Source organism: Acidobacteriota bacterium, assembly GCA_016716905.1.
Lineage (GTDB): Bacteria > Acidobacteriota > Vicinamibacteria > Vicinamibacterales > SCN-69-37 > SYFT01.
This window is the reverse complement of sequence record JADJUS010000014.1, coordinates 57,672-115,342: the sequence shown is the minus strand read 5'-3', so window position 1 is coordinate 115,342 and position 57,671 is coordinate 57,672. Positions and strand designations below refer to the sequence as shown.

The window sequence follows — 57,671 nt, the reverse complement described above, 5'->3', positions numbered from 1 at the left end:
ATCCTTCATGGATTGGAAGAGCGTGAAGCTCTCTTTTTTGTACTCGACGAGCGGGTCGCGCTGGCCGTAGCCGCGCAGGCCGATGCCTTCCTTCAGGTGGTCGAGGCTGTAGAGATGGTCTTTCCACTGGGCGTCGACGATCTGGAGCATGATGTCGCGCTCCACGCGCCGCAGAATTGAGGGGTCGGCCTCGAGGACCTTTTCCTTCTCGGCATACTGCGACACGGCGAGTTCGAGGATCGCATCGATGATGCCGTCAGACGTCATCGTGTCGAGTTCGAGCGCGCCAAGCCTGGCCGCGTCCAACCCAAACATATCGGCGGCCGCCAGGCGCAGCGCCACGAGGTCCCACGTCTCCGGGTCCACGTCCTTGGGCGCGTGGGTATCGACCAGATTCCCCAGCACGTCTTCGGCCAGGCTCATCAGGTAGCCGCGCGTGTCCACTTCCTCTTCTTCGGAGATGCGCACCTGCCCGTCAAGCAGCTGCCGGCGAAGCGAATACACACTCTCGCGCTGCTTGTTCATGACGTCGTCATACTCAAGCAGGTGTTTGCGGGTGGAGAAGTTCTGGGCTTCCACCTGTTTTTGCGCGCGCTCGATGGCTTTGGTGACCATGCGCGCCTCAATGGGCACGCCTTCTTCCATTCCCAGACGCTCCATCAGACCCGAGATGCGGCCCGAGCCCATAAAGATGCGCATGAGGTCGTCTTCGAGCGAGAGATAGAAACGCGACGAGCCCGGGTCGCCCTGGCGGCCGGCGCGGCCACGCAACTGATTGTCGATACGGCGCGCCTCGTGGCGTTCGGTACCGATGATGTGAAGGCCACCGGCCTTGACCACCGCTTCATGATCCGCGTCGGCGTCGGCCTTGAGCACGGCGTAGATGCGCTCGTAGTCGGGCCGTGGCACCCGGTAGAAGCTGTCGATGTGGAAGAAGTAGACGAACTCTTCGTCGTCGACGTACTTCTCCTGGCCCTTGGGCAGGCGCTCGGCCACCTGTTCGATCAGCGTCTGCTGTCGGGCTTTGAATTCGGGGTTACCGCCCAGCAGAATGTCGGTGCCGCGGCCGGCCATGTTGGTGGCGATGGTCACGGTGCCCTGACGTCCCGCCTGCGCCACGATCTCGGCTTCCTGCGCGTGGTATTTGGCGTTGAGCACGACGTGCTTGACGCCGCGCCGCTTGAGCATGTTCGAGAACTTCTCGGACTTCTCAATCGACACCGTGCCGACCAGGGTGGGCCGTCCCGTCTTCTGCTTCTCGGCAATGTCGTTGACGATGGCCTCGGCCTTTTCGGCGTCGGTGCGATAGACGGTGTCGGGCTCCTCGATGCGCTGCAGCCCGCGGTTGGTGGGCGCCACGATCACATCGAGCTTGTAGATCTTGTTGAATTCCTCGGCCTCGGTTTCGGCCGTGCCGGTCATTCCCGAAAGTTTCTCGTATTTGCGGAAGTAGTTCTGGAAGGTGATGGTGGCGAGCGTCTGGTTCTCGCGCTCGATCTTGACCTTTTCCTTCGCCTCAACGGCCTGGTGCAAGCCGTCGCTCCACCGGCGGCCCGGCATGAGGCGGCCCGTGAACTCGTCGACGATCAGGATCTGGCCGTCCTTGATCATGTAGTCCACGTCCACCTTGAACAGCGCGTGCGCCCGCAGCGCCTGGTGGATGTGGTGGAGCAGTGGCATGTTGGCCGGGTCGTACATCCCGCTTGAGCCCGCGACGATGCGGTGGGCCAGCATCTGTTCGGCCTTCGCCATGCCGCTCTCTGTCAACTGCACAGTCTTGTGCTTCTCGTCGACGAGGAAGTCGCCCGTCGTTTCCAGGGCTTCGCGATCTTCCGCTTTGACGTTGCCCTGCGTGACCGCGCCGGCCTTGAGTTTCGGGATGATCTTGTCCACCTCGTAGTAGAGGTCGGTGGACTGTTCAGCGGGACCCGAGATGATCAGCGGCGTCCGCGCTTCGTCGATCAGGATGCTGTCGACTTCGTCAACGATGGCGAAGAAGTGGCCCCGCTGCACGTAGTGCCCGAGGTCGTATTTCATGTTGTCGCGCAGGTAGTCGAAGCCGTATTCGTTGTTGGTGCCGTACGTGATGTCGCACCGGTACGCCGCCTGGCGATCGGCGTCGTTCAGGTCGTGCTGAATGACGCCCACGGAAAGGCCCAGGAAGCGATAGAGCCGGCCCATCCACTCCGAGTCGCGGCGGGCCAGGTAGTCGTTCACGGTGACGACATGGACGCCCTTGCCGGCGAGGGCGTTGAGGTAGGCGGGGAGTGTGGCGACCAGTGTCTTGCCTTCGCCGGTTTTCATTTCAGCGATTCGGCCGCCGTGCAGCACCATACCGCCGATGAGCTGCACGTCGAAGTGCCGCATGTTGAGCACGCGCCGCCCGCCCTCGCGTACCACTGCAAAGGCCTCGGGCAGCAGGTCGTCGAGCGACTCGCCCTGGGCCAGCCTGGCCTTGAAGGTTTCGGTTTTGGCCCGGAGCTCCGAGTCTGACAGGGAGGTGAGGGGCGCCTCGAGGGTGTTGATCGTGGCGACAAGCGGCCGCAAGCGCTTCAGTTCGCGCTCGTTCTGGGTCCCGATGATTTTACCGAGGAGAGTGTTGATCATGCTGGCATCCCGCACGGAGGGGATTCCAACGATTCTACACGGAAAATCTGGTGGGAGCGGACCGGCTACGGCCGGGCGAGCAGGCGCAGCGGATTGATCGTCTGCCCGTTGAGCAGAATCTCGTAGTGCAGGTGCGCGCTGGTGGCGCGTCCGGTGGAGCCCACGTAGCCAATGATGTCGCCGCGCTTGACCTGCTGGCTGGTGCGCGCGGTAATCCGCGACATGTGACCGTAGCGGGTCGAAATGCCGAAGCCATGGCGCACCACCACGGCATTGCCGTAGTTACCGGAGTAGCCGGACGATTCCACGGTGCCGTCTGCGGTGGAGCGAATCGGCGTGCCGCTCTGTGCCGCGATATCAAGGCCGGGATGGAAGTCGGGGCCACCCGTGAACGGGTCTTTGCGGCTGCCGAACATCGAAGACAGGTAACCGACGACCGGCCAGATGGACGGTGTGGCTGCAGCAAGCGCCTGCTGCTTTTCGACGCCCGTGCGCACGGTCTCAAGGCGCGCTTCGAGCGAGCCGAGCAGGCTTTGCAGAATACCGAACGTGTCGTTTGGAGAGCCGAGCGACGCAGTCACCGGCGGCGTTGTGGCGGCCGCGCCGCCACCACCCACGCCCATTGCGCGATTCTTCACCAGCGCAGGCAAGTTGTCGATCGCACGCTTGGCAGCGGGATCCAACCGCGCGTCTTCACCAAGTTCGGTGATGGCGGTTTGCAGTGTCGAGATTTGCGCGGCCAGTTCTCCGGTCGCGGCGCGGTAGCTGTCGTTCTCGATCCGCAACGCGTCAGTCTGCTGCGCCAGGCGGGTGATCTCCGCTTGTCCCGACCAACGAGCACCGAGGCCCATCAGCACCGGCACACACAACACACCGATCACCGCCAATGCCACAGGGCGACGGGCAACCGTCATCCGCCGGACGGCTCCGGTCTGTCTATTGGCGATGAGGACGGTGTATTTCGGTGAACGCATGCCCAGTGTCGAAATGTAGCACAGGCTCACCCGAAAGACCAAATCAGGCAAGGGGTTAGCGTCACCGAGTCACATCAGTTAAACATACAAATTTGGGAAAAATGGTGCAGAATTAGTCAGTCATGGGAACCCACGTTGACCGTCGCCACGTCCTTCTTACCCTTGTCGGGGCTGCCACTGCCGTTCTGGGCCTGCCGCGGAGGGCCACTGGCCAACCGGCGCCCACGATGATTGTCTACAAAGACCCCAGCTGCGGGTGCTGCCAGGAGTGGGTGAACCACGCCACCGCCAACGGCTATCGCGCCACGGTCATCAAGGCTGACATGGGCCCCATCAAGGTGAAGCACCAGATTCCCGCCAGCCTGCAAAGCTGCCACACCACGCTGATTGGCGGCTACGTCATCGAAGGGCACGTGCCGGCCTCAGACGTTGCGCGGCTGCTCAAGGAAAAGCCCAAGGGCATCATCGGTCTCACCATTCCCGGCATGCCCTCCAGTGCGCCAGGCATGGATTTGAAGCCCTTCCAGCCGTTCACCGTGCTGACCTTCAACGCCACGGGTCAGACGACGGTCTACACGAAACACACCAAACCGGCTTAGGTTTCAGCCACTTCGTTCCGGGACTCGGAACTGCAGGGCCTCGGCCACGTGATCGGCGCGCAGTTCAACGTCGCCACCCAGGTCGGCGATGGTGCGAGCCACGCGCAGTACACGTGTGACGCCCCGGACACTGAGCCCAAGCCGCGTGACCGCCGTCGCCATGAGTGCATGACTCGGGCGATCGAGCGGCGCGTGCGTGCGAAGGGCGCGGCCGTCGAGTTCCGAGTTGAGGCGGCCCTGCCGATCGAGTTGCCGGCGACGCGCCGCGTGAACCCGCGCGCGTACCACGGCACTGGTTTCCCGCACGGGGTCGCCAGTGATGTCGCCCCACGGCACCCCCTGCACCTCCACACCCAGGTCGAAGCGGTCGCGGAGTGGCCCCGACAGGCGCCGCTGATACCGGTCCACAAGCGGGGGCGGGCAGTGACAGCGACGTCGGGCGTCGCCGTGGAATCCGCAGGGGCAGGGGTTCATCGCACCGACCAGCATGACCCGCGCGGGAAAAGTCACACTGCGCGCGACGCGCGCCACATGCACCACGCCGGCCTCCAGGGGTTGCCGCAGCGTCTCGAGCACGCGCCGGCTGAACTCCGGCAACTCGTCGAGGAACAACACACCGGCGTGCGCGAGACTGACCTCGCCGGGCCTCGGTGACGCGCCACCGCCCACCAGGGCCATGTCCGAGCACGTGTGATGCGGCGCGCGGAAGGGCCGCGTCACCACGAGGCCCGAACCGGGCGGCAGAAGCCCCGCGATGGAGTGGATCGACGTCACCAGCAGCGCTTCGTCGAACTCCAGTGGCGGGAGCAACCCCGCCAATCTCCGCGCCAGCATCGTCTTGCCCGCCCCTGGTGAGCCGGAGAAGAGGAGGTGGTGCGAGCCGGCCGCCGCGATTTCCAACGCCCGTCGGCCTCGCAGTTGGCCGCAGACATCAGCCAGGTCTTCGGCGCCCTGTGCACCGATGGGCGCCATCGGCACTGGAGGCGTCGCCGATGGAGGGTCGGATAGTGAGAGCACACGGACGGCCTCGTTGAGGCAGGCCACGGGATAGAGCGGCAGATCGGCGACGATGCCCGCTTCGGCGAGATTCGCAGCGGGGAAGATCAACGCGGGCCTTCGCGCCTTGCGTGCGGCCACGGCGATGGGCAGCACCCCCTGCATGGGAGGAATGCCTCCGTCGAGCGACAAGCCGCCCACGATGGTCATCTCGCGGCCATCGCGCTGGGGCAGGATGCCGGAGGCGGCGAGGATGCCGAGCGCGATGGGCAGGTCAAACGCCGCGCCGATCTTGCGCACGTCGGCTGGCGCGAGACTCACCGTGACCCGCCCCACGGGAAACGGGAAGCCCGAATTGCGAATCGCCGAGCGCACGCGGTCCCGGCTTTCCCTGACCGTGGTGTCGGGCAGGCCCACCATGGTGATGCCAGGCAACCCTCCACCCGACACGTCTACTTCAACCGAGACCGGGAGTGCTTCCACCCCGAACACCGCCGCCGCATGGAGTCGAGCCAACATGCGGGCTCTGAGCGCAACATCGGGGCCAGCATTTACGCCGTTAGTTCTTCAGTGTTTCGGAAGGACGGGGCGCCCGAGATCGCAGATTCTGCGATCTCCTCCAGTCGGCGTGCTGGAAGTTCTTAAGGGACGCGGTCGGGGCGACCCCAAGACTCCGGGACCCCAGGACTCCGAACGCTGTCTCAGTTGCGATGAATCGTAAGCCGGTCGCCGACGGCCAGTTTGGTTGACGTCAGCGAGTTCCACTTGCGGATGTCGTCCACCGTGGTGTCGAACTGCCGCGCAATGCCGAACAACGTATCGCCGGGCTTCACGCGATAGGTCACGGCCGAGGCCACGTCCGCCGTTGCTGTTGCCACGGCTGGGCGCGAGGCAAGCGCCGACGTCACCACCAGAGGGATCAGCAATTTCTGGCCAGCCTTGAGCTTCGAGGTCGTGCGCAGGCGGTTGGCGGCGGCCAGATCCGTTCGAGTGATCTTGAATCGCCGCGCGATGGCCGCCAGATTCTCGCCTGCCTTCGCATGGTAGTAGGAGAACCGCGCGAACAGCGACGGGTCTGCCGTAGCCAGCTTCGCTTCGACGACGGGCGCCATACCCAGCGGCACTTTCAGATCGTGCGAGCCAATCGGTGTGGTCGTGCGCCGCAATTCCGGATTCAGCGCGCGGATATCTTCGATCGTGGCCCCTGTCCACTCGGCCACAGTCCGAAGGTCGAGCGCGTCCGGCACGGTCACTCGGTCGAACACAAGCGGAGACACGGGCACGGCGTCGAACCCGTACGCCTGCGGGTTCTTGGCAATGAGCACGGCCGCCATGATCATCGGCACGTAGTTGCGGGTTTCCTTCGGCAGGAACTTCGACGTCTCGGTGAGTTTCCAGTAGTCGTTGATCTTGCTCTTGTTCACGGCGCGCTGCAGACGGCCCGGGCCCGCGTTGTAGCTGGCCATCGCCAGATTCCAGTCACCGTCGAACATCCGGTTGAGCGACTTCAGGTACTGCGCCGCAGCGCGCGTGGCCTTCTCAGGGTCCGACCGCTCGTCGAGGAACCACGTCTGGTCAAGTCCGTACTCAGCGCCGGTGGCCGGCATGAACTGCCACACGCCTCGCGCCGAAGCCCGGGACAGGGCGTTGGTCTTGTAGCCGCTTTCGACAATAGCCAGATAGGCCAGGTCGAGCGGGATGCCTTCGGAGCGGAAGATCTCCTGCACCATCGGCAGATACTTCGAACTGCGCGCCAGGCTCTCCTGCATGAAGTCGCGGAGGTTGCCCTGAAACAACTCGACGAACGACTGCACCCGGTCGTTGTTGTCGATAGGAAGGTCGTGTTCGGTGGACGCCAGGTCTGCGGCCACTGCCGCCTGGGTTTCGCGCGTCGGTTCTGGCAGGGCGAGTGTTGCGGCCTCAAGCAGTTGGTCGATCACCGCCGGCTCCGTTCGAGCCTGCGTGAACCCGTCACCCTCGCGCAGGGCCAGGATCTCCAATGCACTGATGCGGCTGACCAGGCGTTCAAGCTGCACCCGAAGGCGCGGCTCAACCCGGGCGCCCTGTGGGGCGTCGAGCAACATGTCCACCGACCGGTCAAACAGGCCACGCGCGGCGGTCAGATGTCCGAGGGACAATTCCGCCTGCCCTCGCGCAAACAGCTTCTCGGACGTCTCGACCAGGGCACTGATGGGGTCAACCAGGGGAGCGGCCGGCGGCGTCACCGCCGGAACCGCCACCTGGGCGGGCGGCGCCACTGGCAATGGGACGACTGGCAGCGCCGGGGTCGCGCGGGCTCCGCAGGCCACCACAAGGCATGTGCCAGACAACGCAACAAGCCGGGTGAGGAGCCGGGCCAAAGTCATGTGCGTCGATGGTAACCTCGCACCGGCCGGGAGTCAACCCTAAGTACCTGCAGCTATTGGAGTTCCTATCGGCGAGCCGTCGCCGGCCACGCGCTGCTGACCAACACTTTGTGGGCTTCGCCCAAATCGCGGGCCAAGGGAGTGACAATCGTCCGCTCCCCGACAAGGATGGTCTTCCCCAGGTCAATGGCCTGCTGAACGTCGCTTTCGCAGACAAATTCCGCGATTGACTGGGAGGTGGCGGCCGGCGAACCGTGCCCAGCGCCAGATCGGCCATCGAGAAACGCCTCGACGTGCGACGTGACCGAGGCGGCTGACAGCCCCTTTTCGACGGTCGCAGCCGCCACCTGAGGCAGGGGGGCCTGAGCCGGACTCGCGCCGGCAGGTGCCGCGGGAGTGGCCCGGCCCGTCGAGGCGGGGCGGATCTCGTACGCCAGCCGCTTGATATTCAACAAGTGCATGGGCGTGATGTTGTCCGACGTGATGTTGCCACCGTAGCCGCCACAACCGAGCGTCATCGCCGGGTCAAGGCCGGTGGTGAGGCCGATCGACCCGTGGGTGGTGGGCGTATTCACAACGATTCTGAACGCCGGCTTCTTGAGGCCAAACTCGAGGATGACTGGCTCGTTCTTCGAGTGGATGGACATCGTGTGGCCCATCCCGCCATACCGCAGGATCTGTTTGCACCGTTCGCAGCCCTGCTGCCAGTCCGCCACGACGTAGTACGACAGCACCGGGCAAAGCTTCTCGATCGACAACGGGAACTCGCGCCCGACGCCGGCCAGTTCGGCAATCAGAGCCCGCGTCCCCGCGGGCACGGTGATGCCCATCGCCTTCGCGAGATACGTCGCCGACTTGCCGACAAACTTCGGGTTGGGGAGTCGCTGCGGCGTCACCAGGGCCTTGCTGACGATGTCCACCTCGGCGGGCGAGAGAAAATAGCCGCCCTGCGCCTGAAACTGCCGGCGCGTCTCAGCGGCCACGGCGCTCTCGACGACCACAGAGTTTGGCGACGAGCACAGCACGCCATTGTCGAAACTCTTGCCGGTCAGGATGTCGCTCGCGGCCTTGGCGAGGTCAGCCGAACGTTCAATGAAACACGGCGCATTGCCCGGGCCCACGCCATAGGCGGGTTTGCCCGCGCTGTACGCCGCTCGCACCAGCCCCATCCCACCGGTGGCCAGAATCACCGCCACGTCACGGTGGCGCATCAATTCCTGCGTCCCCTCGAGCGACACCTGCGTCAGCCAGTTCACCGATCCATCCGGAGCCCCGGCCGCGTATGCCGCCTCGGCCAGGGTCTCGGCCACCTGAGTGATGCAACGCGCCGCCGACGGGTGCGGGCTGATGACGATGGGGCAGCGGGCCTTGAGTGAGATCAGAATCTTGTAGATGGCCGTGGACGTCGGATTGGTGGACGGCACGATGGCGGCCACCACGCCGAACGGTTCCGCTATCTCCACCACCTTCCGCTCATCGTCTCGCCGGATAACGCCGACGGTACGCATCGGCTTGATGAACTCGTACACCCGCTCGGCCGCAAATCGGTTCTTCTGGATCTTGTCGGCCACGACGCCGAAGCCGGTTTCTTCCACGGCGAGTTGCGCAAATGACTCCACACGCGTGCGGGCGGCTGCCGCCACGGCCCCGACGATGGTGTCGATCTGGGTTTGGGAGCATTCGGCCAGGCGCGCGGCGGCGGCCTTCGCGCGAACGGCCATCCGTCGCGAGTCACTCACGGCGGGTGAGGGCGGGGCGGCGGTGTCAGCGGGTGGCTGTGCCATTTATCTGGCCCCAGCGAACGGTGTCAGCCCTTGGCAGGCGCTGGCGCGCCGGGCAACACGCGCTCCACGTCGGCGTGCGGGCGCGCGATCACGTGGACGGAAATCAGTTCCCCGACACGGCGTGCCGCAGCGGCCCCGGCATCAACGGCGGCCTTGATGGCCCCCACATCCCCCCGGGCGAAGACGGTGACGTACCCGGCGCCGATGTATTCCTTGCCGACCAGGGTCACGTTGGCCGTCTTGACCATGGCGTCTGCCGCCTCGATCGCACCGATCAAGCCGCGCGTTTCAATCATGCCGAGGGCGTCTGATTTCATGAGAGGGTCAAGGGGCAATTTCGCCGCAAGGCTAACATATTGAACAGCATAGGGGCAATACGGTACCATGCCAAGGTGGTCAATCACTCGCCGCGCTTGAGAGCGGCCGCGCCTGTGGTCGCGGCCTTGGTAATGATGAGTTTTGCCGGCTGCGGAGCCAAGGACGATGCGCCGCCGATGGCGTCCGTGTCGCTCACGTTGAATAAGACCGCCGCCGCGCTCGGCAGTCCCATCGACTTCACGTACCGATTCGAAGTGCTGCCTGGCGCCGCGTTCGACGGCGACTACCGGGTGTTCATGCACATGCTTGACGCGGATGGCGTCAATCGGTGGAGCGACGATCACGATCTGCCGACCAAGACCTCGACGTGGCGACCGGGGCAACCCGTCGAGTACACGCGGACGAGTTTCATGCCGGTGGTTCCGTATTTGGGCGAGGCGACGATCCGGGTCGGGCTGTACCGCCTGGATGCGACGGACATCCGCGCGCCTCTGCAGGGGCCCGAGCCCGACTCGCGGTCCTACAAGGTGGCGTCCCTCCGTGTGCTGCCGCAGTCCGAGAATGTGTTCATCGTGCTGCGGTCCGGCGCGCACCCGGCCGAGTGGGCACCTGAGAACCCCGCGCGCGAGTGGTTCTGGACCAATCGGGACTACGTGGCGTCCTTCCAGAACCCCAAGAAAGACTCGACGTTGTACCTCGAATTTGACGGACGGCCCGATCTGTTCGACCAACCGCAGATTGTCAACGTCTATCTAGGCAGCCAAAGTGTCGCCACATTTCCTGCTGACAACGTCAACCCCGTCCTGCGTCGTATTCAACTGCGTGCAGACCAGATGGGCACGGGCGACATGTCCGAGTTGCGGATCGGTGTGGACCGGTCCTTCATCCCGGCCCAGCTGCCGGGCGGCTTCAAGGACACGCGTGAATTGGGGATTCGCATCTACCGCCTGTTTGTTGAGCCCTCCTAACCCGGTCGCCGGAGACTATCTGTGAAGCACACCCGTCTTGGCGCGATAGTCGGGTTGGCCATGGTCCTGGTGCCGTCTGTGGCATCCGCGGACCTGGTCACCTTCCGCGGCGGACGGGTGCTGAATGTCGCCTCGGTCACCTTTAACGGCGACAGCGCCGTGGTGACGCTGCGCACGGGCGGCGAGATGTGGGTGCCGAAAGACTTCGTGGTGTCGGTGACGCCGGACGAAGTTCCCTATGTGCCGCCTGCAGAAGAACGAGCCGGTGACGGCATTGCCGTGCCGATCCTGTCCGTGGACGCCGAAACCGCGGCCGCCGCCGAAAGCGCAACGGCATCACGCACCGAGTTGATGGCGCTGGTAGACCGGCTGGCCGCGCATCACGGCGTGCGCGCGGACCTGGCCCGCGCGGTGGTGCAGGTGGAGTCCAACTACGAGTCGCGCGCCGTGTCACCCAAGGGCGCCATGGGGCTGATGCAATTGATGCCGGCGACGGCCCGGCAGTACGCGCTCGAGGATCCGTTTGACCCGGCCCAGAACCTGAATGCGGGACTGCGTCACCTCCGCGGCCTCCTTGACCGCTACGGCAAGGGCCGTGAGTCGCTGGCGCTGGCCGCGTACAACGCCGGCGAAGGCGCGGTGACCCGTTACCGCGGAATCCCGCCGTATCGCGAGACGCAAAACTACGTCCGTCGCATCCTGACGCTGACGGGACGCTAGGCCGCAAAGGACGCCGATGCAATTTCGCTGCAAAGTCGCGTCCGCCGCCGGTCAAGTCACGCAAGGCACATATGTCGCAGACAGCGAACTGGCGCTGCGGCACGAACTCGAAAGCAAAGGACTGTTTCTGCTGTCGCTGCAGCGCGTGGGTGGCGTGGGGGTGGGGCAGTTCTCGGTGCAGTTGCCGTCGCGCAAACACATCTCAAGCTCGGAGTTCCTGATCTTCAACCAGGAGATGGCCACGTTGCTCCGCGCCGGCCTGCCGCTGGTGCAGTCGCTCGACATTCTCCGGCGCCGCGTGCCGAACCCCACGCTGAAGGCCGTGCTGACCGACGTGTACGAGCGCGTCCGTTCCGGCAGCGCGTTGTCTGATGCCTTTGAGGCGCAGGGCGGCATGTTCGCGGGGATTTACCACGCCTCGCTGATGGCCGGCGAAAAAAGCGGCAGCCTCGAGACGGTGCTCCGGCGCTATGTGGCGCACATGAAGATCATTTCGTCGGTACGGTCGCGCATGGTGTCGGCGCTGATCTACCCGATGGTGCTCCTGGTGATTTCGGCTGTCGTGGTCGGATTGATCGTGTTCAAGGTCGTGCCGGAATTCGGCGCCTTCTACCGGGGGTTTTCCGCCGGCGCGGAGCTGCCGGCGTCGACGCGGCTGATCGTGGCGTTTTCTGAAGGCATCGTGAACAACGTGTTCGTCTGGGTCCCGGCGGTGCTGCTGGTGGTCGTCCTGGGCTGGATATGGGTTCGACAGCCCGGGCAACGCCGGCGGCTCGACAGCGCGATGCTGCGGCTGCCATGGTTCGGCCCGCTGAGCCGGAAGTTCTCCACCGCGCAGGTCGCGCGAACGGTGTCCACCTTGCTGGCGGGCGGTATCCCGCTGGTCAACGCCCTCGACATCGCCTCGAAGTCGGTCGGCAATCGCGCCGTGGCGCAGGATCTTGATATCGTCGCCAAGGAAGTGCGCGAGGGCATGAGCCTGCACGACTCGCTCTCGCGACGAGGCACGTTCCCCGATGTGGCGATCGAAATGGTGGAGGTGGGCGAGTCCACCGGCGCGCTCGCCGAGATGCTCAACAGCATCGCGGACTTCTACGACGAGGAGAACGACACGAGCCTGACCCGGTTCTCCAACCTCATGCAGCCCCTCCTGCTCGTCATCATGGGCATTGTGATCGCGGCGCTGCTGCTGTCGCTCTATATGCCGCTGTTCCAACTCTCGAGCCTCACCTGATCGCCTGTTATGTCCACAGAGACACCGCCCCCGCACGCCGCTGATGACCTGGAGCTGGACGGCGACCACTCGCCGGTGGACTACGCCGCCGAGGCCGCCAGGTCACGCCAGCTGGCCGATCGCTACGAGCTCGAGTTTGTGGACCTCACGCGGTTCAAGATCAACAACGATCTGTTCCGCAGCATTCCCGCGGACCTGATGCTGCGGTACGGCTTTGTGCCGTATCGACGCGACGGAAACACCCTGCTCATCGTGGTGTCTGACCCGAGTGACCTGCAGGCGATTGATGAAATCGGCCTGCAGCTGGGAACACCGGTCCGCGTGACGGTGGGCGCGCCGTCGGCCATTCAGGGCATCCTGAAGAAAAGCGAGAGTTCCACCCGAGTCCTCGAGGAGGCCACCGAGGGCTTCCAGATGCAGATCCTCCGTGACGAGGAAGCGGGCGGCGACGAGAACCTGACCGTCGACAAACTCACCTCTGACATCAGCCCGGTCATCCGGCTCGTGGACACCATGGTGTTCACCGCGCTGCAGCGGCGCGCGTCGGACATCCACATTGAAACGCAGGACGACGCGGTGCATGTGAAATACCGCATCGACGGTGTGCTGCAGCAGGCGATGAAGCCGATCGACAAGCGCCACCACAGCACGCTGATTTCGCGCATCAAGGTCATGTCGGAACTCGACATCGCCGAAAAGCGCGTGCCGCAGGACGGCCGCTTCAAACTCCGTGTGCGCGGCAAGACGATCGACTTCCGCGTCTCGATCATGCCGAGTGTGCACGGCGAGGACGCCGTCATCCGTATCCTCGACAAGGAATCGCTCAGTGAGCAGTTCACCGAACTGCGCCTCGACATCCTGGGCTGGCCTGAGGATGAGATGCGGCGGTTCCGGAAATACATCCGCGAGCCGTACGGCATGGTGCTGGTGACCGGCCCCACGGGCAGCGGCAAAACCACCACGCTGTATGCCGCGCTCTCGGAGATCAAGACGATTGAAGACAAGATCATCACCATCGAAGACCCGGTGGAATACCAGCTGCGAGGCATCACGCAGATTCCGATCAACGAGAAAAAGGGACTGACGTTTGCCCGCGGCTTGCGGTCGGTGCTTCGACACGACCCTGACAAGATCATGGTGGGTGAAATCCGCGACCCCGAGACCGCGCAGATTGCCATCCAGTCGGCGCTCACCGGCCACCTCGTGTTCACGACCGTGCACGCGAACAACGTCATCGACGTGCTGGGCCGGTTCCTGAACATGGGCGTGGAGCCGTACCAGTTCGTCTCCGCGCTCAACTGCGTGCTGGCGCAGCGGCTGGTGCGACGCATCTGCCTGCACTGCAAACGGCCGGCCGTGGTCTCGCGCGAGATGCTCATCGAGTCGGCGCTCGATCCGGGCCTGGCCACCACGCAGCAGTTCTTCGAGGGCGCCGGTTGTATCGAATGCGGCGGCACCGGGTTCAAAGGCCGGACGGCCATCTGCGAGCTCATGGATTTGACCGATCGCATCCGTGACATGATTCTTGAGCGGCGGCCCACCTCCGAGATCAAACGTGCGGCGCGCGACGAGGGCATGCGGTTCCTTCGAGAGTGCGCCGTCGGGTTGATCATGAGAGGGGAGAGCACGTTGCGGGAGATCAACAAGGTGACGTTCGTCGAATGACTTCCCGCGCACAGTCCTCGCCACGCTCGTCGTTCCTGTCGGCCCAGCCGGCGACGGCCGCAATTGAAATCGCCGCCGGCCGCGTGACCGTGGTGGAAATCGATCGCAGGCCGGGTGGGCTTGTTGTGTCCGCCTGCGCATCCGCAGCGCTGCCACCCGGCGTCGTCACGCCGTCGCTCACCGGCACCAACATTCACGACCCGGCGGTGGTCACGGCGGCGATCCGTCAGGCCTGCGAGGCAGCAGGGATCCGCCCGCCTCGTCGCGCCGCGCTCGTCGTGCCCGACTCGGCGGCACGCCTGTCGCTCCTGACCTTTGAGGAACTCCCCCCGAAGGCCGCCGACGTCGATCAACTCGTTCGATGGCAGATCAAGAAGGCCACGCCATTTCCGCTCGACGACGCACAAGTGACGCACGTGATCGCGCATCAGGAAACCGGTGCGACGACGCTGGCGGCGATTGCGGCGCGACGCGCGGCCGTGGTCGAGTACGAGCAGGTGGTGTTGGCGCTTGGAACGCATCCCGGTGTGGTGGACCTGGCGAGCGTGAGTGTCCTGAACGCGGCGCTGGCCGGCAATGCCACTCCGGCAGGAGACTGGTTGCTGGTGTGCGTCGCGAAAGAATCGACCGTGCTGGCGATCGTGCGCGAGGGCGAACTGGTGTTTTATCGGCACCGCCACGCGATCGACGAGGAACCCCTCGGCGCGCTGGTGCACCAGACGGCGATGTACCACGAGGATCGCCTTGAGGGCGGGAAGTTCGCGCGCGTCTGGCTCTGCGGGGCCTCGTGGGCGGGCGAGGGAGGCGAGGCGATTCGCCGCGAAATCAGCCAGCGCCTCGGCGTGGAGGCGCAGCCGGTTGATGTACGGGGCGCGGCGGCGTTTGCCGATCGCATCGGCGTCAGCGCGGCCGTGCTGGACGCGGTCGCCGCGCCGCTGGGCGTATTACTGCGCGAAGGGGTGGGAGCCTGATCATGTTGCGCGGCAATCTGGCCACCCGGCCCTTCTACAACGAACGTATCGTCGCGCTGCTGCTCGGCCTGCTCGCGGTGGCAGCGGTGGCTCTGACGGTGACGAACGGAACGCGCCTGATGCAGTTGTCGTCACGCCGATCGGAACTGCGTGCGCAGGCGACCGCTGATGCGGACGCCGCGGCCAGGCTGCGACAGAGCGCCGTGGCGGTGCAGAGCAGCGTCGACCCGGCTGTGCTGAATACGCTGGCAGGCTCGGCTCGTGAGGCGAACAGCCTGATTGACGCCCGCACGTTCAGCTGGACCACGTTCTTCAGTTATATCGAAGACACCATTCCGATGGGTGTGCGGCTGACGGCGGTGTCTCCCGAGATCGAAAACGGCAACATCACGGTGACCATGATGCTGATGGGCCGTCGGGTCGAGGACGTGGCGACCTTCATGACGGCGCTCGAAAATACCGGGGCCTTCTACGATGCGCGCCCGACGGTTGCCGACCGAAACGAGGAAGGACTCGAACTCGCGACGGTGGTGGTGGGATACCTCCCGCTGGCGAAAGACGTGCCGGCGGCGCCCCCGCAGCCCGCTGCTGTTGGAGGTGGGCGATGAGCCTCTGGCGTCGAGTGCTCGCGGAACGACGCGGACTGGTCATCCCGCTGCTGGCGGCGGTGGCCGTCAACATCGCGGTGCTGGTGCTGGTGGTCTTCCCGCTGCAGGCCAGTGTGGCCGGTGATGAAGAGCGCGCGACAGCGGCGCAGATGACGCTGGGAGAAGCGCGCCGCGCCGAGCGTTCGGCCAACGAAACCCGCACGAGCAAACTGCGAGCCGATGAGGATCTGAAGACGTTTTATGCGGACGTGCTTCCCTCGAATCTCGCCGCCGCCAGAGATTTGCTGTACCTGCAGGTCTTCACGCTCATTCGGGACAATGGGCTGGAGTTCTCGAGCAGCAGCTATGAACCTGAAGAGGTTGAAGACAGCACGCTGATGCGCTTTCGGGTGGATATCTCGCTGACCGGCGGGTACGCGAATGTCCGGGGATTCCTGTATGACCTCGAGACGGCCGAAGGGTTCTTCATCGTTGAGAGCGTGAAGCTCGGTCAAGGCAATAGTGAGAGTGGCGGGGGCTCGCTCGAGGTGGTGCTGTCGGTGGCGACCTACTACTCGAACCGGGCCGGAGCAGCGGCGCGATGAAACTGATGGCCGGGAACCGGACGCAACAGATCAGGCAGATCGCCATGCTCGTGGTGTTGTTGGTGGTGGCCGGCGTGCTGGTGTACACGCGCTTGTCGCCCCCTACAACTGAAGTCACGAGCCAGGCGTCCAATACCCCAGCAGCCACTCCGCAGGCTCCTGGGCCGGCGGGAGTACTGCCAGAAGCGCTGAAGCTCGGGTCGCTGGAACCGGTGCCGGAAGCCAGCGTGGGGTCGCGCGATCCGTTTGGTTTTGGGATACCGCCACGACCGCCTGCACCGCCTCCACCGCCTCCGCGGCCGGCGCCGGCCCCGCCGGCACCTGAGCCAGCGAGACCCGTGGGACCGCCGCCCCGTCCGCAGATCCCGGTGAAGTTCCTGGGGTTCGCCGAAGAGCCCGGCAAGCCGGGCAAAGTGGTCTCGCTGTCGGTGGCCGGACTCGTGGTGCTGGCGCGCGAGGGTGATGTGGTGGACGGGCGGTACCGTCTCTTGAAGGTCGGCCTCGAATCCATCGTGATGGCGTATCTCGATGGACAGGGCCAGCAGACGATTCGGCAGTCGGGCGGATAAGGAGCCTCGGTGAATAGAGCGAGCATGCAGCGAGCGGCGGCGATTGGCGTGACCCTGGTCCTTGTGGCCGGGTGCGCGACCGGGCGCGCGTTCCGGAGTGGCCAGCAGGCCGCCAAGAAAAGCGAGTGGGACGCGGCGGTGGCTCACTATCGCGAGGCCCTGAAGGGCAGCCCGACGCGGGTGGATCTCAAAATCGCCCTGCAGCGTGCGACGCTGGCGGCCTCGGCCGAACATATGGCCCGCGCCAAGGACATGGAGACGCAGGAGCAGTGGTCGGCCGCGGCGGCCGAGTATCGGCTCGCCGCGGATCTGGATCCGGCGAACGTATTTGCGGCCGCCAAAGCCTCGTCGATCGAACGGCGCCTTCGCGACGAACTTCTGGCGATGCAGCCGCCGTCACGCATGGACGTACTGCGGCGGCAGGCGCAACAGACGCCAGGGATTCCAGTGCTCATCGATCCCACGGTGCCGATCACGTTCAGGTTCATCAACATCAGCGTGCGCGAGATCCTGACGTCGATCGGCGCGATGGCCGGCATCAACGTGACCTTTGTGGAGCAGATCGGTCCGCAACTCCTTCGGCCGTACTCCATCGACCTGCAGGGTGAGACACTCGAAACCGCGCTGGGGCAGGTCCTCAATGCCAACCAGCTGACCTTCAAGGTCATCAACCCGCGCGGCATCATGGTCTACGGCAGCGACCAGGCAGGCCGCACGGCCCATGACGATGTGTTTGTGCAGGTGTTCTACCTGTCACACGTCGAGGCTGCGGAGATGTCGCAGCTGTTGACGACACTGGTGCAGGCGGTGCCCGGCGTCAGGCCGCAGATTCAGGCGAACAAGAACACGAACGCGCTGACCGTGCGGGGCACGCTGCCGGTGCTCAAGGTGTTCGACCAGATCATCAAGGCCAACGACAAGCCGAAGGCCGAGGTGATCATCGATGTCGAGATCCTCGAGGTCAATCGGCAGCGGGTCAAGGAGATGGGCCTCAACCTGAGCCAGTACGCCCTTGGGTTCGCGTTGTCCCCTGAAGCGCGGCCCACCGCCATTGGCGGCGACTCGGCACCGTTCAATCTGAACACCATCAGCCAGGGTGTGAGCACCGCCGACTTTTATGCCACCGTGCCGTCGGCACTCCTCAGGCTTCTCGAAAGCGACGAAAACAGCCGGCTCCTCGCGCGGCCACAGCTCCGCGGCCAGGAACGTTCCTCGCTGACCCTCAATCTGGGTGAAGAAATTCCTGTGCCTCAGACGACCTTTGCATCCCAGGTGCCTGGGGGACTCGCCACAACCCCGACCACCTCGTTTGCCTACCGGCCAATCGGTATCAATCTCGTCATCATTCCGCAGGTGAGCTTTGATGGCGAGATCATCCTTGAGGTCACGGTCGAGAGCAGTACTCGCCTCGCGGACGTGAATGTCAACGGTCAGTCGTTGCCGGCGTTCGGCACACGCAAGGCCCAGACCAAACTCCGCATGCGCGACGGCGAGTCGAACCTGCTGGCCGGGCTGATCAAAGAGGAAGACCGCCGCACGGCTCAGGGCTTCCCCGGACTGAATCAGATTCCGTTTCTCCGGGCGTTGTTTGGCGGCACCCGCTCCGAAGTCGGTTCTACCGACATCGTCATGGTCATCACACCGAGGATTCTGCGGTCGCAGGAGCTGACGGCCGCCGACCTGGCGCCGATGTATGTGGGCACCGGCGGCAACTTCGGCGCGACGATGACGCCGCCGCTCATCACGTCGCAGCCGGTCTCAGGAGGCGGAACCACTCCGCCTGTCGCGACCCCTCCGGCGCAGGCTCAGACGCCGCCGACTGTTGGGGGGGGCGCACCGCCGCCTCCGGCGACGACCGCGCCGCCTCCCGCGACACCACCTGCCGGCGGCGGACGTGCCGTGGGCATCGTGCCGGTGACGGCTGGAGACCCCGTGGCTGCCCCAGCGCCCCCACCCGCAACAGGGCCGGCTCGGTTGGCAGTGACGGTGCCGGCCACGCCGCTTCAGATGGGTGGGCAGCCGTACAACGTGCCGGTCACGCTCAGCAACGCGGCCGGGCTCTCGTCGGTGTCGCTGACGATCACGTACAACCCGGCAGTGCTGCGCGCCACTGTGGTGAATGAGGGCAGTGTGCTGCGTGGCGACGGTGCCAGGACGTCGTTTGTGCCGACCATTGACGCCAACATCGGCCGGATCGATCTCGCAGTGGCTCGGCCGGGAGACACGGCGGGCGCATCGGGCAGTGGTGTGCTGGCCTCCATCGTCTTTGAAGCCATCGGCGCGGGCACATCGCAGATCGCGCTTTCGGGTATTGGCGTGGGGCCAACCGGACTGCCAGTGCCGCTGCAGTTCGTGCCTTCGACCGTGACGGTGCGGTAATGACCCGGCGGGCGTTTTTCCGGAAGGCGGTGGGGGGATTCACCTTCATCGAGCTGCTGGTCACCACAGCCGTCCTGATGGTCCTGGCGTCCGCCGCGCTTCCCCTCGCCCGCGTGACGATGAAGCGTCAGCGGGAATCGGAGTTGCGACGCTCGCTGCGGGAGATGCGCAACGCCATCGACAAGTTCAAGGACATGGCCGACAGCCAGGTCATTGCGCCCATGGAGATCCCGTTTGGCAGCGAGGGCTATCCGAAGTCGCTCACGGCCCTGGTGGAGGGCGTGGCGCGCAACAACGATGCAACCGGCAGCAAGATCAAGCTGCTGCGGCGCATTCCCATTGACCCGATGACTGGCGAGGCCGAGTGGGGGATGCGCTCCTACCAGGACCGGGCAGACTCGGCCGTCTGGGGCGGGCAGAACGTGTACGACGTCTACTCCAAGTCCTCGGGCATTGCGCTCGACGGCACCAAATACAAGGATTGGTAATGCGCCACCTCCACACGCGTCGCAGCCGGTCCGATCGCGGCTGGACCCTGATTGAACTGCTGGTAGTGCTGTCGCTCATCATGATTCTGGCGTCGGTGGCGATGAACCAGTACCGGCTGTCCATTCGAACAGCGGAAGAAGCGACGCTCAAGTCCAACCTCTACCGGATGCGCGACGCCATCGACCAGTACTTCGCCGACAAAGGCAACTACCCATCGTCCATTCAGCAGCTGGTCAGTGATGGCTACCTGCGCGCCGTACCGATGGATACCATCACCAGGTCGACAGACACGTGGACGACGGTCCCCGCCGAAGCAGACCCGACGCGGCCGTCGACCGACCCGGGCATTTACGATGTCCATAGCGGGTCGGACGGCACGGCCCTGAATGGATCGCGCTACGCCGACTGGGACTGACGGGGTAGCCGGGTCTGAAGACCCGGCCTCCTTCCTGATGGAGGCCGGGTCTTCAGACCCGGCTACACTGTTGCGCCCCTGGCGTCGGCCAGGCGCTTGATGAGCGCCAGATACCGGCGGATGTGCGAATCAGGAGTCGTCATTTCGGCCACGCCCTGGTAGCCCGTTTCGCCGATCGCATTCCGCAGTTGCGGTTGCCACCGCAGCGTCTCGATCGCCGCGCGCAGGCCCGCCTCATCACGATACAGCAGCCCGCCGCGCAGGTCGCGGACGACCTCCTGGAGGGCGCCCAGATCGTGCACGATCACCGGAGTGCGTTGAGAGAGCGCTTCGAGGATGACGACGCCGAAGACTTCGTATCCGACTGAGGGAACGACCGCGGCGACGGCGTGCGCGTACAGGTCCTGCAACTCGGCATTTGTGCGTCGCCCGAGAAAGTGCACGTGCGGGAGCCGCTGCGCGAGCTGGCGCAATCTGGATTCGTGTGTGCCTTGTCCGCAGATGAGGAGGTCGCTGTGTGTCACCGTGCGAAACGCGTCGATCAGGACCTGCACGCCCTTCATCGTTTCGAGACGGCCCACATAGAGGAAATAGGGCCTTGGCCACGGTGACACGGGCGACGCCGGCGGAGGCAGCCGAAGAAAGTGCGGCAGATACTCCACACGCTTGACGGGCGGCAGGCCCATCTCAAGATGTTTGTCCCAGGTAAATCGACTGGGCGTGACGACCGCATCAAATTGCGGCATCGCGCGCTTCAGGAGGTCGGTATGGCGCCACAGTTGCGGGGGCCGGCCGGCCCGCAACGTACACGCCACACACTGCTTGTGGGTGCAGGGCTCGCGGTTGAACTTCCACAACACCGTCAGAGGGCAGACCAGCCAATGTTCGTGCGGTGTGTAGAGCCGGATGGCGTTCGTGTAGTGCACGGCCGTCGGGCCGATCAACGACATGTTGTGAAAATGAACGACATCAAATCGGCCCGCGGCGAGGATGCGCTTGATCGGTCTGCGCTTGAGCACGGGACGGCCGGTTTGATGGGTGAGGATCGGCGACAAAATACCGGCCCGGCTCTTCAGGCTGTGAACCACGAGGTTGGGACGCTTCGCCGGCGGCGCCAGGTCTGAGTGCACCGAGGGTGTGAGTGCCAGAAACGCGTCAACGCAGTGAATGACCTCGACGTGATGCCCCCGGTCGGCCAGTTCAATCGCGAGCCGCTCGACGACAATCCCATCTCCGCCGAAGTTGTAGGGAGGATAAAAGGTCGTGACCATGCAGATCCGCAGAGGCCGATCGGCAATCATCGCGCCGCCACCTCCTGGAAGAGCGCGATCGCGGACCTGGCCGAGGCCTGCCACGTGAACTGCGCGGCACGCTGCAGTCCCTTTGCCGACAGCCCCGCGCGAAGGGGCGCGTCGGTCAGAATCCGCTCAAGCGCCGCGCGAAGCTCGGCGACAGACCGCGGATCAAACAGAATCCCCGCATCACCGATGACCTCTGGGAGCGCGCCAGCCCGGCTCGCCGCGACGGCGGTGCCGCAAGCCATCGCCTCGAGGGCCGGCAACCCGAAACCCTCATCCACAGACGGAAGGACCAACACTTCTGCCGCGGTGTACCAATGCGGAAGGTCGGCGTCCGGGACGAACCCGGTGAAGACCACACGTGTTTCGGCCTGAAGGGCTTTCACCCGTTCGAGCAGCGACTGATAACTCGAGAAAAAGACGTCCCCCTGGTAGTCGCCGATGAGGACAAGTTTCACGTCTCTCAGGGCCTCATGGTTCATGAGGGAACAAAAGGCCTCAACAAGAGGCTGGATGTTCTTGTGCGGACTGATGCCGCCAACGTAGAGGATGAATCGGCCGCCGTGGGCCAGCCCGTGCGCTGCCAGCAGTCGCTCGAGCTGCGCGGGATCATGAACCGGGCGGAACTCGGCGCTGACCGCATCCGACACCACCCTGACCGCGTTCGGATCCAGGCCGAAGTACTCGCTCACCGACGCCCGCGCGGTATTTGAGACCGTGATGATCTGCGCGGCCTGCCGGATGGCCCAACCCACCTTGAGCTTCCAGAAGAGCCGGTTCTGCCAATGCGGAAAGACCAGGTGCGGGTGGCGCTCGGCAATCGTGTCGTGCACCGTGATCATGGGCCGCAGCCGGCCGGGCACGGGGAAAAACGTATACACGGTAGGGAAGTAGAACAAGTCGAGCTCTCGGCTACCGCGTGAGACCGCTCGCGCCATGGCCCAGAGGTCGCCGAGCGACCGGTGGCCGGCCGCTGACGCGGCGTCGGCGGCGGCAGACCGCGTTGGGATCACCACTCGTCTGGCCCGTGCCGGCAGATCAGGGCACTGGTGCTCCGTCGCGGAGTCCAGAAAGAGGGTGTACTCGTTGGAGGTGTCGGCGTCGAGAATGGCCGTCACGAGCTCGCGGGTATACCGGCCGTAGCCGCGCCGGTTCGCCCAACAGCTCGCATCAATACCAATCCTCACGCTGATGGCCCCTCTTCGCGGCCGCGCCTAGGCGGCCCCTGCTGCGGCCTGGTCTCTGTTCCGCGAGCCGCGCACGAACATCGCGACGCCAATCAGCAGGGACGCCAGGGCATAGCTGAAGTAGAAGAGGTGCATGGGGAGGGCCGCCAGCGCAAACATGTGGCCGCGCGTGCGGATGAAGAACAGGTACAGGCGGAAATTCAACAGCACAATCAGCAGGGCCGCTGCCAGCAACGGCGCCACGATGGGAAACGAAAACCGGCTCAATAAGACGACGATGATGGTGGCCAGGGCACCAACGACGAAGACGAGGAGCAGCCGTCTCCCGAACCAGCCAGTGGCGCGCAGCCAGCGCCCGGCAACCATCGACGTGAGCAGCACCGCGAGTGGGGGGAGCATTCGAAGCTCATCCAGGGCCACCGCCAGCGCGCCAATCACGGCAATGAGGCCGTAACAAATCCACTCTGACCGGCGGCTGTTCAGATGAAACAGCGGCGACTTGCTGGACCAGTCCATCGCGGCGACCACCATGATAAACAGGCCGGCAATAAGCGGCAACAACACGATGTTGTGAAAGAAGGCCGCGAGTGCCACATACACCAGCATCGAGTAAGCCAGCATCGCGCTCAGGCGCTGGGTGAACTGCAGATTGAGGTCGTTCGGCAGCCGGCGGCGCTCAAGAATCAACTGCGTCCATGGAACCCCTCGGTCGAACACATCCGTCTTCACCATCCCGCGCAGTGTCCAGCGCTTCAGGTGTTTCACCTGGATGTGTTTGTTGAGAAGAATGCGGTGCCCGGCGGCGCGCAACCGGTAGCCCAACTCGATGTCCTCGATGCAGGGCCGGGGGTACCGCACCGCATCGAATCCGCCGGCGGTGTGAAACACTGTGCGCCGGATTGCACCGCAGCCGCTCCAGAACGTCGCCGCCTCCTCACCTGCGTGTTGATGGACAAAATGATGGAAGAGGTTCTTGTACTGCGACACAAAATCCGTCGTAGCTGGAGCATCATCGTACGACCCGAAGACCGCAGCCACATCGGGATCGCGGTCGAAGGTAGCGGCGAAGGCCCGCAGGGTGCCGGGCGCAATCACCACGTCGGCATCGACAAACACCAGAATGTCTCCGGTCGCGCTCGCGGATCCGATGTTGCGCGCGTGGGCCGGCCCCTTGGGCCCATCATCCACGCGGATCACTCGAGCACCAAAGGAGGCCACCACCGGGGCAATGGCCACGGTCGAGCCATCATCCACCACGAGACACTCGAAATCCCGGAAGTCTGAGCCGGTGATGGCGGTGAGGCACCGCACAAGTCCGTCCGCGTCGTTGAACACGGGAACGACCACCGAAAGTCTTGCGCTCATGGGGCGTCTAGTATGTCATTCCCCTGCACCAGTTCAGGCATGCGGCAGCAACGAGAGCAGACCACGCAGCATTCGGTGCGCACGTGGTACCGCGTGCGTGCGTGGGGCATCTCCAGTGCGTGCGACGGTTTCGACGTACCAGTCATACGCGTTGACCAGTGCCTCAATGTTGCTGCGCTCGGGTCGCCACCCAAGCTCGAGTCGGGCCCGGGTCGTATCGGCAACCGAGTCGTGCCCCCAGGCACTGTGCCGATGCCACTCTGAGAGAGGGACCATGCCGGTGAGCTCGATGGCCCTGAGGGCTGGTCGCGCCAGTGCGGCCGGAATGTGTCGAAGTGTGGCGTTCGTACCGGCATGCGCGAGAAGCGCTGTGAGGTCGTCGTTGACCGTGCCAAAAATGTTGGCGCCGAACAAAAATGTTCCCTCGTGCTCGGTGGCTGCGAGCAGCCTGATCCCTTCAGCCAGATCGTCCACGCCAAGTAGTTGATACCGGTGAGCGCCAGTGCCGAGTACTGGCACGGGATCGCCGGTCCTGATCAACTCGAAGATGATCCCGAAGGCGCCGAGCCGGCCTGGACCCAGGAACGATTGCGGGCGCACGATCGCGGCGGCAAATGTCGCGGGTGAGGCCCTGGCCAGCATGACCTCGGCCTCCGTCCGCGTGGCACGGTACAGGTCGAGACGGCTCAGCGGAGAATGGCGCAGGAAGGGATGCGGCCTCGGCGCCCACCCGGCCACGGTCGAGCTGACCAGCACCACCCGCCGGACGCCGTGTGCCGCCGCGGCGGCCGAGACGTTTTCGGTGCCTCTGAGATTCACATCGGTGATGAGACTTGCGTCCTGCCTGGGAGAAGCGAAGGCGGCATGAACAATGGCCGAGACGCCTGCAGCGGCCCGGACCAGAGCCGCCCGGTCGCGCACGTCCCCCTGAATAGACTCGAGACCGGCCAGGCCCGCCCACGCGGGGGAGGGCGCGTGGTCAAACACGCGGACGCGGGAACCGGAAGCCAGAAGACTCCGGGCGACATGTTCTCCAAGGAAACCGGCGCCGCCCGTGACGAGGACGATCCGGTCTGTCATCCACCGGCCTTTTCGTGGGGCTCAAGCGGCTTGACCTGTTTCCACGCCTGGGCCCTGACCAATGACTGAGCCAGCGGCAACGGCTGAAAGACAATACTCGGCCAGAGAAACACCTCGGTCGTGCAGTGACACTGCTTGTCGGCGATGGACTTTCTCAACGCCGTGGCCGCGGGCGAGTCCCAGATTTCCCAGAACGTCTTGGTCCGGAGATTCCCCAGGGGCTCGTGCAATTCGCAGACACTGACGTCGCCGTTTGCCGCCACGACCGCCGTCAGCACGCCGGCTCGGCACGGAATCACCTGCGTGCGGCGCGCCACTGTCTCGAGCTTGGCCCACTGGAGCATCGGATCGACCACGCCACCATACCGGCCCTCTTCGCGCGGCTGCCAAAGACGCCGCATGTATTGGTACAGGTCGGCGTACGCCTTCATGTCCGGCAGCTTGAGCGCGGGATTTTTGCGATCGCCGCGGATCAGCGCCAGGTTGTGATGATCCATTTGTGGGCAGCGCTCATACAGGTACTCGGTGAGCTGGCGAATCTCGTCGACGTTCACGTCCGTGGCCGTCGAAATTGCGTGAATGCGCAGTCGCGGGTCCTTGCGTTGCAGTTCGGCCAGCGCATCGTATGTCGCCATCGCCTTGTTGAACGCGCCGTCGGCCACGCGAAACCTGTCGTGGAACTCCGCCATGCCATCCAGAGAGAGTTCGGCAGCGAACAACTCAAGCGCCGGTTCCTCGAGCGTCTCGGCAATTGCTTTGACCGTCTTGTCCGTGTACCAGCCATTGGTCGGTACGTAGATTTGCTTGACCCCGTTGTGCTGGATGAACTGGCGGCAGATCTCGCTGAACTCCTTGCGCAGGAATGGCTCTCCGCCAGACAAGTTGAGATTCTCGATGCGGCCCAGCGATCGGGACAAAGCGAAGAGTTCGTCTTTGGTGAGGTCGTCGCGTTTGTTGAGACTGGTCCAATAGAAGCAGTGCTCGCACTTCATGTTGCAGATCGAATTGATGAACAACACCAGGAAGGGCGGGCTCGGCTTCGAGGTGTAATTGGTCATCGTCAGCCGGGTGTGCCTGGCGATTCGTTGAAGTACGTTCATGGGTTTTTCACTCTTAGTGTGCCCGATCTGGCTAACGCCAGCGCGATTGACTGTCGCCGGGGCCCGCCAGACAGCCCAGGATTTCTCCGGCCGACCAGCTTCCGACGAAGATCATTGCCCAGGGAAACGCGACGAGCAAGCGCCCGGTCAGACGGCCCCGCGAGAGCGTCCCGGCCGCGATTCTGAAGAGCTTCAGGAGGGGCAGTCCCAGGGCGAGCGCGGCCACGGCCACCCGGACGGGCGCCTGACGTGCGCCGTAACGCTCCGCGGCATAGGCACGCCCGTGATGAAACGGCGCCGTGGTCACATGCCGCAACGACCATGTGTTGATATTTCGAACTATTAGTGACCCGCTGACTCGCGTCGGGACGCCCGCCTGCTGCCACGCGGCGTGGACAAACGCCTCCCGAAAATCCGATCGCACGGCATCCGGAAGGCTTGCCAGGGCGTGGCGCGAATACACCACGTTGTTACCCGTCAGGGGAGCATCGGGCGCGGAAGGCACGGGCAGCATGAACCGGCCGTACTCACAGAAATACACAGCCCAGTCGAGCGGCTTCCGGTAGGGGCCAGGCTCAACAGCACCGCCGACGGCCGCGCAGTCACCACCTGTGGCGATCGCCGCCCGGCACCATCCATCTGCCACGAGACAGTCGTCTTCGATCAGGGCGATCAGGTCTGCACGCGCTTGCGCGATCCCAAGCCCCCGCAGGCGTGGCACGGTCGCCCCGGGTGGGGCGTCGATCCATCGAAGGCCAGGCGTGCGCCCGTCCAGTTCCGTCCGGTCAACGTCATCGAACCGACTGGCGTCGCGAGCGATGATGATCTCAACCTCGTCGGGATGGGCCTGAACTGCCAGCGCGGCCACACACTGTGCGAGGAGTGCACCAGCATTGGATGCGGCCACGATCACCGAGAGCTTCGGGCGCCCAAGGGCGGCCGGTTCAGTAGAAGAGCTGGTCACAGGATCGCCCGGTTCCGCGAAGATATCCGCAGGCCTCACCCCAGGCCCAGACTGAGAACAACGCCAACTGCGCCGGCATGCTGGCCACGAACCGCATCCGGCGCGTCCGCTTGGGCCAGAAACCACGCGTCCATCGTCCCATCAGCACGACCGGGACAAGCAGAGCCGATACCGCGCGCGCGGCGCGGGTGGTCCAGGTCGCCCCGTCGACGCGCATGCCGGCGAAACAGCGACCGTGGTGGTAACGCGTCCTGAGAAAGTCGCCGAACGGGATCGGCTTGTTCAGTTCCACGCGAACGTCAGGCTCGAGCCACAGATCCGAGCCCCCGCCTTCAATGACCCGATTGGCCTCGGTCTTCCAGAACACCGGATACCGAGGCGTGAGGCCATCGAACAGTGCGGTCCGTTTGTATGACAGGTTGCTCCCCGGCAGAATCCACGTGGCGCCACGGACGACCGGCGACATGAAGAGACCATACTCGTTCAAGTACAGCGCCCAGGTCGCATACGACGCGGACGCGGCTCGATACAGATCCACGGAGCCTCCAACCACGAGGTGGTGCTGGCGTGCATGGGCATTCACCACCTGCGTGGCCCAGTCTGGCGCGGCCACGGAAAAGGGATCCAGGATGGCGATGACCGCGCCCTCAGCGGCTGCGATGCCACGACCCCGCAACGCAGGTATCGTCAGGGGTTCATCAGAATGCAGCAACCGCACCCAGGGAAACTGCGTTTCGACCATCGCCGCAGTCGCATCGGTCGAACTGTCTGCCACGATCACCTCGAGGGCGACATGGCCCGACTGCGGCGCCAGGGCAGACAGGCACGCCGCAATCACATCAGAGGCATTGTGGGCCGCGATGACGACTGAGAGTTGGATGCCGCCCATGGCAGGCTTCGGCTATTTACTGCCCGCGAACGAAATGTTGATCTGCTTGCCGATACAGGGCAGGTAGTAGATCAGCGTTTCGGTACCGCTGATCGAATTGCCATTCACCTGGCCTGCGATGGGGCCGTCAATGTCGTGCTGCGGCAGCACCACTCCGCCAAATCCCGGAAGGAGTGTCTTGGTCGGCAGGACGCCGTCGAACGTGCCATTCGCCTTCATCCTGCCGCCGAAGTAGGTGCGCGACACACCGCGCTCGGTGAGCTTCGCCGTGAAATTCGCCCCGTCGGGTTGCCCCGCCAGTTCCAGTGTGCCCGTGGCACCGATGGGCACCTGGGAACTGCACGTATCCAGCGTTTTGGTCAGGGCGATGTTGAACAGGCCGTAATACACGCCAAACGTGGGATTCAGGTTTACGTCCAGTCGCGTATCGTCCGAGATGGTGACATTCCGGCTTGTCGCGGCGAACTCTCCGGCGCCGCTTGAGAATTGCAGGGTGAACGACCCCGTCACCAGGCGATCGAGCGAGTAGTTGCCGTTGGCGTCAGTTTCGGCGCGCCGACCTTCGTTCGGTCCGCCGAGAGCCAGAACCAGCACACGTGCGGCCGGTTGATTGTTCACCGGGTCGGTGACCGTGCCGAACACGTTCCGCAGCACCACCGTTGTGGTCACGTTGACCTGACGGGATCCGGTGCTGCCGCCAAACGATGCGGAGAGCGTCACCGTGCCGGCTCCAACAAAATTCACCGACCCCGACTGCGAGACCGTGGCGACAGCCGTGTTGCTCGTGTCCCAGCTCGCCTGTGTGGTGACGTCTGACGTCGTACTGTCTGAAAACTGCGCGGTTGCCGACAGTGCCACTGACTGGCCCACGAGCGCGTTGGCCCCAACGCCGCTCACTGTCACAGCGACCACCGTGGGCGTCGCCGCACCAACGGTGACCCGAGCCATGCCTGTCACGTTGTTGAAGGTCGCCTGCAGGTCCACGTCGCCGACGCTCAGGAACGAGGCCACGCCGGCGCTTGTGACGGTGGCGACCGTGGTATTGCTGCTTGTCCAGATCGCGTCGGACGTGACGTTTCCGGTCGTACTGTTCGAATAAATTGCCGTGGCGACGAGCGCCCCGGTCTGGCCCACAGCTGCGGTGCTGCCGATGCCAGAGACAATGACGGTCGTGACTGTGGGCGCCGCGACGGTCACTGCGAATGTGAATGTGCCGGTCACGCCCTGGTAGGCCGCTCTGATGTCCACGCCGCCCGCAGTGAGGAAGCTCACCGCGCCGGCCGGCGTGACGGTGGCCACCGTGGTGTTGCTGCTGGTCCAGGCCGCAAGGGTCGTGACATCCACCGACGTCCCATCGGAGAGCGCGGCCGTGGCCACCAGCGTCCGGCTTTGGCCGGCCGTCGCGGCCGTCGTACTTCCGCCAATCGTGAGTGCCACCACCGTTGGCGTCGCCGGCGGGGGAGTCGGCGCGGTCAGATCCGGTCCGGAGATTTCACAGCCTGACACCAGTGCTCCGGCAAGAACGAAGGCACCGATGAACTGATAGCGCCGACGATCACACAACCCCATACACCACTCCCTGACTGTCCTGCCTGAAGACGAAAAGTGTACCACGAGCGCCAGGTGCGCCGTTCCCTTCGCGGCACTTGCGCTATCCTTGCAGCCATGTTGCGTGTGTCACTCATGGTCGCCAGTCTGTTGTTTTGCTCTACATCGGTCATGGCTGCCCAGGCGCACGAGCCAGCCGGCGCCCCCACCCAGCAGGCCCCACCACAGACAGCCCCGGTCGATCCCCACGCGCAGCACAACATGGCGGCGATGGGTGGCGGCTGGATGTTCATGGTCGACGGCGTGGTGTTTGCCACCTACAACAAGCAGGACAAGCCGCGCGGCGCCACCGAGTTCAAGTCGCAGAACTGGCTCATGCTGATGGCCCAGCACAAACTTGGGCCTGGCGAGGTGACGCTCAAAGGCATGTTCAGTGCCGAACCCCTGACGCTGACCGATCGCGGCTACTCGCAGCTGTTCCAGCATGGCGAGGCCTACAACGGTCTGGAGAATATCGATTATCAGCACCCGCACGACATGTTCATGCAGCTGGCTGTGTCGTGGCGTGTGAAGTTCAGTGAGGCGGTGGCGCTCACATTGTCTGGCGGGCCGATGGGAGAGGCCACCCTGGGACCGGCCGCCTTCATGCACCGGCAGTCGGCGTCCGAGAATCCCACCGCGCCGATCTCGCACCATACGTTCGACTCCACTCACATCGCGCAGGGTGTGGTGGCCGCGCGTCTGGATCTCGGCAAGTTCGCGGTCGAAGGGTCAGCGTTTCACGGCCGGGAGTCGGATCAGTACCGATACGGCGTGACGCCGGGTCGCCTGGACTCCTGGGCCGCGCGCCTCTGGTTCCGGCCCTCGTCGTCATTGCTCGCGCAGGTGTCGCATGGGTTCATCAACGAGGGCGAGGAACTGGAGCCGGGGGACCAGAAACGCACGACCGCCTCGGTGTCATGGGCGCGCGGTGACGATGCCCGGTACCTGGCCGTGACCGCGGCCGGCGGCTACACGATGGATTCGTACGACAATAGTTCCAGGGCGTACCTCGCAGAGGCCACCTTCCACAGGCCGCGCGGATCGCTCTACACCAGAGTCGAACACCTGCAGGTCGCGACCGAGTCGCTGTCCTTCCCGTTCCTCATCCATACCCCGCACCCGTTCGAGACGATCGACTGGCTCACCTCCGCCACCATCGGCGGTGTGTTGAACGTCAACACGCGCGGGCCATTCGAAATCGGGATTGGTGCGGACGCGACGTTTTACGACGTGCCGGCGAACCTGCGCTCATCTCCCCAGACCACGATGTACGGGGCGAGCCCCAAGTCCTTCCATGTGTTCATCCGGGTGCGGCCGCGTGCGCCGTCCATGGGCCACATGTGGAACATGATCATGTCCGATTCGGCGATGCGCTGAGCGGCGGATTCGTCAGCGCCGGCAGAGCGCGACGATGGTCCGGCCGAGCGGGAGGCTGGCGCCCCGGCGAACCAGGAGTCCTTCAAACCGCAGGTATGCGCGCTTGAGTCGCGAACTCCACGCGGCTTCCGCCCGGGGCTCTGACAGCAACCCGTGATACGAGTGTTCCGCTGACCGGGCCCGCAGTTCCCGCGGAATCTCCGCGAGCCCAAGCAGGGCGTTCAACCGTCCCAGACGCACCACACGAAGGCCAGCGCCGGCGAGTTTGGCGCGAACTTCCCCGGTCTCGTACTTGTGAAACTGATAGGTGGGGTCGTCGGCGGCGCGTGGAAACGACTGGCCGTTGGTTCGCACGAACAGGTGGCCACCGGGCTTGAGTACCCGCACCATCTCGGCAAGCGCGCGCTCGTCGCCGCCGCCAAGTGGCAGGTGCTGCAGCACATCAAGCGTGATGACCAGATCCACCGAAGCCGTCGCAATGGGCAGGTCCAGCGCGGAGGCGCGCATCACGTTGGCGGGGCCCTGCGCTCTTGCCGCAGCCAGCCCTTCGGGCGCCACATCAAGACCCACGGTCTGCCATCCGGGTTGCCGTGACCGGAACCAGCTCATGGTCTGACCGGAGCCACAGCCCACGTCGAGCAGCGTTCCACGAGTGGGCAGCGTGACCAGGCCCAGCATGGCGTCGGCGACATCGCGCATCCCGGCGTTCCACCACGACCCGGCTTCGAGGTCGCGCATACGCTGGTAGTAGTCGGCGGAAAAAATGAGCGGCCCGGATTCCTGCGGGCCAGCCATCAGCGCGCGCCGCCGATCGACATCGCCATCTTGCGCACTTGCCGCAAGGTGTTCCTCACCGTGATCCGGGTGGCAAACGCTCGGGTGCCCCAGGCGTCGAGACTGCCCGGTTGACTGAAGTAGCACATGTCGAGGCGTGGCAGCGTCGCAGGCTCCGCAGGGCCGTCCACGGGCCTGAAGTCGGTCGTGCACCCCCAGCGAAACGTCCGGGCGACGACCGTTGCGCTGGCGGGGTCCCAATGGCCATAGGGGTAGGCGAAGACGGACGGTCGCTGGCCCACCTCTGCCTCGATGCGCTCGGCGCATCCGTGCACCTCGCCTTCGACCTCAGCCGCCGTCAGGCGGGTGAGGCTGCGATGGGTCTGGCTGTGCCCGCCGAGGGTCACGCCCTGCTCCTGCAAACGCGCGAGCGCCGTCCAGTCGAGCAGTGGCAGCTCTGGTGTGGCGCGGCGGGGGCCGGCATCCCAGGTGTTCGATTTCCCCACGAGGCCCGCCACGACGAACACTGTGACCGGGAAGCCATGGTCCAGCAGGCGCGGGGCCGCCTCATCCCTGAAATTGACGAACCCGTCATCAAACGTCAGCGCAACGGCGTCCGCGGTGGCCGGCATCTGCACAAGTTCATCGATCGTCGCCACTCGGACGCGGCCGGAGGCCAGCCACGCGATCTGCCGGGCAAAGGTGTCGGGATGACACGAAATGGGCGAGCCTGATGTATCGATCGAGTGGTACGTCAGGATCGCGCGCATGGGCCGGCTACCGGGCGGCGCCCGCCGTCGCAAGCGGCTGACGATCGTCGAGCCGCTGCTCTTCGTGGTACTCAAAATCCGAATTGACCGACCAGATGTCGTGCGTGGCGCCCTGCATGTTCCACACCGCCATCATGGCGGTCAGCATGGAGTGATCCTGATTGTTGTACTTGTGCATGCCGTTGCGGCCGACCGTGTGCAGGTTCGGAATCGGATCGATGAAGCTGCGGACGGTGTCGAGGTGTCCGCGATAGACAGAGTCGTAAATCGGATACGCCTTGGGCATGCGGATCACGGCCCCATCCACGACATCGGCGGCGTTCGCAAGACCGAGGTGCTCCAGATCCTTCGCGCCGCTGGCGATGAGGTCGGCATCGGCCGTCGCCCATGTGCCGTCGCCCTCGAAGCAGAAATACTCAAGCCCCAGGCACGTGGTGCCCGGTGTGGGGACCATGGCCTTGCTCCAGTTGTTGAAGTTCTGTATCCGGCCGACCTTCACGCCAGGTGTGTGAATGTAGATCCAGTTGTCAGGAAACAGATTCTCGCGATTCAGGACGAGCGCCACCACGACGAAGTCGCGGTATTTGAGGCCTTCAGCGGCCGCGCGGATGTGCGGTGGCACCGGCACCGGCGACAAGGCGTCGGCTGTGGGCTCGAGAGCCCGGACCAGGGACCGCACCGAAGTGGTGGAGATGACGTGGTCGGCCTCAAACCTCCGGGGCCCGTCGGGCGTCATGACGTGCACCGCGCACACCCGTCCGTCACGGAGTTCAATGTGCTGCATCTTGTGTTGCATCAGCACCTGTCCACCCATCGCCACGACGCGGTCGCGACACATCTCCCACATCTGCCCTGGGCCGAAACGGGGATATCGGAATTCGTGGATGAGGGATTTGATGGCGGTTGAGCGGCGATTGAGAGACGTGGCGTTCAGAATCGCCCTGGCCAGCGAGAGCCCCTGGATCCGCTGGGCCGCCCACTCGGCGCGAATCTCGGTACACGGGATGCCCCAGACCTTCTCGGTGTAGGTCTTGAAGAAAATTTCGTAGAGCCGTTTGCCGAACCGGTTCGTGACCCACTGCTCGAAGTTCTCTTCGACCCGATAGGGCAGCAGACGCCACTTCGCGTAACTGGCGAGGATCATCACCGCGTTCACAACACCGAGACCACGCAAGGCATTCGCCGCCTTCAACGGGTAGTCGAAGAACCGGCCATTGTAGTGGATGCGCGACATGCGCGGCACCGAGATGAACTCGTCGCCCAGCACTTCTTCCCACAGGGCCTGGACGGGTTCAATCTTCGTAAAAAATCTGTGGCCTCCGATGTCGAAGCGGAAGCCTTTGTATTGCGCCGTCCGGGAAATACCGCCGACGATGTCGTCGGCTTCGAGGACGATGGCCTTCACGCCAGCCTTGGCAAGCTGATAGGCCGCGGTCAGACCGGCCGGCCCGGCGCCGACGATCACGACGCGGTCACCCGGAGCGAGCGGGCTCACGGTCCGCGGTGTCTCTTGTGTGGTGCTGGTCATTACCGAACCCTGGCCATGGCATCGCCGGCGCCGGTGGCATAACCCACGGCTTCGCCCGCGGCCCAGGCACCAACAAACATCGCCAACAACGGGAGGGCCGGCACCAACTCACGGCGGTGGCGCGCCGACGCACGCACACGGCGACTGATCCGGGCGAGCAGGATCGGTGGCAGGGCGAACGAGCCGACCGCCCGCAGGACCCGTTCGGCCATGGGCATGTCAGCCCGTTTCATGCCCGCAAGAGCCCGGGAATAGAGGAAACGCTGAGACAGGTAGTCCATCATCGAATAGTGCATCTTATGGCCAACAGCGATGTCAGGGCGAGAGGTCAGCGCAATTCCGTCGCGACGCATGGCCTGATGGAACTGATCCTCCCAGTGCCCCTCGTCGAGCAGCGCCACATAGGGTGCTGCACGCGCGCGCCGGTAGACCACATTATTTCCCGGCAGGCTGCGAACGCCGGTGCCCGCCACCGGCATCAGGAGGTGGCTGTACTCACACAGGAAGGCCGCGCGATCGACCAGAGTTGTGGTGGCCTCGTTCTGAACGCTGCCGCCCACGACGTCCGCCCCGGAGTGTAACGACGCCAGCAGTTTGTGCGCCCAGTCGGCCGGCACCAGCACATGATCTTCGATGACCGCTACGGCAGCGGCTCGCGCCTGGCGAAAGCCAACCGCCCGCATCCGCGGAATACTCGTGCCGGGGGGAACCGGAAGCACCACGGCGTCAGGTGCCCGGGCGCCGAGGTGCCGCCGCACAGACTCACCGCAGCGCTCCACCACGAGGATCTCGATACGGATTCCATCAGTCGCGGCCTGTCGAAGCGCTTCGATGCACTCGAGCAGGATCTCGATGCCATTCACCGCCGGGACGATGACGGAGAGGTCGGGCAGCGGGGCAGCCGGCGTCACTGGTACGGCTCCGTCGGCGACGGGCCTCGGCCCGCGCCCCACGCGCCGACGGCCTCGCCTGCGGCCCAGGCGGTGGCCAGCAGCAGGAACCACGGTAGCGCGACGGCCAGACGCCACGGTGAAGGCCCTCCGGCGGCGCGGGTCGCGGCGCGGGCCACCAGAATGAAGGGCACCAGCGGCGCAGCCAGCACCACCTGCCAGGCCGAGCGTATCCGGCCGCGAACCCGTCGGGCGCCCGAATGCCGCCCGTGGGCAAAACGTTGCCGCAGGATCGTGCCGATCGAAAAGGACCTCGCGAACTCCGCGATGGCGTCGGGCGCCACCGACAGCCAGCCGCCGTCCGCCCGTACCAGCCGATGAAAGTCGACCTCCCAGACCCCGTTGGCAAATGTGGCGGCATGGCGGTCGAGCGCGTCACGCCGGTAGGCGGCGTTGTCGCCGGCCAGCTCCCGCTCCGTGCGCCCGGCCCCCAGCACGTGTGGCATGAAACCAGCGTACCTCAGGTAAAACACGGCCCAATCGAGCGGGGTGGTCCCCTCCGCGATCACGAGTGGGCCGCCGACCCCCGTGGCCCCCTCATCGATCGCGCGAAGCAGCGCCGCGGCCCAGCCCGGCGACACGAGGCAGTGACCCGTACTGAACGCGACCACCCGCCCCGTGGACTGCTCGAGGCCTGCGGCCCAGAGGAGCGGTGCGAGCGTCCCTGCGGGGCGTTGGAGCAGGCGGACAGGGCCGCAAATTGCCCTGACCCGATCGGCGGCGCTCCCCTGAGAGGCATCGACCACGATGACCTCCGTTCGCAGCCCTTCGCAGGCACGGTTGAGGTGCCGAAGGCACACGTCCAGTGATCGGGTGGAATCGATGCTGGCAATGACAACGGTCAGGTCCACAGGACCCTGAAGGGTTGGGGCCCCGTTCATGGGCCGAGCGCAATCCGCCGGCCTGTTTCGGCCGAGTGGTAACACGCCGTGATGACCTCGAGCACATCGCGGGCGCGCAGTGCGCTTGTGGGCGGCTCGGCGCCGGTTTTGAACGCGGCGAACGTCTCCTCGAAGACGACGCGGGTGGCGGCGACCATCGGCGCGTCGGGGTTTCTCGCGAGGAAGGTGCGGCGATTGCCCACCTCCTTCCACGCGATGCCGGACCTGCCGAACTCAAGGCGCGCGTGGGGCCGGGTGCCTCTGAAGAGGCCGGCCGACAGGCGCGCGCGGCCGCCAAACGAGGCGCGGATCGAATGGTCGGCGGTATCAGCGCGGACCTCAAAATACTGCATCTCGCCCCGGCACAGCCGGTTCTGCGTGAGTTGAGCGAGCCGGCCGCGTGAGAACTCCAGCGTCACCGCCGACACCGCGTCGGTGGCGGGGGCGCGGTCGGCATACATCGAGGCCTGCACGCTGACGGGCTTTTCGGCAAACAGCGCCATCGCGAGATCCACAAGATGCACGCCGGCTTCGAACAACGTGCGCCGCACCAGTTGTCCGCGCCAGCCGGATTCGTCATGAGGCGGCAGGTCCATCAACTGCCACATCTGAAGGAACGACAACGGTGCGGCACCGGGGCGTCGCAGTTCGTCCCGCACGGCGCGGAAGATCGGCATCTCCCGAAATTCGTGATTGATGGCGACCTGCCGTCCTGCACGCAGCGCGGCGTCGCGCACGCCATCGGCCTCGGCCAGGCTGGTCACAAAAGGTTTCTCGCACACCACGTGCGCACCGGCGCCGAGCGCCCGAATGGCATAGTCGCTGTGTGAATCAGGGGGCGTGCCGATGATCACCACATCGGGCGTGCTACCGGCCATCATCGCATCGAAGTCGGCAAACGCCGGCGCGTGGCAGGTTGCCGCCGCGCGATCGCGCCGAGCCTGGTTTCGATCGGTGACACCCACGAGGGCGACCGAACGCATCCCGGCCAGGGCCGGCAGATGAATATTCAGGCCCGCGTCGCCAAGGCCAATGAGCGCAATTCGCATACGGTGAGGCATCATGGCAGCGTCAACATTGCTGCGGCACAATCATATGCGAGCCTCGATCAGACCTGATGTGCCGCCACCTGCCGCAGGACCTCCAGCGTGCGACGCGCCGTGCGATCCCAGCGCAATTCCTTTGCGCGTTCCACGCCCCTGGCCCTCAGGTCTGCGGCCACTGCCGGGTCATTCAGTACGCGGCCGATGGCCTCGGTGAGCGCTTGCAGCTCCGGGCGCTCGATCGTGAGTGCGTACCCGTGAGCCACTTCGCCCAATGCCGCGCAGTTGACGGTCACCACCGGCGTGCCGCAACTGAGCGCCTCTGCCAGTGTCAGCGAAAACCCTTCCGACAGCGACGGCATGACATACACCGACGCCGCGTTGTATACCTCGACGAGTTCGCGATGTTCCCGTACGACACCATCGGTCTGAAAGACGCTGTCGGCGACGCCGCATCGCTCGGCCACCTGCCGGAACGGCACACCGCCGCGATTGGCGCCAAACAGCACCAGTGCATGGGGAATGCCGTCACGTTTCTTCAGGATGCTGAACGCTTCAATCAGCATCGGCACGTTGCGCCGATCCGACAGGCCGCCGACAAAAAGAATATAAGGCCGATCGGCGCCAACAAGGCGAACGCGGGCGGCGCTCAGGCGCGCTGGATCGTAAAGAGGCTGAAAGGCCTCATCCGCGCCGAGCCATATGGTCTCGATCCTGGCGGCCGGAATGCCGTACACGTCGCGCACCCGATCACTGGTCGACTGCGCGTTGGCAATCACCCGGTCGGCGCGTTTGCAGCTCAACCGGTACTTCTGCGAGTAGGTCAACCAGTGCCAGCGCGTCCACGCGCCGGCATCTTCGTCCACGCTGTGAATGGCCACAACGGAGGGGACGCGAGGAAACAGCGGGAGCGTATAGCTGGGACCAAAGAGCACGTCCACGTCCCGGGCCGCATGAGGCAGCAGCAGGTTCTCCCACAACGCGTTGGTCATCGCCGGCTTCAACACGCGGGTGGTGAACGCCGCAGACAGGCCGAGCGTCCGCGGGTCCAGCGCCTCGCGCGTAAACAGCGTGACGCGATCCGCGGGCTCAAGCATGGTGTTCCAGGACTTGAGGATGTACTCGATGTAGCGGCCGATGCCGAAGCGCTGGCCGCTCAGCCGCCACGCGCTCACGCCGATGTGCATGTCTGGGTCCGGGGCATGGAAGGCCGTGTGCGCATAGTGTACACTCGCGTTTCCGGTCGATTGGGTCGGCGGCAACCATGATGAAGACGGTCATTCTCGCAGGAGGACTCGGCACCCGGTTGTCCGAAGAGACGTCTGCCCGGCCCAAGCCGATGGTGGAGATCGGGGGCATGCCCATCCTGTGGCACATCATGAAAATGTATGGGGCCGCGGGTTTTGAGGAGTTCGTCCTCGCGCTGGGTTACAAGTCAGACGTCATCAAGTCGTTCTTTCTCGACTACTCGCGATTCAGGAACAACTTGACCGTGAATGTCCGCAGCGGCGCTGCAGACATTCACGATGGGGAGCGCGAGGACTGGACCGTGCATCTTGTCGACACCGGGCTCGTCACACAGACTGGCGGACGCCTCAAGCGCCTGGCAGGGTGGCTGGGTGACGGCACGTTCATGATGACCTACGGCGACGGCGTCGCCGAGATTGATCTGAAGGCGCTGCTCGCATTCCATCGTGCGCATGGCCGGCTGGCGACCGTGACCGCCGTGCGGCCACCGGCCCGCTTCGGGGCGCTCGAACTGGACGGCGACCTGGTGGCCAGTTTCAGCGAGAAGCCGCAGGGAGGCGAAGGCTGGATCAATGGCGGTTTTTTTGTCCTCGAGCCGGGCGTGCTGGACTACCTGGACGGGGATGCCACGGTGTTCGAACAGGACGCGCTTGAAACGCTGGCCAGCGAAGGGCAGCTGGGCGCGTACCGGCACGAAGGATTCTGGCAGTGCATGGACACCCTCCGTGACGTCAGGCAACTCAACGCGGCCTGGGAACAGGACTCCGCACCCTGGGCCGTCTGGAAGAAAGGCGTGATCACGGGATGAGTGTGCCCCCGGGACATTTTTCGGGACGCCGCGTCCTTGTGACCGGTGCCACCGGCATGGTCGGATCCGCGCTGGTCCACGACCTGCTGGCGTCGGGCGCGTACGTCGTGGCCCTCGTCCAGGATGTCGATCCCCAAACCGAACTCTACCGAAGCGGTGATGTGCATCAGGTGGCCGTCATCTCGGGTGCCCTCGAGGACCTCGGCACGCTCGAACGCGCGGTGTGCCTGCACGGCATCGACACCGTGTTTCACCTCGGGGCCCAGGCCATTGTTGGCGTGGCCCATCAGGCGCCGCTTTATACGTTCGAAGCGAATATTCGCGGCACCTACCACGTCCTCGAAGCCAGCCGTCGTCACGCCGATCTGGTGCGGTGTGTCATCGTGGCGTCGAGTGACAAGGCGTACGGCGAACAGTCGTTGCCGTACACGGAAGACTCGCCGTTGCTCGGCCGGCATCCCTACGAGGTGTCGAAGAGCTGCGCCGACATGCTGGCGCAGTGTTATCACCATACGTATCAGACGCCGGTGGCCATCGCGCGGTGCGGCAACATCTACGGTGCGGGAGATCGCAACTGGAGCCGGCTCGTGCCTGGCACAATACGCGATTTTCTGCAGGGACGCCGGCCGGTGATCCGCAGCGACGGCCAGTTCGTGCGCGACTATGTGTACGTCAAGGACGCGGTGTCGGCGTACAAATGCCTCGCCGCCGCGATCGATCGGGCGGATGTGGCGGGGCAGGCGTTCAATTTTGGCGATGACGCCCCCGCGACCGTGTTGGAGATGGTGGCGAATCTCCAGCGCTTGATGGACTGCGCACACCTTCCACCAGATGTTCGCAACGACACGCAGGGGGAGATCCCCAACCAGTTCGTGTCATCGGACCGGGCCAAGCGGGTCTTGGGATGGAGAGCGCAGTACGGCCGGGATGAAGCTCTGGCCGAAACGATTGCCTGGTACCGCGCGTATTTCGGCCCCTCCCAGGTGGGCTCGCGTGCCGAATCCTGAGGCCCTGAGGGCCAGGATTCTCGAGGACGTCGGCGAGTACTACGCCGCCGCGTTTTCGTCGAAACCCTTTGTGCCGGGCGAGTCGCCGGTTCCGGTGTCGGGTCGGGTGTTTGACGCCGCCGACCTCCAGCTCGTGACCGAGGCATCGCTCGACTTCTGGTTGACCGCCGGGCGCTTTGCCGACCAGTTTGAAGCCAAGATCGCGCGCTGGGTGGGCACCCGGTTCGGCATGCTGTGCAATTCGGGATCCTCCGCGAACCTGCTGGCGCTCTCCGCGCTGACATCCCCGGTGCTCGGCGACGAGCGTCTCACGCCCGGCGACGAGGTCATCACGGTGGCCGCGGGATTCCCCACCACGCTGAATCCCATCATTCAGAACAACCTCACGCCGGTATTCGTCGACGTCGCGCTCGGGACCTACGACGCTGACGCCGCTCGCGTGGCGGACGCGATCGGTCCACGAACCAGGGCCATCATGCTGGCCCACACACTTGGCAATCCGTTCGACCTCGATGCGATTGCCGCACTGGCGCAGGCACACGACCTGTGGCTGATTGAAGACAACTGCGACTCACTCGGCGCCACCTACCGTGGGCAGGCCACCGGCACGTTCGGAGACCTCGCCACGTTGAGTTTTTATCCGGCGCATCACGTCACGATGGGCGAAGGCGGCGCCGTACTGACGAGCCAGCCCAGGCTGAAGACACTCGTGGAGTCGTTCCGTGACTGGGGGCGCGATTGCTGGTGTGCCCCGGGAAACTCCGATACGTGCGGAAAACGTTTCGAATGGCAATTGGGTGACCTGCCAGCCGGTTACGACCACAAGTACACGTTTTCGCATATCGGGTACAACCTTAAAGCCACTGAAATGCAGGCGGCCATTGGCGTATCGCAACTCGACAAGCTGCCGCGTTTCATTGAGGCGCGCCGGCGCAACTGGTCGCGTCTGCGGGAGGGGCTTGAACCGGAGTCGGAGTTTCTGATCCTGCCGGCTCCCACACCACACAGCGATCCGAGTTGGTTTGGCTTCGCCCTCACCGTGCGACCCGATGCGCCCTTCTCGCGGTTGCAGCTGATCCAGTTTCTCGAGTCGAAAAAGATCGCGAGCCGGCTGCTGTTTGGAGGGAACCTTCTTCGGCAACCGGCCTACCGGCAAATCGCGCATCGCGTGGTCGGCGAACTGGCCAACACAGACATCGTCATGAACCAGACCCTCTGGATCGGTGTGTTTCCGGGAATCACGGACACGATGGTGGACTATGTGGTGGAGTGCTTCAGGGAGTTCACGGCGTCGTGGCGCTGATGCTGCGCGACGCCTCCGTGCTTGTCACGGGCGGCACCGGATTTCTCGGATCACACCTCACGCGGCGACTGGCGGCAGCCGGGTGCCGCACGACCCTCGCCGTCCGCGCGCAGAGTTCCATCGATCGGATCGTGGACGTGGGCCCTGCGCCACATCTGGTCCATGTCGATTTCAGTGCGCAGGACTCGGTGGACGCGTGCGTGCGCGCCGCGCGACCGGATGTCGTGTTCCACCTAGCCGGCCTGACGTCCGCCCGGCGGGCGATAGGGCCGGGCGGCAGCACCGATCTCGGCCTGGTACGAAGCTTCGAAGTCAACCTCATGGGCGCGTTGCGCCTGTTCCAGGCTGTGGCGAGCCAAGCGCCGGCCGCTCGCGTCGTTCGCACCGGTACGGTCGCCGAGTACGGCATCGGGCCTGCGCCGTCGCGCGAAGAACAGCGGGGCGAGCCGGCGTCGCCGTACGGAGCGAGCCAACTGGCCGCCACCGAGCTGGGGGAGACGCTGTTCCGTCAACTCGGCCTGCCGGTGACAACACTGAGGCTGGCGCTGACATACGGCCCTGCGCAGTCGGAGACCTTCTTCATTCCTGCGCTGATCCGAGCCTGCCTCAATGGACAGCCCTTTGAGATGACGCAGGGAGACCAGACGCGCGACTACCTGTTCGTCGATGACGTCATCGACGCGCTTGTCGAGGCCGCCGTTGCGCCAGGCATCGCCGGACTGGTCCTGAACGTCGGGTCAGGCTATGAGTACCGCATCGCGGATGTCGCAGCGCTGATCGTCTCCCTCACGGGGGGAACCGCTGAACTCCGCATGGGGCGTCTCCCCGCAGGAACGGACCCCGTTCGATTGGCGTGCGACCCGGCCCGCATACACAGGCTGCTCGGCTGGGAAGCGCGCACCCCCCTGGCCGCCGGCCTCGAACAGACCATCGCCTGGTACCGGGATAACCGGCCATTGTGACGGACCCTGTGGGCAGAGCCAACAAACACAGGACGCGGGAACAGATGCCCGGATTTCTGGGGCGGTTCGACGATCCCTACGGCATCACCTGGCGTGTCGCGAACGCCGTTCGTCGTGTTGACCTGGCAAGGAGTGCGCGGTTTCTTAGGGCATGGCTCGCGCCGAAGGCGCACCGCAGGCCGATCCTGATTGTGGGCATGCCGCGGTCGGGCACGCAGTTGCTGTTCCACGTGCTTCGTGAAAGCCCCGATTTGGGGGCGATGCCCAGGGAAGGGCACGACGTCTGGCGTCAGTATCACCACCCGCGGCGGGTGGGCTGGCGTTCAGACCACGTCGGGCCGGGACAGGTGGCGCCCGGCGAACGGCGGTTTGTCAACGCGTGGTTTACGTCGTACACCGGCGACCGCCGGCTCATCGAAAAGACGGCTGACAATGTCGTGCGGGTCGCGTACCTCCGGGAACTCTTCCCCGATGCGATCTTCGTCGTGATGAAGCGCAATCCCTGTGACGCGCTGAACTCGTACATCAACATGTGGCGTCAGCCCCAGGGCCGGTTCCGTTCGTATTTCGTTCCCGTGGATCTCACGATTCCCGGGTATCCCCATCGTCGCCGCTGGTGCTCGACGCTCATCGAGGGCTGGCGCGATCTTGTGGCTGCTCCGGTGCCCGAAATTGCGTTCGCGCAGTGGCTTCAATATGTGAACGGCATTGAGGAGGCCCGGGGCACGGTGCCAGCGGCGCAGTGGATCGAATGTCATTTTGAGGATTTGCTCACCCGTCCCGAGGCGACATTGGGAGACCTGTGCCGCCGCCTGGATGTGGCGGTTGACCCACTGGTCTTGGCAAAGCTGCAGGAGCTGGTTAGGAATCCTGTGAACGCCATGACACCTCCCGGCGACGAGAAGTGGCGCTCAGACAATGTCGAGGAGGTGCGGGCGCTGCTGCCTCGCATCGCCCTGCACGCGCCCCGACTGGGCTACACCGTGGATCCGCTGACGGGCGCGTGTGACTGGCCTACTCGACGCGAACCCAATCGAGCATGACGCCGAGCCGGCGGTCGTCCGTGCCGCCGACCACGTCTTTCGGGACGAACACGTCGGATGACATCGACAGGATGCTGGGGCCGGCGAGCAGGCGAGCCATGACCGCTGGTGACAGGCGAATCCGATACTCGCGCAGGTCAATCGTCGGAGCAGTGATGGTGCCGGCCGGAATGCCTCCGATGGCCAGACGAATCTCCACCGGGGCATGGCCGGGCGGCCGGTCGGCCGCCAGGCGCAGCACAAGGTCCATTCGACCGGAAGCGGGGCTCGCCATTCGGGGCAGTGCGATTCTCGAATCTCCGGTGGTCCATCGGGCGCGTGTGGAGTGGAACGGCTCGGACGCGTGGAATCCGTCAACGAGCGCCTGGAAGTCGTCCACCCCCACATCCACGGTGTGCGGCAGCGGTGCCTGGGTTTGCCCGTCACGTGCGCGCACCTGATACACGGCCACCTGCGGCATGTCGACCCGGAGTGCTCGTGGGAAGACGCCCCGGGTGCGTACGAGCACCGCGTAACGCAACTGCTGCTCGTATTCCTGTCGAATGTCGAAGCCTGCGAAGTCGCTGCGCCACAGCCAGAGGGGCTTGTGCTCGATCATGGGGGCCGCGACCACGTACACCTGGCGCCCCGAATCCAGAGCAGCGCTGATGAGCGGGGCGATGCCCGCGCCGCTGGTCGGGCGTGAAATCAGTCGGACAGACGGGCGATCGAAGGTGTAGGTGAGTGCTAGCGACAAATGACCAGGGACCGAGGTGTCCGAAATGACGAGCGCGTCAGGAGGGATGCGAGCGGCGAGATCCGCGATTTGCGCATGCGCTCCTTGCAGCGGAGGCGTGCGCAGGATCGGCGCGGCATCTCTCAGGAACACAACACCGAGGGCCATCGGCAGGATCCAGATCGCCCGAGCGGCCCAGCTTCGGCCACTGCTGATCTGAGAGACAAGGAAGCCGACAAACAGCATCGCGCCCGGGAGAATCAACGGCACCGCGCGCCTGAAATCGTCCGGCAGGGTCGTCTGCTCGTTCATGGCGAGCAGGAGCGCCGTCTGCGCGATGAGCGGAACCAACAGCGGGAGCGTTCGCATCTGCGCGCGCCTCGCGAGCAGCAGCAATCCGGCGAGCGCTGCGATCGCCCCGACGGGGGAGATCAGCCGACCGATCATCTGCACGACCGGCGGCAACATGACGATCACCCCGATCGCCGTGACGACGCCGCCCAAGCCCAGCCAGACCAGGCTGCGACGACCAAACCTCATAATGACGAGGGCAAGCCCGCCCGCCGCGAGAACGCCTGCGACCACCAGCAGGGGAGTGGCCGCGCGTTCGAGCATCGCGACACCGTCACCGAACAGCCGCCGTGAGTAGAGGGCCGCGACAGTCTCAGCGTGGGCAACCGCGTGGCCGGATACCAGGATGAGCAGGGTCGCGTACCAGGACCACGCGCGCCCGAGCGCTTTTGAGCGCCGCGCCTGGATGAGCCACAGCGCGGCGAGCGGCACCATCAGGAGCAGCGCATCGACGCGCGTAAAGGCCGCGAGGCCAATCGCCACGCCCGCGCAGGCGCCGGCAACCCGCAACCGCAGATCCCAGACCATGATGGTAAAGAGAATGCCCGACATGCCCATGAATTGGGTCAGCATCTCCGACGCGGCCAGCCCGCCAAAGTAGATCTGGCCGAAGTTCACGGCGAGCAGCGCTGCGGCCACCAGGCCCGCGCGATGTGACCACAGGCGTCGCCCGATCAGAAATACGGCGATCACGCCGAAGATCGCCGGAATCACATTGACGAAATATCCGGCGGCAGGACCGGCCGCCGCCACGCCGATCGCCACCCAGACCGGAAGCAGATGGAAAAACCCGGGGTTGACGCGGTCATCTGCACCAATACGAAGGCCGCCCGGCAGCCGTGCCTCATGTTGCCGGAGCCCCCTGGCGACACGAAAGAAGCTCAGGCGCAGTTCTTGCGGCATCAGCCCGATGGCCGGGTCCGGCGTGGTGATGCTCCCGGTGCGCGCGATGCTGTGGCCAGTGGCCAGGTAGACCGACGCGTCGGCGCCTTCGATCAGATACTCGCCGGGGCGCGAGAGCAGGGTCGTGGATATGGCCGCGACGAGCCCCAACGCCATCCATGTGGCCCGCGGCACGCGCTGAATGGGCCCGGCACCGCGGATGTCGCGCCAGGCGGCGGCCAGCGCGAGGGCACTGAGCACTCCACCGGCCACAGCGAGTCGCCAGCCTGTGAAGGCGCCGAATCCCGCAAGCAGGATGCCGACCCACGAAAATATCGCCAGTGGAATGAACGACGCGAGGAAGAGGACTTCAGGCCATTCAAGAGGCCGTTCGGCACGCCCGTCTGTGTGAATGACCGCCTCGACGCTCGTCACATCAACGTGCCGTCGTGTCAGGGATTGACCAGGACCTGAAACGACGCTGTCCTTGATTCTCCGTACCGGGGAACCACAGTCACCGTAATGGTCTTGAGACCGGGGGCCTGGTAGGCGTGGCTCGCGGTCGGGGTTGTGGTGGTCTGCCCCTGTCCGTCGCCGAAATCCCAGATGTACCGATTGATCGGAACGCCGGCCGGGATACCACTGACGGTAAACAGGAAGGGGACGTTCACGACCTCGGCCGACTTCGAACTCGTCACCGAGAACGTGATGGGGATCACCCCAACGCTCCCGGCGGCTTGTGCGGAGCCTCCGTCCACATCGGTGCCAATCACGGACACCTGGAACACGCCATCTTCGGAATAGAAATGGGCCACGGTGGTCGGTGACGAAATGGCGCCGAGCGGCACCGACTCGCCATCGCCGAAATCGATCGTCACGTCCTTGAACGCCACGGCGGCGTCCGGGGTGATCACGAACGAGGCCGCCGCGCCGACGAAGACCGTACCGGAGGGCGGCGTCAGCGTGATCTTCGAGCGCGTGCGAACGGTGATCTCCACCGAACCTGTCTTGCCGCCGGCACTGGCCGTCACCTCGGCTGCGGTGTTGGTGGACAGTGACACGGAGGCCACGCCGCTGTCGCTCGTCAGGGCAGAGCCGGCACTTAACGTTCCGCCGGTGGTGGTGAACGACACGGGCACACCCGACAGGGAATTGCCGTTGACGTCTTCGACCCGCGCGAAAATGCTGACCGTGCCCCCGCCGGCGGGCACGGTGGTTGACGAAGCCGTCACCGCCACACGCTCTGCGGCCGCCGCGCCAATCTTGACGTCGAGCGCCTTGGTCGCGCTCCCCGAGAACGCCGTGATCGTGGCCGTGCCGGATCGTCCGTCGGCGACGAGCTTGACGGTGACGCTGCCATTCAACGTCCGCGCCTCGGCAGGCTCAATCCGCCCGAGCGACGTCGTAAAGGTGACCAGTGTGCCGTTGTGGACGGGCGTTCCGGCAGAGGGTGTGGCCGCGCCGCCCGTGCCCGTGCCGGTCGTGCCGTTCTCGATGAGGACGGCGATGAGATCAGTGCTGCCGTTGATGGGCAGCACGTTGGTGGAGGCGACCAGCGTGATGACGGTTCCCGCAGGCGCAGTCAGGGGCACCTTGTCGCACGCGGCCGAGGCGATGAGGACCAACGTGGCCATCGCGATTGTGGCCCGGGGCACCTCCAGCCTCAAGCGGCGGGCGAGGCGGGGCACTGAAAGGGCGTGTGGTACCATGCGAGACCTCAAGGATATTACGTTCATGGACATAGTGGGTCAAGATTGTCAGGACGTGAAACGCCTGTCCGATCGCCCCTGCTCCCGGTTGGACGCTGAGGGCTTCACGATGGTCGTGCTGCTCGTCGTGATGGCCATCATGGCGGTGGGCATGTCCGCCTTGTTACCCGCCTGGCGCACGCAGGCGATTCGAGAGCAGGAAGAGGAGTTGATCTTCCGGGGCAACCAGTACGCGCGGGCGCTGGTCCTGTATTCGCGCAAGAACAACAACCTGCTGCCCAGCGACATCGAGGTGCTCTACACAGGGAAGTTCCTCCGAAAGAAATACAAGGATCCGATCACCGGGGGCGATTTCGGCTTGCTGCCGGCGGGACAGCCGACGGGGGCGGCCGGACGAGGCACACAGCCCACAGGCGGTGCCGGACGTGCCGGAGGTTCAGCACCGCAGACTGGACGCGGCGCGCCTTCGGGCACGCAGATTGTCGGGTCCATCGGCGGCGTCTACAGCAAGAGCACCAATACCTCCATCCGTGTGTACCTGAATCAGCAGCGATATATCGACTGGCCGTTTACTGTGCAGTATGCGCAAGCCCTGATGGGTCGCGCCGGCGGCGCGGGGCAGGCCGGCCAGTCTGGCGGTGGCCGTGACGGCCGCGGCGGTCCGATCGGGAGTGATGGCCGAACTGGTGGCCCGGGTGACCCTCGCGGAGGACCTGTGGGCCCACGGGGCGGCGGACCAGGGCGAGGCGTCGAAGTGCCCCCGGGCCGCGGCGGCGGCATTCCCGCTCCGGTGCCGGGTCGCGGGCGCGGCGGTCTCTAACTCTTCGATAGGCGGAGATCGGTCATCACCGCGTCGTGAAACCGCGCGCGGTATGGCAGAAAGCGCTCGTTCTTGCGCGTCGGATGGACGCGGTTCGTCAGCAGCACTACATACACGTCGCGCTCCCAGTCGATCCACAGCGATGTACCCGTAAATCCGGTGTGCCCAATCGCCGTCGGCGACATGAGCGATCCACACGACGATGTGGGAAGCATGGTGTCCCATCCCAGTGCGCGCGAACTTCCCGGGACCACGCCGCGGGCGGAAAACTGTCGCATCAATTCTGGCGTCGCGAGCCAAGTGGACTCGTGGAACGACCGGAGTACCCAGGATGCAAAGACGCCCACCGCAGGTGCGGCTCCGAACAGACCCGCATGTCCCGCCACACCGCCGAGCACGTCCGCGTTTTCATCGTGGACGACGCCCTGCAGGACGCCGCCACGTTCGGCACTAGATTCTGTGGGGGCGATGAAGGGCCGCTGCGAAGCGCCTGGCGTGAACCCGAGCCACGCGCCCACAGCATCGGCGCCGGGACGCGCGCTCCACAATTCGCGCCAGAGGGCATCGAGTGGATGACCGGCGGCGATCTCAATCAGCCGGCCCAGCAGCATGAACCCGACATCCGAATACACCGCGGCGGCGCCCGGCGGCCGTTCGAGCGGAACGGCGCACAACACGGCGAGCGCCTCTTCGCGGACTCGCGCGGATGCCGGAAGGCGGACCTGTGCAGGCAGGCCGGACGAGTGATCGAGCAGTTGACCGACGGTAATGCCCGCGCGATCGGCGCCGCGCCAACCGGGCACCACATCGGCAACGCGCGTCTCAACCGACAACGTCCCCTGGCGCACGAGTGCCATCACCAGCGACGTCGTGACCATGACCTTCGTCAGCGAGGCCAAATCAAATATGGTTTCCGTGGTTGTCGCGGTCGCGTCGTCGTCATACGACAGGCGGCCGAATGCTTCGGCCCAGACCGGACCGGCTGCACGACCCACTTCGCAAACGGCGGCGGGAAACGCGCCCGCCAATTGCGCGTCCTTCATGACCGCCCGGCCGCGCGCAAACAGATCAGACATCAGAGAGCCGAAGGTACCAGTTCTGCCCCGCGACGTGTCAAGCCGCCGATGGGCAGGGTGATGGAGTAGGCTGTTGGCGTGTTCGTCCTCGGCATCGACGCTGGCGGTACCAAGACCGTGTGCCAGCTTGCGGACCGCGACGGCCGGGTGCTGGCCGAATCGCGCGGCCCCGGTGCCAATCTGCAACATGCGGGAGAAGTCCAGGTCGAACGGGTGCTGCACCGGGTGATCGCCGAGGTGACATCGGGTCTCTCGGCCCCCCCCACGGTCGTGTGCCTCGGCATGGCCGGCGTGGACCGCGCGGCGGATCAATCAGCGGCTCTGGCCATTCTTTCCCGAGTCGCCCCGCACAGTCAGATGATCGTGGTCAACGACGCACTCATTGCCCTTGAAGCCGGTCTGCCTGGAGCGCCCGGCGTGGTGATCATTGCCGGCACCGGGTCGATCGCCTACGGCCGCAATCGTGAGGGCCGGGCCGCGCGGGCGGGAGGGTGGGGCTACCTGCTGGGCGATGAAGGCAGCGGCTATTGGCTGGGGCGACAGGCCTTGCGTGCTGTGGTGCGTTCGGCCGACGGCCGGGGGCCTCACACACAACTCACCGCGCGGGTGCTCGCGCACTTCGGCGTGGCGCGGTCGCAGGATCTGGTGCGCGAGATTTACCACCGCACCTTTGAGCCTGCCACGGTCGCCGCGATTGCACCTCACGTCGAGGCCGCGGCCGCCGAAGGCGACGAGATCGCGTTGTATTTGATCGACACCGGCGCACGCGAACTCGGGCTCGCGGCACTGTCGGTGTGCCACATGCTGCGGCTCTCGCACGGGCCCGTGATTCTTGCCGGCGGGATGTTCAAGGCCGCGCCCCGACTGCGCCAGCGTGTGGCAGCGCACCTCACCGGCCGCTGGCCCGGCATGGTTGTGACACCATTGCTGGGGGAGCCTGCCACAGGCGCCGTCTCTCTTGCCCTGGCGGCCGCGAGTGATGCGCTGGTGCTGCCCACGTATCTCGACGAATAAGTGTCTACTTTCCACTCCACGATGCACGTAATTACCTGCACCACTGCTGCTCGAGCCGCCGCTGCTGCCGCCTCACGCGTGCTGGATCACCTGCGCCGGCAACCGGCACTCGTGCTTGGCGTGCCCACTGGCGACACGCCCATACCGATGTACCGCGCCCTCGTGCGTGCGTACCGCGCCGGCCGCGCCGATTTTTCCCGCGCCACCACATTCAACCTCGACGAGTTCGCCGGGTTGGGCAGGGGAGACGCCGGCAGTTACCGGTCGTACATGCAGGCGCACTTATTCGATCACGTGAATCTGTCGTCGCGCAGAGCGCATCTGCCCGATGGTCGTTCGACCGATTGGCGGCGCGAGGTCGCGCGCTACGAGCAACGCATCACACGTGCCGGCGGCCTCGACGTAATCGTGCTCGGCCTGGGACGTAATGGCCACATTGGGTTCAACGAACCCGCAGACAAACTGCAGGCCCGCACGCACCGCGTGGCGTTGCAGCCCGCCACGCGCCGGGCCAACGCCCGACTGTTTGGTGGACACTGGCGGTCCGTCCCGACCCATGGGCTGTCGATGGGCATGGGCACGATCCTGGGCGCGCGTCAGATCATTCTGCTGGTGACGGGGGCCGCGAAAGCCGGAATGGTGGCGCGCGCGCTCACCGGGCCAATCACCACGCGCGTACCGGCTTCACTGCTGCAGGCGCACCCGAATGTGCTCGTGATTCTCGACCGGGCCGCTGCCGCGCGACTCAGAGCGCCGCGAACCAACACGAAGAACTAAATCGGTACGTCGATGTCTTCGCCGAGCGCTTCGCGAATGGAATCGTGGGCGCGCCGGAGGCGTGCGCCGGCCTGCGCCGCCGACAACCCCGCCTTCTTCATGACGATGGCGATCTTCACGTTCCATTTGGCGCGCAACAGCAACGCCTTCGCCTCGTCGGGATCCGCGCCCGTCACCATGGAGACGATGCGTTGCGCGCGGTCCTTGAGTTTGTCCGAGCCCGTCTTCACGTCCACCATCAGGTTGCCGTAGGTCTTGCCGATGCGGACCATCGAGACCGTGGTGAGCATGTTGAGCACCATCTTGGTGGCGGTGCCGGCCTTGAGCCGCGTGGACCCCGCAATCACTTCGGGCCCCACCGACGGCGCGATGATGAGGTCCACAAAATTCTGGAGTTCGGTGCCGGGCCAGCACGTGACAAAGATGATGCGCGCGCCCTTCTTGCGGGCCACGGTGAGCGCGCCCCTCACGAACTGCGTGATTCCGCTGGCCGACACGCCAATCACCACATCGCGTTTGCCGATGCGCAACCGGGCGATGCTGCGGCCGCCTTCTTCGAAGTTGTCCTCCACGCCCTCACGCGCGCGGAACATCGCTTCCTGGCCGCCGGCCATGATGGCCTGCACCAGTTCGGGTTTTGTGCTGAAGGTCGGCGGCATCTCGGCCGCCTCAAGCACCCCGAGCCGGCCACTTGTGCCCGCGCCGACCAGCACCAGGCGGCCGCCTTTCTTAAGCGCGGCGGTGATGATGTCGATGCCGTGAGCGATGCGTTCCCGCTCTTTCTGGACGGCCGCGACCACCTTCTTGTCTTCGGCCAGCACGAGATCGACAATCTCGAGCACGGGCATCCTGTCGAGTGCCATCGAGGCGCTGTTGATGGCTTCGGTCGGAAGATACTGCCACTTGGATTGGTAGGCCATGAGTTACACAAACGCCGAAAGTGCGTAGAGTACTCGACAATGACCCCGGACACCATCGTCACCTATCTCAGGCACCTTGAGGTGGAGCGGCGCCTGTCGGTGCACACACTGGATGGGTATGGCCGGGATTTGGCGCGTTTGCGCGTGTTCGCGGAAGGCCTTGGCCGGGAAATCGTGCACCTGGACCGCCGTGACCTGGAAGGATTTGTGCGCGATGCGATGGCGGGCGGGCTGTCACCGAGTTCCACAGCCCGGCTGGTGGCCTCGGTGCGCGGATTCTACCTGCACCTGCGCCGTCGCGGTGACATTGGCGAGAACCCGGCGGATGACCTCCACGCGCCGAAGGCGTTCCTGTCACTGCCGCGGTTCCTCTCGATGGCCGAGGTCGATGCGTTGCTGGCCGCGCCCGACGTGTCTACCCCGGGCGGGCTTCGCGACCGCGCCCTGATCGAAGTGCTCTATGCGACGGGCCTCCGTGTCTCGGAACTCGTGAGTCTGCGCATGGCCGACGTACGCCTCGACCAGGGGTATGTCCAATGCCTGGGCAAGGGCAGCAAGGAGCGGATTGTTCCGCTCGGCGATGTGGCCGCCGGGTGGGTGCGACAGTATTTGTCAGAGGCGAGACCCGCCTTCGTGAAAAAGAAAGACCCCGCGTGGCTTTTTGTGAGCCAGCGCGGAGCCCGGCGGCTCAGCCGGGGCGGCTTCTGGCAAATCTTGAAGGACTACGGGGACGCGGCCGGTCTCAAGACGCATCTGAGCCCGCACGTGCTTCGGCACTCGTTCGCCACACATCTGCTGGAGCGCGGCGCGGACCTGCGCGCGATCCAGACCATGCTGGGGCACGCGGATCTGTCCACGACCCAAATCTATACGCACGTGATGGAGGTGCGGCTCCGTCAGGTGTACGACGCGTTCCACCCGCGCCGCTAGGTGTGCGGAGCCTTTCCCGATTGACCCGTACGAGAAGCGTCTGGTACGCTGTGCTTTTCCCGGGCCGTCGCGCGGCCCTAACGTGAGGAGTTCCTGGATGGGACGCGCTGGCCGTCATTTATTTACGTCCGAATCGGTGACCGAGGGTCACCCCGACAAGATCGCCGACCAGATTTCAGACGGCATTCTCGACGCGATTCTCGCGCAGGATCCGATCGCGCGCGTGGCGTGCGAAACGCTGGTCACCACCGGGTTGGTGGTGGTGGCGGGGGAGATCACCACCTCCTGCACCATTGATACACAGCGCGTGGTCCGCGAAGTGATTACCGACGTCGGCTACACCCGCGCCAAGTACGGATTCGACGCCGAAACGTGCGCGGTGCTCTCGTCCATTCATGAGCAGTCGCGCGACATCGGCCAGGGTGTGGATACGGGCGGCGCCGGCGACCAGGGCCTGATGTTCGGCTATGCGTGCACCGAAACGCCCGAGTTGATGCCGCTGCCGATCATGCTGGCGCACAAACTCACACGAGGACTCTCGACCCTGCGCCGCTCCGGCGAGCTGACCTACCTGCGGCCGGACGGCAAGTCTCAGGTCACTGTCGAGTACGACGGCGATACGCCTGTGCGTGTGGACGCCGTGGTGGTCTCCACCCAGCACTCGGCCGAGGTGGACAACGAGACACTGCACCGCGATCTGACCGAGAAGCTCATCAAGCCGAGCATCCCGGCCAACCTGATGGACGCGAACACGAAGATCTACATCAACCCTACGGGTCGGTTTGTGGTTGGCGGCCCGCATGGCGATGCCGGCGTCACCGGACGCAAGATCATCGTGGATACCTACGGCGGCGCGGCGCCGCACGGCGGTGGCGCATTCTCGGGCAAGGATCCGACGAAGGTGGATCGCTCGGCCGCTTACATGGCGCGGTACGTGGCGAAGAACATCGTGGCCGCAGGCCTGGCCAGCAAGGCGCTGTTGCAGCTGGCCTACGCGATCGGCGTCGCCGAACCCGTTTCCGTGCTGGTGGATTCCTCCGGCACCGGCAAGGTCTCGGAAGAGAAACTGGCCGAGCTGGTGAAGAAGCACTTCGACCTGACGCCAAAGGGCATCATCAGCCACCTCGATCTCCGTCGTCCGATCTATCGCAAGACGGCGGCGTTCGGGCACTTCGGACGCACCGAGCCGGAGTTCACGTGGGAACGCACCGACAAGGCCGCAGCGCTGAAGGCCGACGCCGGGATCTGACGTTCACCGCGGGGCCACAGACGAAGCCGTCATGCGCCCCATCCGAAAGACAATACTCATCACAGCGGCGGCCCTCGGGGCCGCCGTTGTCGTGTACGTCGGCGTGACGCTGCCGTCCGCCTCCCGGACGCTCTCGCCCGTGCAACCGACGACCGTGTTCGGCGCCTTTCACGTCCACACAAATCGGTCGGATGGCAGCGGCAGCCCAGACGACGTGGCGCGTGCTGCGGCGTCGGCGAACCTCCAGTTCGTGGTGCTCTCCGATCATGGAGATGCCACGCGGACGCCGGATCCCCCGTTTTATCGGCACGGAGTGTTGATCATCGACGCCGTCGAGATCTCCACCACATCAGGCCACCTGGTTGCGCTCGGCCTCACGACAGGGTCACCGTTTCCTCTCGGTGGTGAAGCGCGCGACACCATCGAAGACGTACACCGCATGGGGGGATGGGTGGTGATCGCACATCCTGATTCTCCAAAGCCCGGGTTGAAGTGGCGTGGAGACACCACCGGCGCGGATGGCGTGGAATGGCTCAACGCCGACTCCGAATGGCGCGACGAATCGCCGGCGATCCTCGCGCGGACAATAGGCCACTACCTCATTCGTCCCTCCGAAGCGATCGCGGCGCTATTCGACCGCCCGGCGGCATCGCTCCATCGCTGGGATGCGCTCGCCAGCGAAGGTCCGGTCGTCGGCCTGGCAGGGATTGATGCGCACGCGCGTGTCGGCCCCGATGAGTCCGATGGGTCCGGCGATTCCCGAAACGCGTCGACCATCCTTGCGCGCCCCAGCTACCTGGATATGTTTGGCACCGTCGTGCAGGGGATCGAATTGTCACAGCCGCTCACGCAACAGGCGGCAAGTGACGCCGGCGTCATCCTCGGGGCCCTGCGCAGTGGCCGCACGTACTCCGTCGTCCGCGCCATCGCCTCGCCTGGGCGAGTCTCGTTCACCGCGTCGCACGACGCCATGTCCTGGGCGATGGGGGAGTCTGTCAGTACCGATCAGCCCGTGACGCTGCAGGCCACCGTGCCCGAGCCCAGCGACGCCGTCGTCGTGTTGCTGCGGGGCGGCGAAGAAGTGGCGTCGGGCCGGGGGAGTGCCGTGTACATCCACAACGGCGCGCCGGCGAGTTATCGAGCCGAAGTCAGGCTTCCGAATCGCGCGCTGCCGTGGATTGTCACCAATGCCATCCGCGTGGGCACGTCGGCGCCTCCGCCAACAACCACCGTTCACGCGCTCGGCGACGCCGTCATTGTGAAAGCGTTGAACGACCCTGCCTTGTGGGCCATCGAGCGGCACGAGCCTTCAACCGGCGAACTGACCGCCACCGGAGGGGAAGTGGGGCTCGCCTTTTCACTGGCGCCCGGCCGAGCCAGTGGACAGTACGCAGCGATGGCGTACCCCGCTATCGGGCCAGGATCGATTCGACGCGGTGACGATGACTCTTCGGGCGGAGCCGCCCATGCGCGTATCGATGCAGTGGCGGGTGCCGCGAGGCGTGGACGGTGACCGGTGGCAGCGGTCTGTCTATGTCGATGCCACGCCCCGTACGGTCACCATCGACCTTCAGGATTTTGCGGCGGTCGGTGTGGGGCTGGCGGCCACACCGCCGCTTGAGCTCGTCCGATCGCTGTCGCTCGTGGTGGATACCTGGCACACGCGCCCGGGGTCGGCGGGCCGCGTGTGGATCTCGGGCCTGTCGCTCGTGATGAAGGCCGCGGGGCAGCCCATCACGTCCGCACAGTCAACAACGCGGTAAGCGCAGCGGCGGCAAAAACGATGTTGGTCGCCCAGGCGGCCAGCACCGGAGGCAGCCAGCCGGCCACGCCGAACGCGATGAACAGCGTCGAGACGAGCAGGTAGGCGACGGCCAGCACAATCGCCAATCCAATACCGTAGAGCGCACCGCGGCGGCCGAGTGTCACACCAAACGGAATCGCGATCAGTGTCATGACCATCGTGACAAACGGAAACGCCACCTTGCGTTGCAGTTCCACCTTGTGCGCGGCAAAGCTGATGCCGCTCTGGTCGAGTTCCTCGATATACGTTTGAAGCTCCCCGTAACTCATGAACTCCGCTTCAAACTGCTCGGCGCCGAAAAAGCCCGGCTCCTCAAGCGGGAGTGCCTCGGACTTGAATGCCGTGCGACGCACCCGGCCTTTGTCGTCAAACGTCTGTTCCCATCCGTCTGTGGCCTGCCATGCTCCGTCGATGAACACCGCTTGCGTGGCGAACGTGTGCGATGTGAGCCGGTATGGGTTGCGGGCGGTCTTGAAAATCGACAACTGGTGCAGCGTCTTCGCGCGCACGTCAAACACGGCGTAGTGATAGAGTTCGCCGCCGCGGCCAATCATCCACGAGCGATTCGCCACGTTGAATGTGCGCTGGGGCCGGTCGCGAATCTCGTTGCGCAGCACCTCGGCCTGACGTTCCGAGTGCGCCATGACCCGGTCTTCGAGGGCAAACATCAAGCCGCTCGAGATGAGGGCCAACGCCAGCAAAGGCACCGCCGTCCGGTAGAGGCTGATGCCGCAGGCCCGAAGGACCGTCAATTCATTGGTGCGGGCCAATCCACCGAGTGTGGTCAGGACGGCCACAAGCGTCGCCAGAGGCACGATGAAATAGATGAACTTCGGTGTGGCGTAGTAAAAATACTGCGCGATCATCGGCATCGTCGCCTGTCCCTTCGAGAGTTTTTCGGACAACTCGATGAACTCGCCGATGTAGTACAGGGCCATCAGACCCACAAACGCCAGAATCACGGTGCGCAGGTACTTGCGGCCGACGTAGACGTCCATCAGGCTGGGACGGGGCAGCGACAGCCGCGGATAGCGGATGACCAGCACGACCTTGCCGGGGCCCGCAGCTGCCGCGATCGCTCGTGGTGTGAGGATTGCCGGCCACCGAACCGCGAGCCAGGCCGGCATTGGCATGGCGCCCCGCGTGCGCCACCACAGAAGGGCCACGCCGACGACGCCGAGGATAATGTTCGGCATCCATCGGGCCCAGAGAGCCGGGAACGCGCCGCCTTTGGCCCGTCCGTCGAACAGGGTCATGATGCCGTAATAGGCCATGATCACGCCGATGCCGATGGCGAACCCGGCGAGTTTGCCGTCCTTGCGGGTGCTGACGCCGAGCGCGACGCCGACGATGGCGAAGACGAGGCAGGCCAGCGGAAAGGCGAACCGCTGGTGCTTGTACATGATCTCGTTGTGCGGCGATTGGCCGGCCGCCACCTTTTCGGCAGCCTGGGCGTCGAGCTGGGCCATGGTCAGCTCGTTGAACCCGCGGCCAGGCGAGGCGCCGTCGCCGAACACCGACGTAGGGTCGATGTGGGCCACTTCTTCCTTCGACCGCTGAATCTGGTACTCGTTGCCGCTGTCGAGCGGCCGGTAACTGGCCACCTCGGACAGGATGACGTTGACGAGCCTGGCTGGCTCGTCGGCGACCAGACGGCCTTCCTGGGCGAGCTGGATGGAAGGCCGGCCGGCCACCGAGGTGTCTGCCACCATGACCTCGGTCCACCCGCCATCGGTCTTTCGTTCGCCGATCAGAATCACGCGCCCGGTGAAGCCCTCATAAAACAGGCGGGGCCGGATGTCCTCCGCCGCCATTTTTTTCATGAGCTGGAAGGTCACGTCGCGGAACGACTGGTTGGCGTCGGGCATGAGCCAGACCAGCACGTAGAAGGTGGCGCCGGCGGCGACGGCCGCGAGCAGCATCATCGGCCGGATCAGGCGGACGGGGCTGACGCCGCAGGCCATCATGGCCACAGCCTCGCGGTCGCCTGAGAACCGTCCCAGGGCCATGA

51 protein-coding genes (2 of these 51 cut by a window edge) are annotated in these 57,671 nt (G+C 65.2%); 25 read left to right on the top strand and 26 right to left on the bottom strand.

Translation table 11 applies throughout. The features are described from left to right. Both secA and IPL75_14410 read right to left on the bottom strand, forming a co-directional pair. Window positions 1–2,607, bottom strand: partial view of a preprotein translocase subunit SecA gene (gene secA / locus IPL75_14415; protein ID MBK9241416.1) — the 5' portion only. 318 nt of this gene lie to the left of the window's left edge; 2,607 of the gene's 2,925 nt are visible here — the first part of the coding sequence; its start codon is at window positions 2,605–2,607; its stop codon lies off the left edge, out of view. Between the two features lie 65 nt (window positions 2,608–2,672). After that, on the bottom strand, window positions 2,673–3,581 hold the full coding sequence (locus IPL75_14410; GenBank protein MBK9241415.1) for a M23 family metallopeptidase: 909 nt from the start codon (window positions 3,579–3,581) through the stop codon (window positions 2,673–2,675). Between the two features lie 122 nt (window positions 3,582–3,703). On the opposite strand from IPL75_14410, the gene IPL75_14405 reads away from it, so the two are divergent. Continuing rightward, window positions 3,704–4,180, top strand: coding sequence for a DUF411 domain-containing protein (locus IPL75_14405; protein MBK9241414.1), 477 nt, complete (start codon window positions 3,704–3,706; stop codon window positions 4,178–4,180). 3 nt (window positions 4,181–4,183) lie between these two features. On the opposite strand, the gene IPL75_14400 is transcribed toward IPL75_14405, so the two are convergent. From IPL75_14400 to IPL75_14385, 4 genes are all read right to left on the bottom strand, one after another. Then, complete coding sequence (locus tag IPL75_14400; GenBank protein ID MBK9241413.1) at window positions 4,184–5,695, bottom strand: YifB family Mg chelatase-like AAA ATPase; 1,512 nt, start codon at window positions 5,693–5,695, stop codon at window positions 4,184–4,186. Between the two features lie 182 nt (window positions 5,696–5,877). After that, window positions 5,878–7,542 carry a LysM peptidoglycan-binding domain-containing protein gene (locus IPL75_14395; GenBank protein ID MBK9241412.1) on the bottom strand — a complete coding sequence of 555 codons (1,665 nt, stop codon included), beginning with the start codon at window positions 7,540–7,542 and terminating at the stop codon, window positions 5,878–5,880. Window positions 7,543–7,607: 65 nt separating this feature from the next. Further along, window positions 7,608–9,326 (bottom strand): aldehyde dehydrogenase family protein, encoded by a 1,719-nt coding sequence (locus IPL75_14390; protein MBK9241411.1) that lies wholly within the window; start codon window positions 9,324–9,326, stop codon window positions 7,608–7,610. Between the two features lie 23 nt (window positions 9,327–9,349). Next, window positions 9,350–9,643, bottom strand: a complete 294-nt coding sequence (locus IPL75_14385) for a BMC domain-containing protein (protein ID MBK9241410.1) — start codon at window positions 9,641–9,643, stop codon at window positions 9,350–9,352. 132 nt (window positions 9,644–9,775) lie between these two features. On the opposite strand from IPL75_14385, the gene IPL75_14380 reads away from it, so the two are divergent. From IPL75_14380 to IPL75_14330, 11 genes are all read left to right on the top strand, one after another. After that, the gene (locus tag IPL75_14380) at window positions 9,776–10,612 is read left to right on the top strand and encodes a hypothetical protein (GenBank protein MBK9241409.1); all 837 of its coding nucleotides are present in this window, start codon (window positions 9,776–9,778) and stop codon (window positions 10,610–10,612) included. A gap of 186 nt (window positions 10,613–10,798) precedes the next feature. Beyond that, window positions 10,799–11,332 (top strand): lytic transglycosylase domain-containing protein, encoded by a 534-nt coding sequence (locus tag IPL75_14375; GenBank protein MBK9241408.1) that lies wholly within the window; start codon window positions 10,799–10,801, stop codon window positions 11,330–11,332. Window positions 11,333–11,348: 16 nt separating this feature from the next. Then, complete coding sequence (locus IPL75_14370) at window positions 11,349–12,566, top strand: type II secretion system F family protein (GenBank protein ID MBK9241407.1); 1,218 nt, start codon at window positions 11,349–11,351, stop codon at window positions 12,564–12,566. Window positions 12,567–12,575: 9 nt separating this feature from the next. After that, window positions 12,576–14,231: a type II/IV secretion system protein gene (locus tag IPL75_14365; GenBank protein ID MBK9241406.1), complete on the top strand. Its 1,656-nt coding sequence runs from the start codon at window positions 12,576–12,578 to the stop codon at window positions 14,229–14,231. Continuing rightward, window positions 14,228–15,202: a pilus assembly protein PilM gene (pilM, locus tag IPL75_14360; protein MBK9241405.1), complete on the top strand. Its 975-nt coding sequence runs from the start codon at window positions 14,228–14,230 to the stop codon at window positions 15,200–15,202. The genes IPL75_14365 and pilM overlap by 4 nt, the downstream gene beginning before the upstream one ends. A 2-nt stretch (window positions 15,203–15,204) precedes the next feature. Then, window positions 15,205–15,810, top strand: coding sequence for a hypothetical protein (locus tag IPL75_14355; GenBank protein MBK9241404.1), 606 nt, complete (start codon window positions 15,205–15,207; stop codon window positions 15,808–15,810). Continuing rightward, complete coding sequence (pilO, locus tag IPL75_14350; protein MBK9241403.1) at window positions 15,807–16,394, top strand: type 4a pilus biogenesis protein PilO; 588 nt, start codon at window positions 15,807–15,809, stop codon at window positions 16,392–16,394. The genes IPL75_14355 and pilO overlap by 4 nt, the downstream gene beginning before the upstream one ends. After that, window positions 16,391–16,963 carry a hypothetical protein gene (locus tag IPL75_14345; protein ID MBK9241402.1) on the top strand — a complete coding sequence of 191 codons (573 nt, stop codon included), beginning with the start codon at window positions 16,391–16,393 and terminating at the stop codon, window positions 16,961–16,963. Before pilO ends, IPL75_14345 begins: the two co-directional genes overlap by 4 nt. Before the next feature lie 9 nt (window positions 16,964–16,972). Then, a complete protein-coding gene (locus IPL75_14340; protein ID MBK9241401.1) occupies window positions 16,973–19,342 on the top strand; it encodes a hypothetical protein in 2,370 nt (789 codons plus the stop codon). Then, the gene (locus IPL75_14335; GenBank protein MBK9241400.1) at window positions 19,342–19,830 is read left to right on the top strand and encodes a type II secretion system protein; all 489 of its coding nucleotides are present in this window, start codon (window positions 19,342–19,344) and stop codon (window positions 19,828–19,830) included. The genes IPL75_14340 and IPL75_14335 overlap by 1 nt, the downstream gene beginning before the upstream one ends. After that, window positions 19,830–20,246 carry a type II secretion system protein gene (locus IPL75_14330; protein ID MBK9241399.1) on the top strand — a complete coding sequence of 139 codons (417 nt, stop codon included), beginning with the start codon at window positions 19,830–19,832 and terminating at the stop codon, window positions 20,244–20,246. The genes IPL75_14335 and IPL75_14330 overlap by 1 nt, the downstream gene beginning before the upstream one ends. 62 nt (window positions 20,247–20,308) lie before the next feature. On the opposite strand, the gene IPL75_14325 is transcribed toward IPL75_14330, so the two are convergent. Genes IPL75_14325 through IPL75_14290 form a run of 8 tightly spaced genes read right to left on the bottom strand, consistent with a single transcriptional unit; the run spans window position 20,309 to window position 29,698 of the window. Then, the gene (locus IPL75_14325; protein ID MBK9241398.1) at window positions 20,309–21,547 is read right to left on the bottom strand and encodes a glycosyltransferase; all 1,239 of its coding nucleotides are present in this window, start codon (window positions 21,545–21,547) and stop codon (window positions 20,309–20,311) included. Beyond that, window positions 21,544–22,731 (bottom strand): glycosyltransferase family 4 protein, encoded by a 1,188-nt coding sequence (locus tag IPL75_14320; protein MBK9241397.1) that lies wholly within the window; start codon window positions 22,729–22,731, stop codon window positions 21,544–21,546. Before IPL75_14320 ends, IPL75_14325 begins: the two co-directional genes overlap by 4 nt. Before the next feature lie 27 nt (window positions 22,732–22,758). Next, window positions 22,759–24,096 carry a glycosyltransferase family 2 protein gene (locus IPL75_14315; GenBank protein ID MBK9241396.1) on the bottom strand — a complete coding sequence of 446 codons (1,338 nt, stop codon included), beginning with the start codon at window positions 24,094–24,096 and terminating at the stop codon, window positions 22,759–22,761. Between the two features lie 33 nt (window positions 24,097–24,129). Further along, the gene (locus IPL75_14310) at window positions 24,130–25,176 is read right to left on the bottom strand and encodes an NAD(P)-dependent oxidoreductase (protein MBK9241395.1); all 1,047 of its coding nucleotides are present in this window, start codon (window positions 25,174–25,176) and stop codon (window positions 24,130–24,132) included. Then, window positions 25,173–26,276, bottom strand: a complete 1,104-nt coding sequence (locus IPL75_14305; GenBank protein ID MBK9241394.1) for a radical SAM protein — start codon at window positions 26,274–26,276, stop codon at window positions 25,173–25,175. The genes IPL75_14310 and IPL75_14305 overlap by 4 nt, the downstream gene beginning before the upstream one ends. A gap of 31 nt (window positions 26,277–26,307) precedes the next feature. Then, the gene (locus IPL75_14300; protein ID MBK9241393.1) at window positions 26,308–27,240 is read right to left on the bottom strand and encodes a glycosyltransferase; all 933 of its coding nucleotides are present in this window, start codon (window positions 27,238–27,240) and stop codon (window positions 26,308–26,310) included. Next, window positions 27,221–28,129 carry a glycosyltransferase family 2 protein gene (locus IPL75_14295; protein ID MBK9241392.1) on the bottom strand — a complete coding sequence of 303 codons (909 nt, stop codon included), beginning with the start codon at window positions 28,127–28,129 and terminating at the stop codon, window positions 27,221–27,223. Before IPL75_14295 ends, IPL75_14300 begins: the two co-directional genes overlap by 20 nt. A gap of 12 nt (window positions 28,130–28,141) precedes the next feature. Further along, window positions 28,142–29,698, bottom strand: coding sequence for a carboxypeptidase regulatory-like domain-containing protein (locus IPL75_14290; protein ID MBK9241391.1), 1,557 nt, complete (start codon window positions 29,696–29,698; stop codon window positions 28,142–28,144). A gap of 96 nt (window positions 29,699–29,794) precedes the next feature. Between IPL75_14290 and IPL75_14285 the strand changes: the two genes are divergently transcribed. Continuing rightward, window positions 29,795–31,096 carry a hypothetical protein gene (locus IPL75_14285; protein ID MBK9241390.1) on the top strand — a complete coding sequence of 434 codons (1,302 nt, stop codon included), beginning with the start codon at window positions 29,795–29,797 and terminating at the stop codon, window positions 31,094–31,096. Window positions 31,097–31,108: 12 nt separating this feature from the next. On the opposite strand, the gene IPL75_14280 is transcribed toward IPL75_14285, so the two are convergent. Genes IPL75_14280 through IPL75_14250 form a run of 7 tightly spaced genes read right to left on the bottom strand, consistent with a single transcriptional unit; the run spans window position 31,109 to window position 38,229 of the window. Then, on the bottom strand, window positions 31,109–31,891 hold the full coding sequence (locus IPL75_14280; protein ID MBK9241389.1) for a methyltransferase domain-containing protein: 783 nt from the start codon (window positions 31,889–31,891) through the stop codon (window positions 31,109–31,111). Next, entirely contained in the window at window positions 31,891–32,640 is a 750-nt protein-coding gene (locus IPL75_14275) for a polysaccharide deacetylase family protein (protein MBK9241388.1), read from the bottom strand. The genes IPL75_14280 and IPL75_14275 overlap by 1 nt, the downstream gene beginning before the upstream one ends. A 7-nt stretch (window positions 32,641–32,647) precedes the next feature. Beyond that, the gene (locus tag IPL75_14270) at window positions 32,648–34,168 is read right to left on the bottom strand and encodes an NAD(P)/FAD-dependent oxidoreductase (GenBank protein MBK9241387.1); all 1,521 of its coding nucleotides are present in this window, start codon (window positions 34,166–34,168) and stop codon (window positions 32,648–32,650) included. Next, window positions 34,168–35,079, bottom strand: a complete 912-nt coding sequence (locus tag IPL75_14265; GenBank protein ID MBK9241386.1) for a glycosyltransferase — start codon at window positions 35,077–35,079, stop codon at window positions 34,168–34,170. Before IPL75_14265 ends, IPL75_14270 begins: the two co-directional genes overlap by 1 nt. Beyond that, window positions 35,076–35,999, bottom strand: coding sequence for a glycosyltransferase (locus tag IPL75_14260; protein ID MBK9241385.1), 924 nt, complete (start codon window positions 35,997–35,999; stop codon window positions 35,076–35,078). Before IPL75_14260 ends, IPL75_14265 begins: the two co-directional genes overlap by 4 nt. Continuing rightward, a complete protein-coding gene (locus tag IPL75_14255; GenBank protein MBK9241384.1) occupies window positions 35,996–37,048 on the bottom strand; it encodes a Gfo/Idh/MocA family oxidoreductase in 1,053 nt (350 codons plus the stop codon). Before IPL75_14255 ends, IPL75_14260 begins: the two co-directional genes overlap by 4 nt. Before the next feature lie 59 nt (window positions 37,049–37,107). Further along, the gene (locus tag IPL75_14250; protein MBK9241383.1) at window positions 37,108–38,229 is read right to left on the bottom strand and encodes a glycosyltransferase family 4 protein; all 1,122 of its coding nucleotides are present in this window, start codon (window positions 38,227–38,229) and stop codon (window positions 37,108–37,110) included. Between the two features lie 80 nt (window positions 38,230–38,309). On the opposite strand from IPL75_14250, the gene rfbF reads away from it, so the two are divergent. Genes rfbF through IPL75_14225 form a run of 5 tightly spaced genes read left to right on the top strand, consistent with a single transcriptional unit; the run spans window position 38,310 to window position 43,413 of the window. Further along, window positions 38,310–39,098 carry a glucose-1-phosphate cytidylyltransferase gene (gene rfbF, locus IPL75_14245; protein ID MBK9241382.1) on the top strand — a complete coding sequence of 263 codons (789 nt, stop codon included), beginning with the start codon at window positions 38,310–38,312 and terminating at the stop codon, window positions 39,096–39,098. Next, on the top strand, window positions 39,095–40,105 hold the full coding sequence (locus tag IPL75_14240; protein MBK9241381.1) for a GDP-mannose 4,6-dehydratase: 1,011 nt from the start codon (window positions 39,095–39,097) through the stop codon (window positions 40,103–40,105). The genes rfbF and IPL75_14240 overlap by 4 nt, the downstream gene beginning before the upstream one ends. Beyond that, entirely contained in the window at window positions 40,026–41,408 is a 1,383-nt protein-coding gene (rfbH, locus tag IPL75_14235) for a lipopolysaccharide biosynthesis protein RfbH (GenBank protein MBK9241380.1), read from the top strand. The genes IPL75_14240 and rfbH overlap by 80 nt, the downstream gene beginning before the upstream one ends. Then, window positions 41,375–42,370, top strand: a complete 996-nt coding sequence (locus IPL75_14230) for an SDR family NAD(P)-dependent oxidoreductase (protein MBK9241379.1) — start codon at window positions 41,375–41,377, stop codon at window positions 42,368–42,370. The genes rfbH and IPL75_14230 overlap by 34 nt, the downstream gene beginning before the upstream one ends. A 44-nt stretch (window positions 42,371–42,414) precedes the next feature. Further along, window positions 42,415–43,413 (top strand): sulfotransferase, encoded by a 999-nt coding sequence (locus tag IPL75_14225; protein MBK9241378.1) that lies wholly within the window; start codon window positions 42,415–42,417, stop codon window positions 43,411–43,413. On the opposite strand, the gene IPL75_14220 is transcribed toward IPL75_14225, so the two are convergent. Together IPL75_14220 and IPL75_14215 are read right to left on the bottom strand one after the other, a co-directional pair. Then, window positions 43,385–45,796, bottom strand: a complete 2,412-nt coding sequence (locus tag IPL75_14220; GenBank protein MBK9241377.1) for a glycosyltransferase family 39 protein — start codon at window positions 45,794–45,796, stop codon at window positions 43,385–43,387. The two genes, IPL75_14225 and IPL75_14220, sit on opposite strands and share 29 nt — an antisense overlap. A 17-nt stretch (window positions 45,797–45,813) precedes the next feature. Beyond that, window positions 45,814–46,995 (bottom strand): Ig-like domain-containing protein, encoded by a 1,182-nt coding sequence (locus IPL75_14215; GenBank protein ID MBK9241376.1) that lies wholly within the window; start codon window positions 46,993–46,995, stop codon window positions 45,814–45,816. Window positions 46,996–47,125: 130 nt separating this feature from the next. On the opposite strand from IPL75_14215, the gene IPL75_14210 reads away from it, so the two are divergent. Next, window positions 47,126–47,890 (top strand): type II secretion system protein, encoded by a 765-nt coding sequence (locus IPL75_14210; protein ID MBK9241375.1) that lies wholly within the window; start codon window positions 47,126–47,128, stop codon window positions 47,888–47,890. Here the strand turns inward: IPL75_14210 and IPL75_14205 are convergent. Continuing rightward, window positions 47,887–48,966, bottom strand: coding sequence for a serine hydrolase (locus IPL75_14205; GenBank protein MBK9241374.1), 1,080 nt, complete (start codon window positions 48,964–48,966; stop codon window positions 47,887–47,889). The two genes, IPL75_14210 and IPL75_14205, sit on opposite strands and share 4 nt — an antisense overlap. Before the next feature lie 78 nt (window positions 48,967–49,044). Here IPL75_14205 and IPL75_14200 point away from each other — a divergent pair, with 78 nt between their 5' ends. Beyond that, window positions 49,045–49,980 carry a hypothetical protein gene (locus IPL75_14200; GenBank protein ID MBK9241373.1) on the top strand — a complete coding sequence of 312 codons (936 nt, stop codon included), beginning with the start codon at window positions 49,045–49,047 and terminating at the stop codon, window positions 49,978–49,980. Between the two features lie 21 nt (window positions 49,981–50,001). Further along, window positions 50,002–50,757 carry a glucosamine-6-phosphate deaminase gene (nagB, locus tag IPL75_14195; protein ID MBK9241372.1) on the top strand — a complete coding sequence of 252 codons (756 nt, stop codon included), beginning with the start codon at window positions 50,002–50,004 and terminating at the stop codon, window positions 50,755–50,757. Here nagB and murQ read toward each other — a convergent pair. Continuing rightward, complete coding sequence (murQ, locus tag IPL75_14190) at window positions 50,754–51,677, bottom strand: N-acetylmuramic acid 6-phosphate etherase (GenBank protein MBK9241371.1); 924 nt, start codon at window positions 51,675–51,677, stop codon at window positions 50,754–50,756. The genes nagB and murQ overlap by 4 nt on opposite strands. A gap of 39 nt (window positions 51,678–51,716) precedes the next feature. On the opposite strand from murQ, the gene xerD reads away from it, so the two are divergent. The 4 genes from xerD to IPL75_14170 all read left to right on the top strand — a co-directional run bounded on the left by xerD (window position 51,717) and on the right by IPL75_14170 (window position 55,619). Further along, window positions 51,717–52,607: a site-specific tyrosine recombinase XerD gene (gene xerD / locus IPL75_14185; GenBank protein ID MBK9241370.1), complete on the top strand. Its 891-nt coding sequence runs from the start codon at window positions 51,717–51,719 to the stop codon at window positions 52,605–52,607. 97 nt (window positions 52,608–52,704) lie between these two features. Continuing rightward, the gene (locus IPL75_14180; GenBank protein ID MBK9241369.1) at window positions 52,705–53,856 is read left to right on the top strand and encodes a methionine adenosyltransferase; all 1,152 of its coding nucleotides are present in this window, start codon (window positions 52,705–52,707) and stop codon (window positions 53,854–53,856) included. A 31-nt stretch (window positions 53,857–53,887) separates the two neighbouring features. Then, on the top strand, window positions 53,888–55,369 hold the full coding sequence (locus IPL75_14175; GenBank protein ID MBK9241368.1) for a CehA/McbA family metallohydrolase: 1,482 nt from the start codon (window positions 53,888–53,890) through the stop codon (window positions 55,367–55,369). Beyond that, window positions 55,335–55,619, top strand: a complete 285-nt coding sequence (locus tag IPL75_14170) for a hypothetical protein (GenBank protein MBK9241367.1) — start codon at window positions 55,335–55,337, stop codon at window positions 55,617–55,619. Before IPL75_14175 ends, IPL75_14170 begins: the two co-directional genes overlap by 35 nt. Here IPL75_14170 and IPL75_14165 read toward each other — a convergent pair. Beyond that, on the bottom strand, window positions 55,591–57,671 hold the 3' portion of the coding sequence (locus IPL75_14165; protein MBK9241366.1) for an LptF/LptG family permease. 220 nt of this gene lie beyond the right edge of the window; the window shows 2,081 of its 2,301 coding nt (coding positions 221–2,301); its start codon lies off the right edge, out of view; it ends in the stop codon at window positions 55,591–55,593. The genes IPL75_14170 and IPL75_14165 overlap by 29 nt on opposite strands.

Bases quoted from the DNA above. Each gene is read 5' to 3' on its own strand.
- IPL75_14410 (MBK9241415.1), bottom strand. From the start codon at position 3,581: ATGCGTTCACCGAAATACACCGTCCTCATCGCCAATAGACAGACCGGA.
- IPL75_14405 (MBK9241414.1), top strand. From the start codon at position 3,704: ATGGGAACCCACGTTGACCGTCGCCACGTCCTTCTTACCCTTGTCGGG.
- IPL75_14400 (MBK9241413.1), bottom strand. From the start codon at position 5,695: ATGTTGGCTCGACTCCATGCGGCGGCGGTGTTCGGGGTGGAAGCACTC.
- IPL75_14395 (MBK9241412.1), bottom strand. From the start codon at position 7,542: ATGACTTTGGCCCGGCTCCTCACCCGGCTTGTTGCGTTGTCTGGCACA.
- IPL75_14390 (MBK9241411.1), bottom strand. From the start codon at position 9,326: ATGGCACAGCCACCCGCTGACACCGCCGCCCCGCCCTCACCCGCCGTG.
- IPL75_14385 (MBK9241410.1), bottom strand. From the start codon at position 9,643: ATGAAATCAGACGCCCTCGGCATGATTGAAACGCGCGGCTTGATCGGT.
- IPL75_14380 (MBK9241409.1), top strand. From the start codon at position 9,776: ATGATGAGTTTTGCCGGCTGCGGAGCCAAGGACGATGCGCCGCCGATG.
- IPL75_14375 (MBK9241408.1), top strand. From the start codon at position 10,799: ATGTGGGTGCCGAAAGACTTCGTGGTGTCGGTGACGCCGGACGAAGTT.
- IPL75_14370 (MBK9241407.1), top strand. From the start codon at position 11,349: ATGCAATTTCGCTGCAAAGTCGCGTCCGCCGCCGGTCAAGTCACGCAA.
- IPL75_14365 (MBK9241406.1), top strand. From the start codon at position 12,576: ATGTCCACAGAGACACCGCCCCCGCACGCCGCTGATGACCTGGAGCTG.
- pilM (MBK9241405.1), top strand. From the start codon at position 14,228: ATGACTTCCCGCGCACAGTCCTCGCCACGCTCGTCGTTCCTGTCGGCC.
- IPL75_14355 (MBK9241404.1), top strand. From the start codon at position 15,205: ATGTTGCGCGGCAATCTGGCCACCCGGCCCTTCTACAACGAACGTATC.
- pilO (MBK9241403.1), top strand. From the start codon at position 15,807: ATGAGCCTCTGGCGTCGAGTGCTCGCGGAACGACGCGGACTGGTCATC.
- IPL75_14345 (MBK9241402.1), top strand. From the start codon at position 16,391: ATGAAACTGATGGCCGGGAACCGGACGCAACAGATCAGGCAGATCGCC.
- IPL75_14335 (MBK9241400.1), top strand. From the start codon at position 19,342: ATGACCCGGCGGGCGTTTTTCCGGAAGGCGGTGGGGGGATTCACCTTC.
- IPL75_14330 (MBK9241399.1), top strand. From the start codon at position 19,830: ATGCGCCACCTCCACACGCGTCGCAGCCGGTCCGATCGCGGCTGGACC.
- IPL75_14325 (MBK9241398.1), bottom strand. From the start codon at position 21,547: ATGATTGCCGATCGGCCTCTGCGGATCTGCATGGTCACGACCTTTTAT.
- IPL75_14315 (MBK9241396.1), bottom strand. From the start codon at position 24,096: ATGAGCGCAAGACTTTCGGTGGTCGTTCCCGTGTTCAACGACGCGGAC.
- IPL75_14310 (MBK9241395.1), bottom strand. From the start codon at position 25,176: ATGACAGACCGGATCGTCCTCGTCACGGGCGGCGCCGGTTTCCTTGGA.
- IPL75_14305 (MBK9241394.1), bottom strand. From the start codon at position 26,276: ATGAACGTACTTCAACGAATCGCCAGGCACACCCGGCTGACGATGACC.
- IPL75_14295 (MBK9241392.1), bottom strand. From the start codon at position 28,129: ATGGGCGGCATCCAACTCTCAGTCGTCATCGCGGCCCACAATGCCTCT.
- IPL75_14290 (MBK9241391.1), bottom strand. From the start codon at position 29,698: ATGGGGTTGTGTGATCGTCGGCGCTATCAGTTCATCGGTGCCTTCGTT.
- IPL75_14285 (MBK9241390.1), top strand. From the start codon at position 29,795: ATGTTGCGTGTGTCACTCATGGTCGCCAGTCTGTTGTTTTGCTCTACA.
- IPL75_14280 (MBK9241389.1), bottom strand. From the start codon at position 31,891: ATGGCTGGCCCGCAGGAATCCGGGCCGCTCATTTTTTCCGCCGACTAC.
- IPL75_14275 (MBK9241388.1), bottom strand. From the start codon at position 32,640: ATGCGCGCGATCCTGACGTACCACTCGATCGATACATCAGGCTCGCCC.
- IPL75_14270 (MBK9241387.1), bottom strand. From the start codon at position 34,168: ATGACCAGCACCACACAAGAGACACCGCGGACCGTGAGCCCGCTCGCT.
- IPL75_14260 (MBK9241385.1), bottom strand. From the start codon at position 35,999: ATGAACGGGGCCCCAACCCTTCAGGGTCCTGTGGACCTGACCGTTGTC.
- IPL75_14255 (MBK9241384.1), bottom strand. From the start codon at position 37,048: ATGCGAATTGCGCTCATTGGCCTTGGCGACGCGGGCCTGAATATTCAT.
- IPL75_14250 (MBK9241383.1), bottom strand. From the start codon at position 38,229: ATGCACATCGGCGTGAGCGCGTGGCGGCTGAGCGGCCAGCGCTTCGGC.
- rfbF (MBK9241382.1), top strand. From the start codon at position 38,310: ATGAAGACGGTCATTCTCGCAGGAGGACTCGGCACCCGGTTGTCCGAA.
- IPL75_14240 (MBK9241381.1), top strand. From the start codon at position 39,095: ATGAGTGTGCCCCCGGGACATTTTTCGGGACGCCGCGTCCTTGTGACC.
- rfbH (MBK9241380.1), top strand. From the start codon at position 40,026: ATGAAGCTCTGGCCGAAACGATTGCCTGGTACCGCGCGTATTTCGGCC.
- IPL75_14225 (MBK9241378.1), top strand. From the start codon at position 42,415: ATGCCCGGATTTCTGGGGCGGTTCGACGATCCCTACGGCATCACCTGG.
- IPL75_14215 (MBK9241376.1), bottom strand. From the start codon at position 46,995: ATGGCCACGTTGGTCCTCATCGCCTCGGCCGCGTGCGACAAGGTGCCC.
- IPL75_14205 (MBK9241374.1), bottom strand. From the start codon at position 48,966: ATGTCTGATCTGTTTGCGCGCGGCCGGGCGGTCATGAAGGACGCGCAA.
- nagB (MBK9241372.1), top strand. From the start codon at position 50,002: ATGCACGTAATTACCTGCACCACTGCTGCTCGAGCCGCCGCTGCTGCC.
- murQ (MBK9241371.1), bottom strand. From the start codon at position 51,677: ATGGCCTACCAATCCAAGTGGCAGTATCTTCCGACCGAAGCCATCAAC.
- xerD (MBK9241370.1), top strand. From the start codon at position 51,717: ATGACCCCGGACACCATCGTCACCTATCTCAGGCACCTTGAGGTGGAG.
- IPL75_14180 (MBK9241369.1), top strand. From the start codon at position 52,705: ATGGGACGCGCTGGCCGTCATTTATTTACGTCCGAATCGGTGACCGAG.
- IPL75_14175 (MBK9241368.1), top strand. From the start codon at position 53,888: ATGCGCCCCATCCGAAAGACAATACTCATCACAGCGGCGGCCCTCGGG.
- IPL75_14170 (MBK9241367.1), top strand. From the start codon at position 55,335: ATGCAGTGGCGGGTGCCGCGAGGCGTGGACGGTGACCGGTGGCAGCGG.